Source organism: Roseovarius sp. MBR-154 (assembly GCF_053628595.1).
On the sequence record NZ_JBRJGR010000009.1, the window covers coordinates 1 to 54,027 of the forward strand.

59 protein-coding genes (1 of these 59 only partly in view) are annotated in these 54,027 nt (G+C 63.4%); 31 read left to right on the plus strand and 28 right to left on the minus strand.

The window, feature by feature from the left end:
- A partial coding sequence (locus tag ACSSV4_RS12360; RefSeq protein ID WP_454275494.1) for a DUF736 domain-containing protein occupies positions 1-428 on the plus strand: 428 nt, incomplete at its 5' end.
- A 314-nt stretch (positions 429-742) separates the two neighbouring features.
- Here ACSSV4_RS12360 and ACSSV4_RS12365 read toward each other — a convergent pair.
- From ACSSV4_RS12365 to ACSSV4_RS12395, 7 genes are all read right to left on the minus strand, one after another.
- On the minus strand, positions 743-1,069 hold the full coding sequence (locus ACSSV4_RS12365; protein ID WP_040546036.1) for a YnfA family protein: 327 nt from the start codon (positions 1,067-1,069) through the stop codon (positions 743-745).
- 55 nt (positions 1,070-1,124) lie between these two features.
- On the minus strand, positions 1,125-2,477 hold the full coding sequence (locus tag ACSSV4_RS12370) for a dihydrolipoyl dehydrogenase family protein (RefSeq protein ID WP_219436659.1): 1,353 nt from the start codon (positions 2,475-2,477) through the stop codon (positions 1,125-1,127).
- A 22-nt stretch (positions 2,478-2,499) separates the two neighbouring features.
- Positions 2,500-3,930, minus strand: a complete 1,431-nt coding sequence (gene merA / locus ACSSV4_RS12375) for a mercury(II) reductase (protein WP_257898375.1) — start codon at positions 3,928-3,930, stop codon at positions 2,500-2,502.
- 1 nt (position 3,931) lies between these two features.
- Positions 3,932-4,069, minus strand: a complete 138-nt coding sequence (locus tag ACSSV4_RS12380) for a hypothetical protein (protein WP_219436657.1) — start codon at positions 4,067-4,069, stop codon at positions 3,932-3,934.
- Positions 4,066-4,452, minus strand: a complete 387-nt coding sequence (merF, locus tag ACSSV4_RS12385; protein WP_219436656.1) for a mercury resistance system transport protein MerF — start codon at positions 4,450-4,452, stop codon at positions 4,066-4,068. Before merF ends, ACSSV4_RS12380 begins: the two co-directional genes overlap by 4 nt.
- 258 nt (positions 4,453-4,710) lie before the next feature.
- Complete coding sequence (locus ACSSV4_RS12390) at positions 4,711-5,013, minus strand: heavy-metal-associated domain-containing protein (RefSeq protein WP_219436655.1); 303 nt, start codon at positions 5,011-5,013, stop codon at positions 4,711-4,713.
- A gap of 15 nt (positions 5,014-5,028) precedes the next feature.
- Entirely contained in the window at positions 5,029-5,496 is a 468-nt protein-coding gene (locus ACSSV4_RS12395) for a mercuric transporter MerT family protein (protein WP_454275495.1), read from the minus strand.
- 15 nt (positions 5,497-5,511) lie between these two features.
- Between ACSSV4_RS12395 and ACSSV4_RS12400 the strand changes: the two genes are divergently transcribed.
- Positions 5,512-5,925: a MerR family transcriptional regulator gene (locus tag ACSSV4_RS12400; RefSeq protein ID WP_219436654.1), complete on the plus strand. Its 414-nt coding sequence runs from the start codon at positions 5,512-5,514 to the stop codon at positions 5,923-5,925.
- 136 nt (positions 5,926-6,061) lie between these two features.
- On the opposite strand, the gene ACSSV4_RS12405 is transcribed toward ACSSV4_RS12400, so the two are convergent.
- Both ACSSV4_RS12405 and ACSSV4_RS12410 read right to left on the minus strand, forming a co-directional pair.
- Positions 6,062-6,394, minus strand: coding sequence for a hypothetical protein (locus ACSSV4_RS12405; RefSeq protein ID WP_037941658.1), 333 nt, complete (start codon positions 6,392-6,394; stop codon positions 6,062-6,064).
- Complete coding sequence (locus ACSSV4_RS12410; protein ID WP_047997774.1) at positions 6,394-6,669, minus strand: hypothetical protein; 276 nt, start codon at positions 6,667-6,669, stop codon at positions 6,394-6,396. The genes ACSSV4_RS12405 and ACSSV4_RS12410 overlap by 1 nt, the downstream gene beginning before the upstream one ends.
- 625 nt (positions 6,670-7,294) lie before the next feature.
- Between ACSSV4_RS12410 and ACSSV4_RS12415 the strand changes: the two genes are divergently transcribed.
- The 7 genes from ACSSV4_RS12415 (at position 7,295) to ACSSV4_RS12445 (ending at position 16,446) form a co-directional block, all read left to right on the plus strand.
- Positions 7,295-8,224: a DUF2493 domain-containing protein gene (locus ACSSV4_RS12415; RefSeq protein ID WP_454275496.1), complete on the plus strand. Its 930-nt coding sequence runs from the start codon at positions 7,295-7,297 to the stop codon at positions 8,222-8,224.
- 133 nt (positions 8,225-8,357) lie between these two features.
- Positions 8,358-9,374, plus strand: a complete 1,017-nt coding sequence (locus ACSSV4_RS12420) for a nucleotidyltransferase family protein (protein ID WP_454275497.1) — start codon at positions 8,358-8,360, stop codon at positions 9,372-9,374.
- Between the two features lie 539 nt (positions 9,375-9,913).
- On the plus strand, positions 9,914-10,120 hold the full coding sequence (locus tag ACSSV4_RS12425) for a hypothetical protein (protein ID WP_007120662.1): 207 nt from the start codon (positions 9,914-9,916) through the stop codon (positions 10,118-10,120).
- A gap of 563 nt (positions 10,121-10,683) precedes the next feature.
- Positions 10,684-11,277, plus strand: a complete 594-nt coding sequence (locus tag ACSSV4_RS12430) for a helix-turn-helix domain-containing protein (RefSeq protein WP_454275498.1) — start codon at positions 10,684-10,686, stop codon at positions 11,275-11,277.
- Complete coding sequence (locus ACSSV4_RS12435) at positions 11,264-13,597, plus strand: relaxase/mobilization nuclease domain-containing protein (RefSeq protein WP_454275499.1); 2,334 nt, start codon at positions 11,264-11,266, stop codon at positions 13,595-13,597. The genes ACSSV4_RS12430 and ACSSV4_RS12435 overlap by 14 nt, the downstream gene beginning before the upstream one ends.
- Before the next feature lie 8 nt (positions 13,598-13,605).
- Entirely contained in the window at positions 13,606-15,606 is a 2,001-nt protein-coding gene (locus ACSSV4_RS12440; RefSeq protein ID WP_454275500.1) for a type IV secretory system conjugative DNA transfer family protein, read from the plus strand.
- A gap of 615 nt (positions 15,607-16,221) precedes the next feature.
- Entirely contained in the window at positions 16,222-16,446 is a 225-nt protein-coding gene (locus ACSSV4_RS12445; protein ID WP_454275501.1) for a hypothetical protein, read from the plus strand.
- Positions 16,447-17,028: 582 nt separating this feature from the next.
- Here ACSSV4_RS12445 and ACSSV4_RS12450 read toward each other — a convergent pair.
- The 4 genes from ACSSV4_RS12450 to ACSSV4_RS12465 all read right to left on the minus strand — a co-directional run bounded on the left by ACSSV4_RS12450 (position 17,029) and on the right by ACSSV4_RS12465 (position 19,883).
- Positions 17,029-17,241, minus strand: coding sequence for a DUF1858 domain-containing protein (locus ACSSV4_RS12450; RefSeq protein WP_454275502.1), 213 nt, complete (start codon positions 17,239-17,241; stop codon positions 17,029-17,031).
- A gap of 111 nt (positions 17,242-17,352) precedes the next feature.
- Positions 17,353-18,708: an oxygen-independent coproporphyrinogen III oxidase gene (hemN, locus tag ACSSV4_RS12455; protein WP_454275503.1), complete on the minus strand. Its 1,356-nt coding sequence runs from the start codon at positions 18,706-18,708 to the stop codon at positions 17,353-17,355.
- Between the two features lie 230 nt (positions 18,709-18,938).
- Positions 18,939-19,388 carry a YbaN family protein gene (locus ACSSV4_RS12460; protein WP_454275504.1) on the minus strand — a complete coding sequence of 150 codons (450 nt, stop codon included), beginning with the start codon at positions 19,386-19,388 and terminating at the stop codon, positions 18,939-18,941.
- Between the two features lie 81 nt (positions 19,389-19,469).
- Positions 19,470-19,883 carry an Rrf2 family transcriptional regulator gene (locus ACSSV4_RS12465; protein WP_454275505.1) on the minus strand — a complete coding sequence of 138 codons (414 nt, stop codon included), beginning with the start codon at positions 19,881-19,883 and terminating at the stop codon, positions 19,470-19,472.
- 119 nt (positions 19,884-20,002) lie between these two features.
- Here ACSSV4_RS12465 and ACSSV4_RS12470 point away from each other — a divergent pair, with 119 nt between their 5' ends.
- The 9 genes from ACSSV4_RS12470 (at position 20,003) to ACSSV4_RS12510 (ending at position 26,810) form a co-directional block, all read left to right on the plus strand.
- Positions 20,003-20,497 carry a hemerythrin domain-containing protein gene (locus ACSSV4_RS12470; RefSeq protein WP_454275506.1) on the plus strand — a complete coding sequence of 165 codons (495 nt, stop codon included), beginning with the start codon at positions 20,003-20,005 and terminating at the stop codon, positions 20,495-20,497.
- A 7-nt stretch (positions 20,498-20,504) separates the two neighbouring features.
- Positions 20,505-21,038, plus strand: a complete 534-nt coding sequence (locus ACSSV4_RS12475; protein ID WP_454275507.1) for a DUF2478 domain-containing protein — start codon at positions 20,505-20,507, stop codon at positions 21,036-21,038.
- Complete coding sequence (locus tag ACSSV4_RS12480; protein ID WP_454275508.1) at positions 21,039-21,515, plus strand: hemerythrin domain-containing protein; 477 nt, start codon at positions 21,039-21,041, stop codon at positions 21,513-21,515.
- A 556-nt stretch (positions 21,516-22,071) separates the two neighbouring features.
- The gene (gene ubiT / locus ACSSV4_RS12485; RefSeq protein WP_454275509.1) at positions 22,072-22,590 is read left to right on the plus strand and encodes a ubiquinone anaerobic biosynthesis accessory factor UbiT; all 519 of its coding nucleotides are present in this window, start codon (positions 22,072-22,074) and stop codon (positions 22,588-22,590) included.
- 6 nt (positions 22,591-22,596) lie between these two features.
- Positions 22,597-23,595, plus strand: a complete 999-nt coding sequence (ubiU, locus tag ACSSV4_RS12490; protein ID WP_454275510.1) for a ubiquinone anaerobic biosynthesis protein UbiU — start codon at positions 22,597-22,599, stop codon at positions 23,593-23,595.
- 5 nt (positions 23,596-23,600) lie between these two features.
- The gene (gene ubiV, locus ACSSV4_RS12495; RefSeq protein ID WP_454275511.1) at positions 23,601-24,512 is read left to right on the plus strand and encodes a ubiquinone anaerobic biosynthesis protein UbiV; all 912 of its coding nucleotides are present in this window, start codon (positions 23,601-23,603) and stop codon (positions 24,510-24,512) included.
- Positions 24,513-24,536: 24 nt separating this feature from the next.
- Positions 24,537-25,745, plus strand: coding sequence for an NnrS family protein (locus ACSSV4_RS12500; protein ID WP_454275512.1), 1,209 nt, complete (start codon positions 24,537-24,539; stop codon positions 25,743-25,745).
- A gap of 82 nt (positions 25,746-25,827) precedes the next feature.
- Positions 25,828-26,424, plus strand: a complete 597-nt coding sequence (locus ACSSV4_RS12505) for an NnrU family protein (RefSeq protein ID WP_454275513.1) — start codon at positions 25,828-25,830, stop codon at positions 26,422-26,424.
- Positions 26,425-26,513: 89 nt separating this feature from the next.
- The gene (locus ACSSV4_RS12510) at positions 26,514-26,810 is read left to right on the plus strand and encodes a DUF6455 family protein (protein WP_454275514.1); all 297 of its coding nucleotides are present in this window, start codon (positions 26,514-26,516) and stop codon (positions 26,808-26,810) included.
- Positions 26,811-27,148: 338 nt separating this feature from the next.
- On the opposite strand, the gene ACSSV4_RS12515 is transcribed toward ACSSV4_RS12510, so the two are convergent.
- Positions 27,149-27,847 carry a helix-turn-helix domain-containing protein gene (locus tag ACSSV4_RS12515; protein WP_454275515.1) on the minus strand — a complete coding sequence of 233 codons (699 nt, stop codon included), beginning with the start codon at positions 27,845-27,847 and terminating at the stop codon, positions 27,149-27,151.
- A gap of 241 nt (positions 27,848-28,088) precedes the next feature.
- Between ACSSV4_RS12515 and ACSSV4_RS12520 the strand changes: the two genes are divergently transcribed.
- The 9 genes from ACSSV4_RS12520 to ACSSV4_RS12560 are packed head-to-tail and all read left to right on the plus strand — an operon-like array spanning position 28,089 to position 40,781.
- Entirely contained in the window at positions 28,089-30,809 is a 2,721-nt protein-coding gene (locus tag ACSSV4_RS12520; RefSeq protein WP_454275516.1) for a nitrate/nitrite transporter, read from the plus strand.
- Between the two features lie 15 nt (positions 30,810-30,824).
- Positions 30,825-34,571, plus strand: coding sequence for a nitrate reductase subunit alpha (locus ACSSV4_RS12525; RefSeq protein ID WP_454275517.1), 3,747 nt, complete (start codon positions 30,825-30,827; stop codon positions 34,569-34,571).
- A complete protein-coding gene (gene narH, locus ACSSV4_RS12530) occupies positions 34,568-36,094 on the plus strand; it encodes a nitrate reductase subunit beta (RefSeq protein WP_297771718.1) in 1,527 nt (508 codons plus the stop codon). Before ACSSV4_RS12525 ends, narH begins: the two co-directional genes overlap by 4 nt.
- A 2-nt stretch (positions 36,095-36,096) precedes the next feature.
- Entirely contained in the window at positions 36,097-36,795 is a 699-nt protein-coding gene (gene narJ / locus ACSSV4_RS12535) for a nitrate reductase molybdenum cofactor assembly chaperone (RefSeq protein WP_454275579.1), read from the plus strand.
- Between the two features lies 1 nt (position 36,796).
- On the plus strand, positions 36,797-37,582 hold the full coding sequence (gene narI, locus ACSSV4_RS12540; protein WP_454275518.1) for a respiratory nitrate reductase subunit gamma: 786 nt from the start codon (positions 36,797-36,799) through the stop codon (positions 37,580-37,582).
- Positions 37,583-37,587: 5 nt separating this feature from the next.
- Positions 37,588-38,382 (plus strand): peptidylprolyl isomerase, encoded by a 795-nt coding sequence (locus ACSSV4_RS12545; protein ID WP_454275519.1) that lies wholly within the window; start codon positions 37,588-37,590, stop codon positions 38,380-38,382.
- 20 nt (positions 38,383-38,402) lie between these two features.
- Positions 38,403-38,984: a hemerythrin domain-containing protein gene (locus tag ACSSV4_RS12550; protein WP_454275520.1), complete on the plus strand. Its 582-nt coding sequence runs from the start codon at positions 38,403-38,405 to the stop codon at positions 38,982-38,984.
- A complete protein-coding gene (locus ACSSV4_RS12555; protein ID WP_454275521.1) occupies positions 38,971-40,248 on the plus strand; it encodes a molybdopterin molybdotransferase MoeA in 1,278 nt (425 codons plus the stop codon). Before ACSSV4_RS12550 ends, ACSSV4_RS12555 begins: the two co-directional genes overlap by 14 nt.
- Before the next feature lie 11 nt (positions 40,249-40,259).
- Entirely contained in the window at positions 40,260-40,781 is a 522-nt protein-coding gene (locus ACSSV4_RS12560) for a DUF2478 domain-containing protein (RefSeq protein WP_454275522.1), read from the plus strand.
- Between the two features lie 75 nt (positions 40,782-40,856).
- Here the strand turns inward: ACSSV4_RS12560 and ACSSV4_RS12565 are convergent, their stop codons facing one another.
- Positions 40,857-41,993: an HPP family protein gene (locus tag ACSSV4_RS12565; RefSeq protein ID WP_454275523.1), complete on the minus strand. Its 1,137-nt coding sequence runs from the start codon at positions 41,991-41,993 to the stop codon at positions 40,857-40,859.
- Between the two features lie 180 nt (positions 41,994-42,173).
- Here ACSSV4_RS12565 and ACSSV4_RS12570 point away from each other — a divergent pair, with 180 nt between their 5' ends.
- Positions 42,174-42,539 carry a hypothetical protein gene (locus tag ACSSV4_RS12570; RefSeq protein WP_454275524.1) on the plus strand — a complete coding sequence of 122 codons (366 nt, stop codon included), beginning with the start codon at positions 42,174-42,176 and terminating at the stop codon, positions 42,537-42,539.
- Positions 42,526-43,635, plus strand: a complete 1,110-nt coding sequence (locus tag ACSSV4_RS12575; protein WP_454275525.1) for a tellurite resistance/C4-dicarboxylate transporter family protein — start codon at positions 42,526-42,528, stop codon at positions 43,633-43,635. The genes ACSSV4_RS12570 and ACSSV4_RS12575 overlap by 14 nt, the downstream gene beginning before the upstream one ends.
- 95 nt (positions 43,636-43,730) lie before the next feature.
- On the opposite strand, the gene ACSSV4_RS12580 is transcribed toward ACSSV4_RS12575, so the two are convergent.
- Positions 43,731-44,021 (minus strand): DUF1330 domain-containing protein, encoded by a 291-nt coding sequence (locus ACSSV4_RS12580; RefSeq protein ID WP_454275526.1) that lies wholly within the window; start codon positions 44,019-44,021, stop codon positions 43,731-43,733.
- 132 nt (positions 44,022-44,153) lie between these two features.
- Between ACSSV4_RS12580 and ACSSV4_RS12585 the strand changes: the two genes are divergently transcribed.
- On the plus strand, positions 44,154-44,903 hold the full coding sequence (locus tag ACSSV4_RS12585) for a sulfite exporter TauE/SafE family protein (protein ID WP_454275527.1): 750 nt from the start codon (positions 44,154-44,156) through the stop codon (positions 44,901-44,903).
- A gap of 87 nt (positions 44,904-44,990) precedes the next feature.
- Here the strand turns inward: ACSSV4_RS12585 and ACSSV4_RS12590 are convergent, their stop codons facing one another.
- The 12 genes from ACSSV4_RS12590 to ACSSV4_RS12645 form a co-directional block, all read right to left on the minus strand.
- On the minus strand, positions 44,991-45,716 hold the full coding sequence (locus tag ACSSV4_RS12590) for an RNA polymerase sigma factor (RefSeq protein WP_454275528.1): 726 nt from the start codon (positions 45,714-45,716) through the stop codon (positions 44,991-44,993).
- Positions 45,713-46,240: a cupredoxin domain-containing protein gene (locus ACSSV4_RS12595; RefSeq protein WP_454275529.1), complete on the minus strand. Its 528-nt coding sequence runs from the start codon at positions 46,238-46,240 to the stop codon at positions 45,713-45,715. The genes ACSSV4_RS12590 and ACSSV4_RS12595 overlap by 4 nt, the downstream gene beginning before the upstream one ends.
- The gene (locus ACSSV4_RS12600; RefSeq protein ID WP_454275530.1) at positions 46,240-46,659 is read right to left on the minus strand and encodes a hypothetical protein; all 420 of its coding nucleotides are present in this window, start codon (positions 46,657-46,659) and stop codon (positions 46,240-46,242) included. Before ACSSV4_RS12600 ends, ACSSV4_RS12595 begins: the two co-directional genes overlap by 1 nt.
- A gap of 288 nt (positions 46,660-46,947) precedes the next feature.
- Positions 46,948-47,391, minus strand: coding sequence for a CBS domain-containing protein (locus ACSSV4_RS12605; protein ID WP_454275531.1), 444 nt, complete (start codon positions 47,389-47,391; stop codon positions 46,948-46,950).
- 12 nt (positions 47,392-47,403) lie between these two features.
- On the minus strand, positions 47,404-47,787 hold the full coding sequence (sdhD, locus tag ACSSV4_RS12610) for a succinate dehydrogenase, hydrophobic membrane anchor protein (protein WP_454275532.1): 384 nt from the start codon (positions 47,785-47,787) through the stop codon (positions 47,404-47,406).
- Positions 47,784-48,161, minus strand: coding sequence for a succinate dehydrogenase, cytochrome b556 subunit (gene sdhC, locus ACSSV4_RS12615; RefSeq protein ID WP_454275533.1), 378 nt, complete (start codon positions 48,159-48,161; stop codon positions 47,784-47,786). Before sdhC ends, sdhD begins: the two co-directional genes overlap by 4 nt.
- A gap of 11 nt (positions 48,162-48,172) precedes the next feature.
- Positions 48,173-49,012, minus strand: coding sequence for a succinate dehydrogenase iron-sulfur subunit (locus tag ACSSV4_RS12620; RefSeq protein ID WP_454275534.1), 840 nt, complete (start codon positions 49,010-49,012; stop codon positions 48,173-48,175).
- A gap of 16 nt (positions 49,013-49,028) precedes the next feature.
- On the minus strand, positions 49,029-49,496 hold the full coding sequence (locus ACSSV4_RS12625; protein WP_454275535.1) for a DUF6522 family protein: 468 nt from the start codon (positions 49,494-49,496) through the stop codon (positions 49,029-49,031).
- A 73-nt stretch (positions 49,497-49,569) separates the two neighbouring features.
- Positions 49,570-50,613 (minus strand): NifU family protein, encoded by a 1,044-nt coding sequence (locus ACSSV4_RS12630; protein WP_454275536.1) that lies wholly within the window; start codon positions 50,611-50,613, stop codon positions 49,570-49,572.
- The gene (locus ACSSV4_RS12635) at positions 50,606-51,787 is read right to left on the minus strand and encodes an MRP-like and DUF971 domain-containing protein (protein WP_454275537.1); all 1,182 of its coding nucleotides are present in this window, start codon (positions 51,785-51,787) and stop codon (positions 50,606-50,608) included. The genes ACSSV4_RS12630 and ACSSV4_RS12635 overlap by 8 nt, the downstream gene beginning before the upstream one ends.
- Positions 51,784-52,233, minus strand: coding sequence for an RrF2 family transcriptional regulator (locus tag ACSSV4_RS12640; RefSeq protein WP_454275538.1), 450 nt, complete (start codon positions 52,231-52,233; stop codon positions 51,784-51,786). Before ACSSV4_RS12640 ends, ACSSV4_RS12635 begins: the two co-directional genes overlap by 4 nt.
- Positions 52,224-53,735 carry a glutamate synthase subunit beta gene (locus ACSSV4_RS12645; RefSeq protein WP_454275539.1) on the minus strand — a complete coding sequence of 504 codons (1,512 nt, stop codon included), beginning with the start codon at positions 53,733-53,735 and terminating at the stop codon, positions 52,224-52,226. The genes ACSSV4_RS12640 and ACSSV4_RS12645 overlap by 10 nt, the downstream gene beginning before the upstream one ends.
- A 100-nt stretch (positions 53,736-53,835) precedes the next feature.
- Here ACSSV4_RS12645 and ACSSV4_RS12650 point away from each other — a divergent pair, with 100 nt between their 5' ends.
- Positions 53,836-54,027 carry the 5' portion of a DUF2249 domain-containing protein gene (locus ACSSV4_RS12650; RefSeq protein ID WP_454275540.1) on the plus strand. The gene runs 93 nt beyond the window's last position, so the window shows 192 of its 285 coding nt (coding positions 1-192); its start codon is at positions 53,836-53,838; its stop codon lies off the right edge, out of view.

The window sequence follows — 54,027 nt, forward strand, 5'->3', positions numbered from 1 at the left end:
TGCCGCAAGAAGGGAAAAAGTGGACGACTTTTACGCCGCCCGCACCGCCAATACGACGGCGCTACCGTGGTCTAATTTTGCACCGCCGTTCTCACTTCACCGGCTACATCGCCAACATGATGTTCGATCTGGAGTTCATGCTGATCGAGAACAGCTACAAATCCGAGGAGACCCACCCCGATTACCGGATCGAGGTCAGCTCGCCCCGGGGCACACCGATCCGCGTCGGCTCGGCCTGGATGGCGAAAAGCAGCCGCACGGGCAATGACTACCTGTCGCTGCTGATCAACACGCCCGATGGCGACCTGCGCGTCAACGCCGTGCAGAACGAAGAACAGCGCGGGGGGCAGACTTTCTCGATCATCCCGTTCATCGACAGCGGTGAGCAGCCGCAGGATGCAGGCAAGGGGCTGTCGCTGGTTGCCTGATCAGCGCGCGAGGTGAGACGATCTGAACCGAAAGGGGAGCCGTGGGACCACGGTTCCCCTTTTGCTGTGCTGGTGTGGTTGAATGAACCCGGCCTACATTGCAGACGTTCGTGTCGCCGGCAGCTAATGCAACCGAAGAGCCCACTTTGACCGATGCTGCGTAAAGGATGTATCGCTGCTTTTGAGGGCGGTAGAAAACCTGCTTGATCGCAGCCGCGATGCGGAAGGGAAGCAGCGCCGAGTTGTCGGAATGCGTGAACCAAAAGGCGATCCAATCGAAAGATTCAGTACTTCACCCCGTCTGCGGCTGCCTCTCAAATACTGCGCGGTGCCCAGAGAATAATACCCGCACCGACAAGGCAAATGACGGCTCCAACAACATCCCATTGATCCGGGCGATGCCCTTCCACACCCCATAGCCACAGCAGGGACGATACGATGTAAACGCCACCGTAGACTGCATAGGCGCGGCCCGCTTGATCGGCGGGGCTGAGCGCCAGTAGCCAGGCGAAAGCGGCAAGGGACAGCATGCCCGGTGCCAACCAAAACACGCTCTTGTCCAGCCGGAACCACGCCCAGAAAGCAAAGCATCCGGCAATTTCGGCCAGCGCAGCGGCGAAGTAGATAAGAACCGTCTTCATCGGGCCAGACATACGTTCCGAGGAGGATCGGGTCTATTGCGAAAAATTTTCAAATTCAAAGAAGCGACCCCAAATCCGATCCAACACTTGGATAGGCCGCCGTCATCGACTTAAGCTGCTTGGCCGCCAGGCCCAGCTTGATTGCCAGCCCGAAGAAATTGATCAGTTCGCCGTATTCCGGGCCGAACAGGTGCGCGCCGAGGATCTTGCCGTTCGACCTGTCCAAGAGGATCTTCGCGGCGGCGGAGGTCTCGCCGATCCTGTAGTTTGAATACCAACCGCTCGTGTCGGTGAACCGGACATCTACGTCATGCCCGGCATCCCTTGCCTCGTCTTCCAACATGCCGACACGCGCCACTTCCGGGACCGTGAATACGGCTGTAGGAATACCGGCATAATCCGGTGTAGTCTGAGCGTCCTTGAGCATGTTGGAGGCTGCGACCTTCCCTTCGATCACCGCGACCGGCGTCAGCGGCATGCCATCGGTGTCGGCGGAATCTCCTGCGGCATAGACCGCGCTGCTTGTCGTGCTTTGCAGATGGGGGGCTACAACGATGCCCTTGTCGCTGTAGTCAACACCGGCCGCCTCAAGATTCAGGTCGGCCAGGGCTGCAACCCGGCCCGCGCCATGCACGACCAGATCGGTTTCGATTGTCCGGGTCTGATCGCCTGACTTCACCTCGACAGTGAATGCTCCGTTGGTTTTCGCAACGGAGACGATTTCGGTCTCGCGCATCAGGTCCACGCCGATACCGGCGCCGCGCTCGATCAGCATTTCGACCAGATCGGGATCGAAGCCGCGTAAGGGCCGGGCGCCACGATCCACGATGATCGGGTTGGCTCCGGCCCGTGCGGCGATATGCGCAAACTCGAAGGACACGAAGCCGCCGCCGATAAAAAGAACCCGTTTGGGAAGGGCCTCCAGGTTGAGGAAATTCGTGCTGTCGATCACGAGATCGGCCCCTGTGAAGCTCAGCGGCCTGGGCATGGCACCGGCGGCCACGAGGAACCGTTCCGACTGATATGCCGTTCCATCGACCTCCAGCGTGTTGTCTCCCGTGAAGCGGGCAGCTCCATGCAGGGTTTCGACGCCGTTGCCCGACAGGCCCTTTTCCATCTTGTCCGGCACGGGATCGGTGAAGCCACGCTTGTGTGCCATCAGATCGGCCCAGTTGATCGACAGATCACCGGGATCGATCCCCTTGCCCTGCATGAGCCGTGCCGCGTCCATGATTTCCGCACCGCGCCGCAGGATTTTCTTTGGATCGCAGCCGCGCAATGCGCAGGTGCCGCCGTAGGGCAGCGCATCGACAATGGCCACACGCCATCCTGCTGCGCCACACTTGTTCGCCGCGGCCACGCCTGCCATGCCAGCCCCGATGACGATCAGGTCGTAGTCTTCGCTCATTCTCCGGTCCTTGTCCTGATCTTCATCCGGCGCAGCAGCTCAACTTTGCCACGTCCATATCGAAGGTTTGTGCCGCCAGCTTCAACCCTTCTACCGTTGTCAGATAGGGGAAGACCGTCTCGCCAAGTGCCTTGGTGGTCATGCCGAACTTCAGCGCCATAACGAGGGTCTGGATCGTATCGGACCCCTCGGGCGCGATGATCTGGCCGCCAAGCAGCCGGTCGGACTTTCTGTCCGCCACCAGCTTGATCAATCCGCGCGTGTCGCGTGCGGCCAACGCGCGCGGCACCTGATCGAGCGGCACGATGGACGTCTTTACGTCGAAGCCCGCGTCCCGAGCCTGGGCTTCACCGAGACCGACGCCCGCAACTTGAGGGTCGGAAAACACCACCCAGGGCATCGCGGCGTTGTCGTAGCGATGGTCTTCGCCGAGAACCGCGTTTTTGGCGGCGAGCTTTGCACCGTAGGCCGCCATATAGACAAACTGGTCACGGTCGGTCACATCGCCCGCCGCATAGATGCCTCGCACCGATGTCTGCATGTCCTCGCCGACGACGATGGACTCACGCGCGTCTGTTTCAACGCCGATTGCGTCCAGGCCCATATCTTCGGTATTGGCCCGCCTGCCAGCGGTCGAAACGAGGTGATCCGCTGTCACTTCGACAGGCTTTCCGTTCTGGATCACGCGTAGCGTCACGCCTGCGTCGTCGCGGCGCACAGTGTCGTAGCTTAACCCGGTCAGAAGGGTGATGCCTTCGGCCTCGAACGCCGCCGCCAATGCCTCCGAGACCTCTGGTTCCGCGCCGGGCAACAGATGCGAACGGGCGACAAGCGTGACCTTCACGCCCATGCGGCTCATCATCTGGGCCAGTTCCGCGCCGATGTAACCCGCGCCGATGAAGATCAGGCTTTTCGGCAGTACTTCGAGCTCCAGAAGACTGGTGCTGTCTAGCGCGCCGATTTCCTCGATGCCGTCGATGGTCGGCAGGACGGGACGCCCGCCCGTGGCGATGATGGTCCTCGGTGCTTTCAGGGTTCGCTCACCGACTGTCACGCCACCTTCGATCAGCCGCGCGGGACCGGCGTCGATGTAATCGACACCCTCATATTCCGGCAGAAGGTCCGCGTATTTCTTCTGGCGCAGGGTCTCGACCAGATCGTCCTTGGACTGAACGAGCGTCTGCCAGTCATCGACTTGCGCGTGGCCTGATAGACCGGGGAACCGTTTGGCAGCTCCCGCACCGTGCACGGCCTCTGCCGCGCGGATCATCGCCTTGGACGGCACGCATCCCACGTTGACGCAGGTTCCGCCGATGGTGCCATGTCCCACGAGAGCGACGCGCTTTCCGGCATCCGCGCCGGTAATTGCGGCGGAGAACCCCGCCGACCCCGCCCCGAGGACGATCAGGTCATAGCCGCCCTGTCCATCGTCGTTTTTGTTCAGGTCTTTCATCTCAGCGCGCCTCACCATACTCGGGGTTGTTCGATTTGGCAGCGAACAGATAAATGACCGCGCCGACTGCGATCAGCGGTGTGAGCAGGCCGAGAAGACCGAAGAACATACCGGTGGCGGTGCAACATCCCATCATCATGAGAGCGTTCCTTTCTTTTGCGCACGGTTCAGCAGAACGGCGTAGAGTGCTGTGGCGGCGAAAACGCCGATTGTGATCCGTATTGCGAACCTGAATTCGAGAAGAATGATCAGGATCGACAGGGCCACCGCGAGGCCGGTGGCCCAAAGTTTCGGGGCCGGTCCCGGTTTGCCAGCGCGCAGCCAAAAGGCCTGTGCCACCACGGCGAGGCTGAAAAACAGCAGCGGGAACAGGGCGTAATCGAGCCAACCCGATAGGGCCGACAATCCGACGCCAGCGACGATGACGACCAGAAGCGGCGTAAAGCAGCAGAGCGCGGCGAACAGCGCACCGCCAAGCCCCCATTTCAGCAGTCGGTCGGGATTTTCTGGTGTGTCAGTCAATGGGCCGTCTTTCTTCGTGATGGTTCGGTGCTGGAGGCCCGTTTCATGTGTGAACGACGCAGTGCGCGGAGGATCAGGTAGGTCAGACCAGCCAAAACCAGCATGGCAATGCCACTCATTCCAGAGAGCCAAGCCCCAACGCCGCTGAACAACGCTGCAAGCACGGCAGTTCCGCCGCCGCAGCAGACGACCACGACCGGAGCCGCTATTCCGAAGGCCAGCAGGCCACCCATCAGATTGTCACGCAGTGCAGGCGGCTCAGGAAGCTGTGTCGGGCAGCACCTGCGCCGGATAGCCATTGGCTGTCACCGCGCCAATGATGCTTTCGATGGAAGTCTCGGCGTCATCGTAGGTCACGCTGTAAACACCCTGTCCGTATTCGGGGCCTTCCTCGAATGCGGCGATCTCGACCGACGGAACACCGCGCATCGAGCTGGCGACGATGAATGAACAGGACGGGCATGTCAGTTCACTGACGGCGATCTCGACCTCGCGCTCTTCAGCGAGGACCGGAGTCGAGAGTGCGGCGATGGTCAGGGCGGATAGTAGAAGATGCTTCATGGTCTTGGTCCTCGTTCAGAATTTCAGGGTGAAGGGGGTGATGTAGGGAAAGATCATGGCGACAGCGACAATCGCGGAAGCGGCCCAGAGGGTTGCGCGCATGATGCGGCGGTCGATGGGGCGGGCGCAGGTGCCATCGGCACAGGCCTCGGCATCTACAGGCTTGTAAGCCTTGTAGAAGCCGTATCCCAAAAACGCGGCGCTCAGCGCGAAGGTGTACCATTTGTAGGCATAGAGCGCTCCGAGCTGCGCGATGAACACGCCTGTCACGCCAAAACTGACCAGCACCAATGGAAGGATGCAGCAAGAAGTCATCGCCAGCGCACCGAGGACGCCGAGGCCGGTCACGCCCCATCCCTTGGTGGTTTCGTCGCCAATTTTCTGCGACCGAGATTGCGGAAGTTCCGCCAAATTTTGTTCCATCGAATCTTCCTTGAACAGATGTTTCCACCGTTCTAAGGTCTGTAGTTGATACAGGCTCAAGGGGTTTTTTGCGAAATGAGTAACACAAGCGTGAGATCAATTCGGCGGGGTGATTTGGCACGAGCGACGGGCTGCAACCTGGAAACCATTCGCTACTACGAGAAAATCGGGATCATGCCGGACCCGCCGCGCAGTACGAAGGGTTACCGAAGCTACGACAAAGCCCACGTCAAGCGGCTGAAATTCGTCATGCGGTCCCGCGATCTAGGCTTTTCTCTCGAAGAGGTTCGCGGGCTGCTTGGGCTGATCGATGACCGATCCCGGACATGCGCCGATGTGCAGTTGATCGCTGAAGATCATCTGACAGACGTTCAGGCCAAGATTGCCGATCTGCAGCGTATCGAGCGCGTCCTGTCGGACACTGTTGCGCGATGCACCGGTGATGCTGCCCCAGAATGCGCGGTGATCGATGCGTTGCTTGATGCTTAGTCCAGCTTGAAGAAGGGGGGCAACGGACCTTCTTGAATGGCGTAGCGAAAGCCCGAAAAGCCCTACATGTTTCCTATTCAAGTCGAGCGCAGCGAAGGTCCAGTTTCGGACTTTAATGTTGAGGTTGGCTCCAATATTAGTCCGCGAATACCCGTCTTGCTGACGCCAGCTTTATCCAATCTCTGCCTCCAAAGGCGGCGAGTGCAAGATAGATGACCTCAGTATCCATGTCCGGTTTGAATACGATGGTCAGTCGGTGACTGGTGCCGCCGTGGCGCACGAGCCATCTATCCAGTTTGCCGTTCAGCCTGACACCTGAATTTGGATTTGAGGCAATCGCTTCTAAGAGCGTGTCTACTTCATCCAGGCGACGGCTCGCGGCTGCAACGTCACCGTCGGTCACCTCGACAATATGATTAACGATACCGATAAGGTCACGTTCGAAGAACGGATGCCTGATAAATCGCATCAGGTCTTTTTGGCCATCGCGGCAAGATGGGCCCGTGCGCCTTTAGTGACGTCGGCGGCATCGCCGACGGGTTCCCATTGATCGAGAGGCAGAGACAGACGGCGCTCCAATTCTGCTTCGAGCAGAGACCGTTCACGATCTCGCTCTGCCTTGGCCTTCGCCAATTCACCCGAAACCGCTGCACTCATATTGGGGTACTCGCCAGCTTCGACCAGTTCCCTTGCGAAGGTGTAGGCGGTGTCGGTGAAACTGACAGATTGCTTTTGAACGCTCATTGCGGGCTCCTTGGTGCTCCAACAGACTACCGAATTTTGCCGCTTCTGGCAAGCAGGTCAGGCCGACCGAGCGAAATGCGTCAACAGCCTTGCGGCCTCCCCTGCTCGGCTTCGCGTGTCGCAGGGGAGAACGGCCCTTCGGTCCGTCGCGCATTCGGCCATGCGGCCTCACCGCGGCGTCGCACCCGGCGTCCCGGTTTGCCCGCCTCGCGAGCACGTCCCTCCCCGGCCGCTCCGCCGGATTGCGCTCTGGTCTGTTTTGCGGGGCAAAACGATCCCGCCACTCCATCCGTCTCCCGCGTCCGGTCAGGCCGTTTGCCTGCTCGGGTCGGGCAAACCTACCGTCAAAACACACACACATGAGTGCGGAAGCATATCCTCCGGATGGCCCCCAAATCAGCCCGCGTCAAGGATCGCAAAACTTTTCGGCGAGGGCGGCGCTTGTGGTGCGGGGCGGTCCCGTGCGTGAGGGCGCGCGTGTGTCGGGTGTCGCGCTCGGAAAACTTTTGCGCCCGGCAAGCCGGCGGCTGCGCCGTCCCTGACCCGGCCAGATTCGGAAACCAGGCATTCGGCCATGCCCCCACACTCACGTGGTGGCCTTGGAACCGAACACTGGAGACCAGACATGGCTTATGACACAGCGAACACCTACGAGACCATTGAGCTTTTCGGGCTGACCGAGAAGGACGCTGAGCTTCCGATCCCCGAGGATCACGTCCTGACGGACCACATCATCCGCGAGAGCTTCGAGGCTTTGCTCGGGCAGTTGCGCGGGACCGGGCTTGAAGCCGAAATCGAACCGCTGGCCCATGGGCTCGCCACGATCCTGCAGCGCCGTAAGGTGGCGCTTGGCAAGGAGGTCGACCGCACCGCCGACAAGATCGGCGCGCTGGCAAAATCCCATGACGGATCGGAGATCGCCGAGACCGCGCTCGAAGAGGCGCAGGCGCGCTTTGTGCAGCTGCGCGAGATTGTCAGCGCCATTGAGGTGATGAGCGAGGCGGCGGCGGAATGCTACGAGATCGAGACGGGCCACGCCTTCATCCCGGCAGCCGGGTCGCGCGCAAGCGTCCGGGCGCAAGAGACCGGGGCGGTCTTCGAGGCGCGGCAGCTCCTGGAGCAGCACGACCGCGAGACTGCCGAGAGGTCGAAAGTCGAGGGGGTGCCCCTGATCGTCTCGGGCGCCACCGACTGGACCGATGTCGATGTGATCTTCAACACGCTCGACAAGGTTCGCGAGCGGATCAGACAGAACCGCAATCAGGAGATCTTCCTCTGCCACAAGGGTGGCAAGCACGGGGCGGAGATGATTGCGGCTCGGTGGGCCCGCGCACGCGGGATAGCACAGGCGCGCTTCGATCCGCGCTGGTCCGCGCATGGACGTGCGGCACCGTTCAAGTGCAACGACGAAATGCTGGACGACAAGTTCGCGGCGACGGGGGTTGTACTCTTCGGCGGCAACGGGGTCGCGCTGAACCTCGGGCAGAAAGCCGAGGCGAAAGGCTTGACGGTCATGCGGGTTGCGGACCCGGTGAAGAAGACCTCGGAGACGTGAACATAGAGGGTCGCCTTTGGGCGGCCCTTTTTCCTTTTCTCGTCGGCGTGATGGTGCCCCAAAAACCTTATGCCTAGCAATTTCATGTTTTGATAGCTATATGCGTGCCAAGCAAAACTTGGAAATGATTGGCATGACCCCACTCAGCAGCATCGCGATGAGCGCTTACACCGATCTGGTACGTCTCTTGAAGGACGACGCCTTGTCCGGTGTCGAAGGCAAGCCGACGCTCAAGGAGCGCGGCGACAAGGCCTATTGGTACGCTGCCCGGCGTGTCGGCACCGAGATGCGCTTCATCTATATCGGCGAAGACAGCGACGAGACGCGCGCGCGCATTGACCGGATCGAGGAGCTCCGCGCGACAGCCAAGGACCGACAGGCAGAGCGGTCGCGGCTCGTTCGCCTCCTGCGCGCCGAAGGCATGACCCCCACCGACCGGGCCACCGGGTCCATCCTGTCGGCGATGGCGGCGGCCGGGACTTTCCGTTTGGGTGGCACCATCGTCGGGACAAACGCGTTCCGGCTCTATGAGGGCGAGCTAGGTGTTCGTTTGCCCTTGGGCGGCATGGCTAATACCGGCGACATCGACATCGCCCAGTTCGAAAAGCTCAGTGTGGCGCTGCAGGATCAGGTTGACCCGGGTCTGGCCGAGACCTTCTCGGCGCTGAAGTTCGATCCCTTACCGGCGCTTGATCAAGGTCGGACCTGGCGATGGGCCCAGGGTGGCAGCGGCCAGTTGGTCGAGTTTCTCACACCGGCGTTCGGAGATGAGACCATCCGTGATCTGCCAGCATTGGGCGTGAACGCCCAAGGATTGAACTATCTCAATTTCCTGATCGCTGAGCCGATCCACGCGGCGGCTATCTATCGATCCGGCATTCTCGTGCAGGTCCCTCGTCCAGAGCGCTATGCGATCCACAAACTGATCATCGCGGATCGGCGCCGCGATGGGGCAGGGAGCCTGAAATCCGCGAAGGACCGCGAGCAGGCGGCTTTCCTTATCGAAGCGATGGCCGAGGACCGGCCCGATGATCTGGCTCGGGCCTATGCCACCGCAATGGAGGTTGGGCCGCGCTGGCGGGAGCACATCGGCAACTCGCTGAAGCGAATGCCTGATACCAGGGGGATGCTCGACAGCTTGGGCGCGTGATGGCCGTAACGGGGTCGTGCTTGGCGCGGCCCTTTCGTCATGTCTCATGGCGCGTGCGATCGGTCACACTTGATCGGCAGCTCACGGCATCCAGCACCGTCATCCCTCTACCCAGCCCGTCAGAGTGCGGCCCATCCGCATCGGTATGGGCTGGGGATGGTGCGCACCTCGCACATCGTCAGCAGCGCAAAACCGAGGGGTCGAGACATCGCACATGAGGCTGAAGACCTGTACAACCTTCGGGTGGTGTTTCGGAACATCGCATCCACGCGGGCGGGCTCCGTCAGCACCTCGGCCAGAATCGGCGGGACGAGGACGCGGAGGATGGCTGCGGCGTGATGGCAAGGGTCAATCGGGTCCCTCCTTTTTGCTATGCATGTGGATCGCACGGGGTCGGCCCGTTCGTGCCCTCAGCTCACGCTTCGACAAGCACAAATACGGCTTCCACGGCGGGGCCGCGGACCCTCCGCATTTGCGCTTGCGACCGGTCCTCTTGTCCCCGTGCTGGGTGATCCTCATCGCGATAAGGAGTAACCCAAATGACCAACCACTACGTCGCCACCGTTCCCGTCAAGTTCACCGATACCGATGGCCAGGAGCGCACCCGTTTTCAGCGCGTGGGCGCGATGTTCCGCAACACCCGCAACGGGGATGGATCGGAGTTCTTCAGCCTCAAGCTCGACTTCCCGGTCGCGGTCTCGGAGCTGGTGATGTTCCCGCCGAGCGCGAAGGATCCCCAGGACTGAATCCTCTCAAGAGGATGGGCCGCCCCAGGACGATCTTGGGGTGGCCCGATCCCTGTTCCAGGGATGCCGTGTCCGGCGGTCAGTTCGCCCGAGGTGACCTTACGAAGCCGCCGGTCGCTGCGTGATCAAAGCATGATAGCCGACCGGAAAGGTCAGGCAGCGACAGGGCGGCCAGTCAGCCTCAAGGGGGCCATCCACAAAAACCCATCGGCCAGGGCCTCCCGGTTTTTGCGGCAGAGATTTGGTGGCCCAAATCTGGCCCTCCTTGACCCTGCCTGTCCGCCCTGTCGGTGGGGTTTGCGCCCGCCCGCGGTTCCGTCCGAACACATGCGTGTTCGGCCAGACCCTCGGGCGGTGCTGGGGAAGGGGACCCATTGGACAGGTGGGTCGCTCGGTGGTGAGGGCGGCAGAGCCGCGTCCCTGCGGGCCGCGGCGTGAAGCGGACACCAAGGCTGCCTGAGACTGAAGGCGACGTAAGTATATAATTGACTTCTAGGTATATTATCGTAAGGTATGGGCAGCCTTGGTGGAAGGTGGCAGGAAATAGGGGGTCTTTCTTCCGCATGTCCCGAACAAAACGCCTGACAGAGATCGAGAAGATGCAGATCGTCCGCGAGGCCGCGGAGGGTGTGTCGACGTCCGAGCTGGCTGCGCGGTTCGGTGTTACATCGCGCGCCGTGCGCTACGTCTTGAAAGCCGATGCCGAGCGCCAGACGGATGCCGCAATTCCGGTCTCAGCGGTCAGTGTGAAGGTCACGGCTGCGGAGCTTGAGGCGCTCGACGCGGTGCTGGCGAAGGCGGGGATCGAAAGCCGGGCCGAGGGGCTGCGGCGGCTCATTCAGGCGGCAGGCGGGGTGTTCGTTCCGGACGCGCAGATGGCAGCAGAGATGGCGCGCTACCGCGCCTCTCTGCACGAGGTCGGCAATGGGGTCGCGCAGATCGCCAAGCAGATGACGCGGGCCAACCGGATGGGGCAGGGGGCCGTGGGCGGCACGAGTGCCGAGTTCACCGAATTGCGCCTCGCGCAGATGCGCGGGCTGGCGCGGTTCATCCTGGATTCTGCTGACGAGATCGACCTGCTCCTGCGCCGCCGTCGCGATGCCATGCAGCTGCAGGCCACGGCCGCGCTGAGGGAGTTTGCCCATGCGGCTGAATGATGCTGTCGATGCCGTCACGGGCGAGGTCTTCCGGGATGGCTGGAGCCGCGTCCGGGGCTCGATGCAAGGGCTGCACGTGGCCAAGCAGAGCCAGCTTGTGCGCGCGGCTGCGGGGCATCGGCCAGCGGTCTTCAAGGCGATCCGGGGCGGGGGTACGCATACCAAATCACAGCTCGCAAACCAGCTCGATTACCTCACAACCAAGTCCACCCATATCGTAGACTCGAGCGGGTTTCTGGATGGCAAGGCGAAGCTCGAGGCCAAAGACATCAAGGACCTGACCGAGCGCTTTGCCAAGCGGTGGGATGCGGGCTTCAAACCCAAACTGGGCCAGACCACCCATATGCTCATGTCCTTCCCCATCGGTACGCGGGGAGAGGATGTGCGCGACATCGCGACGGATGTGGCCGAGCGGTTCTTCCAGACTGACGCGGGGCATTTTGACTACATCATCTCGGTGCATGAGGACCGCGATCACCCGCATGCGCATCTGGTGTTGAACCGCCGCTCGCAAGAAGGCGAGTTCTTCTTTCTGGGGCGCAACCACCGCTTCAACTATGACGATTTCCGCCTCGCCATGGTCGAGGAGGCGGAAAAGTACGGCGTGCGCCTGGAGGCCACGCGCCGGGTGGATCGCGGGGTTGTGCATTACCCCGCCCGCACCAGCGAGGTTTATGCGGCGAAAGAAGAGGGTCGCGCGCCCCGCGAGCGGGAACGTGTGGGGCAGGACCTGGCGCGGACGCTGGCGGAGATCGCCAATACCAGAACTGTCTACCACTCGCTTGCTGCGGAGGCTTCGCGCGAGGCCCGCGAGGATATTGCCGCAGCGCTGTTCCGCGCGGGCGAGGTGCTGGCGCAGGGCGGGCAGGTGGACCGAACAGGAGATGTGTATATGGCCGAGGATCAAAGTTTCGAGGATCTGAGAAGCCTCTATGCGGAAAAGCTCGCGCGGGTGCAGGGCATGATCGCCGAGAAGTCTGACGCGGAACGTCCCGTGCTGGAAAAACGTCTCATCGAGATCCAGACGCAGGTCCAGCACATGCAGCCCTTGGGGCTGCGATCATCCACGCTGTCAGAGACCCCCTCGGAGGGCGGGGTCTATTCTGAGGCCAATATCGACACCAAACAGCTAGAACGTCTTGCCGAGCCGGACTTGCGGTCGCGCATAGACACCGCGCTGCGCGGAACCGGGATCAGCACATCGGAAGTGGTGGCCCGGATCGAAACCAGGGCCTCGAGTGCCGCGCTTGAGCATCAATGGATCGCCGACGACCTTGCCAAGGTGGCCGAGGCGCGCGATCTGAACCTCGAACGCCGCGCCGATCTGGAACAGGCGCGCGACATACTCAACGATGTGCATGTCGCGCTTGGTACGCTTTTGGAACGGGAGAACGTGCTGCGTCGGGATGGCGTCATGGAAGCGGAACCGGTCAGCGAGCAGTTCCATTATCATGAGGGCGCGGTGCGGGCGATGGAAGGGACAATCCGTCAGGAGATGCGCGCAGACGGCTTGACAGCGCAGCAGATCGAGGACCGGGACTGGCAGGTTGTCTCGCGGGCGGAGCGCCGGATCGAGACGGAGCAGCGCGCATATCTCGAGGCATATCCGGAGCTGCTCGCACGCTCCGGCGATGTGATCGACCGGTCTGAGCCCTACAGGGAGACTATCACCGATGCGGCCCGCGCCAGCGAGATCACCCGCGAGGTCGACCGGATCATGGAGGGGCGCGATGTCCGCACGCCTGTTGCCGATGCCGTCGCAGATGACTTGCGCGCGCGCTATCCGGACATGCCGGCCCACCTCGCCCGTGGGCTGGGCGCGACCTATGCGGCCGTCGTCGAGATACGCGACACGGAGGTCATCAATCAGGTCCGCCGCGAAACCGAGCTGCATGACGGGCTTGGGTCTGGCACGCGCGACGCACCCCTCGCAGCCCGCGGTGAAACGGCGCCGCAGACTGACCGTACCGACCGCCTCGCAGACGAGATTGCGCGCGTCCTGGACCGCGAGCGGGCAGGGGAGTTGTCCGCACCCTTCGAGACCGAAGTCGAGAGGGACGCTTTCCGAACCGAGATCGCGCGGGTGCTGGAAGACCGTCAGCTTGACCGGCTCACATCCGGCGATGCCGATGCGCTGGACAAGGTTCTCGAGGACCGCCTCGACCGGCTCTATGTCGCCAAGGTCTACCTGCAATCCGATGCAGCGACGGCCAATACGGAGGCCTTGCGCCAGGTGGTCGATGATCTCGCCGATGCTGAGCATGAAAAACACCGCGCGACAGACGTGGATGGCGAGACCGAGCGGGGCCAGGTCCATTGAGCGCCGCCATGGGAAAAGCGCGGATCGCCACAGGGGTCTTTCTGGTAACGCTGGTGACCGGGGCCATGGGCTATACCATCGCGTCGGCGGTGCTGACCTACCAGGACCTTGGTTTCGGGGCCGAGATCGACTTTGCCTATATCGCGCAGAACTACATGGCGATCCTCGATCGCCGCCCGGAGGACGCGCAACTTATTCACCTGATCATCGGCAGCTTCGCCGCCGCCGGCCTGATGCTGAGCCTCGCCCTCTCGGGGTCCGCCCTGACACGCTTTGGCCAGACCCATTGGCAGAGTGCGCGCGAGATGAAGGCCAATGGCTTCTTCGGGGCACCCGGGACCGGGTTCATCCTCGGCAAGCTGGGGACGCCGGGCTCCCGCGCCAATTACATTTGCTCCAAGGTTTTTCCGCATGCGCTGATCGTGGCGCCCACGGGCCGTGGCAAGACCACGGGTTTTGTCATTCCGAACCTGCTGACCTGGCAGGGCTCTGCCGTGACGCTCGATGTGAAAGGCGAGTGTTTCGAGGCCACGGCCCGACACCGCGCAGCCCAAGGCGACAAGGTCTATCGCTTTGCCCCCACCGATTGGGAGGGCAAGCGCACGCATCGTTACAACCCGCTCCTGCGCATTTTTGAGCTGAAAGATCCCGCGCGCCAGCAGATGGAATTGCAGCTCCTGGCGACGCTCTTCCTGCAAAGCGACAACGACCGGGTGCAGGGGCTTCTGAAAGGCGGGATCGATCTCTTCGTGGCGGCGGGGCTCTTGGCCTTCCAGCGCAAGCGCCCGACCTTGGGCGAGATCTATCGCATCGCGGCCTCGGGTGGGAACAAGCAGAAGGAGTATTTCGCGCGGGGCCACGAAGTCGACAACCGGGCGGCCAAGCTGATCTTCACGCGGCTGGCCTCGACCAATAACGACACGCTGACTTCCTACGTCTCGCTTCTGATGACCTCGGGACTGGACCAATGGCAGAACCCGGCGATCGACGAGGCGACGTCCGTGTCGGACTTTGATTTCCGCAGGATCCGAAAGAAGCCCTTTTCGGTCTATCTTGTCGTTCAGCCGCTGATGGTGAAGCCGCTCGCGCCGCTGATCCGGCTCTTCTTCTCTGATCTGCTGTCGGCGATGCAGGAGAAGGATCCCGGGCCGGATGAGCCCTGGCCGGTGATGATCATGCTCGACGAGTTCAATCGCTTGGGCAAGATGCCCATCGTGGTCGAGAGCATCGAGACCCTGCGGACCTATCGCGGCCATTTGGCCGTGGTCACCCAAACCATCCCTGCCCTCGATGAAATCTATGGCGAGAACACCCGCCGCGCCCTGCAGGGCAACGCGGGCGTGAAGCTCTATCTGACGCCTTCGGATGAAAAAACCGTCGAAGAGCTGAGCAAGGCGGTTGGCAAGACCACGAAGACCGTCATCACGCGATCCCAGTCCATCGGCAAGAACCCCTTCGAGGGCCGTAGCCAGTCCACCCGGACCGAAGAAAGCTCTCTCCTGCCCGAGGATGAGGCGCGCCGCCTACCGCTCGACGAGATCGTCATGGTCATCGATGCCCAGATGCCGGTCCGCGCGAAGCGGATCCAATATTTTGACGACCGGCTGTTCAAGGCGATCCATGCGGCACAGACGGGCGAGCTACCGTTTCCGAAGCCGGGGGGAGGGGGATCGCAAGGCTCGCTGCCGCTGAGTGTGCGCGCCATGCCGATGACGCCGCCTGCGAGTGGAGCAGGTGGGTCTGACGCCGTTGTGGAGACCGCACGCCAAGATGCTGGCAGCCAAACGTCAGGGCAAATCGACGTCGCCCCAAAGAAGACCGCGCCCGTCGTCCAAGCCGTCATCGCCGAGGAACAACGACAGATGGAGTTGGATTTTGGGAGTCAGGTCGTGGATGCTGAAGCTGCGAGCGTAGTTGATGAGGCGCAGATGCGCTCCGCCGTCGACGGCTTGGATGAGATTGAAACGATGCTGCGGGAGGGGGGTGGTCAAAAGCTGGTTGCTCGATAGGGTGGCGGGCATGGCTTGTCTGTCGCGCAGGGCGGAAAGTGAACTTTCTTTGCAGGCGCGAGCGAATAATGCGGTGAAATAGAAAGCCGACATCCGAATCACTCCAAATCGAGAGGGTATTCTGCACCGCCGCAGGTTGCCTTGCAGCACAAACCACGGAAAGCTACAATCTTCACCGTGTCTCCAATGTGAATAACAACCGCCGTCTAAAGTGGCAGCTGAGCCTGTTCAGTGATGGATGGTGACGATTTCGCCTTGATTTATAGACTTGGGCCATATCAGTCATAGACCGGTAGCCGGTCATGGTGCTTGGGAAACAGGGACTCCAGCCGCCATATCTGCTTCTCTGTCTGGCAGGAAGGTTGCTCGTTGTCACCTCCGTCAGCTCGAGAGTTTGCATCGCGCAAGCCGACAGCGCTCAAGCAGGACAATGGATCCTAACCCCGATGTTCATCTCGGCCAATACGAAGCTATAAATAAGGTGGAGTCCGCAAACCGTGTTGATCAGCTGTGCGAAACTTGCGGACCCCTGAAGGGTCATCTGGTTCGAGCGACGCTTAAACCAGAGCTTGGCGGGCTCAGACTTTGTCAATCGAATTTCCTCTGTCGGCCAACATGGCCCAGCGGGTCACGAATCTGGAGAGATCGGACATCTGGAACATTGCCGCCTTCGCGATCTCCTCCGGTTTTGTACTGCGCTTACGTCTCAAGATTCCGGATGAAGGCTTCGGTGTCGGGGTTTGTGGTCGCATCCATTGCCGCGACGGTCAGCATTCCGTCGACCAAAAGCCTATTCGCGAGATTGCCTATGATGTGCCCCCCGGTCGTCCCTCATTATAACGAAAGTCCTTGGGGTTATACCATTCCTCGGGCGCGTCTCGGCGACCATCAAGCCTGACACCATCTTCCCCGCGTTGTTGAATGCTCCGTCAAGGCCGCCAAATTCCGATTTGGCGAGTTTGACGTGTTCGCGGTGTCGTTAGGATCGGATACGTTACGCGATAAGTCTACAGCCTTTCCGTTGGGTTGGATGATCTGGCCGGTGATCGAGTCCAGTTCTTTTTCCCTGCGAGCACCAAGAATCACGCGTGCACCATTTTACGCGCAAAGAAGCGCCGCAGCGGTGCCATGCCGCGGGAAGCGCCGGTTATGATGATCGACTTTTTCTCAAGAAGCATGGTTGATCCTCATCCAGTGTTTTTGCTTCCTACTGATTCGGTTAAGGCGATTCTTATTTTATCCGGATCATGCTCTTTGATAGCCGTTCGAATGCAAGATTGGGCTCGACGCAGACGTCTTTCGCGACACCAAGTTTACGATGCGCGGACAATCTGTGCCAGGCGCACTCCCATAAGTAGACGCAAAATGATCAGTGGTCCGCACTCAGGGGATTTTTTGGTGCCCGATCCTGGCAGAAAGCGCTCACTTAACATCTATTGCCTGCTTCAACTCTTCTAAAAAATCCTTCTCATTCAGATGGTACTCGGCACAAGCATTGGCAACGGTGTGGAAGCGGCTTATTGGGCATCCGACGCACAGCATCCTGTGGCGAATAAATACGGGGATGGTCCGGGGCCAATGGGTCATCAGATCGGCCAGAGACAAGTCGGGGTCGTCGAGGTTTGGTTTGTTCATTGATTCCTCCCTTGAAAACCAGGCTATGCGCTGGAATTTTCCAAAGGTTGTGCTGACGCAAACTTATCCTCCGACTCCACATGTGGCGCGGCTCCTAAACATGATGACGTCTCAAGATGCCTGCGAGTAGCGAACTCCCTCTGGAACGTGTTGGTCAAGCATCGAGGCGATGATACGTGTCAGCGATCGACCTTCCGGCGCGATGCTGATGCGCTGCCCAACCAGTCTTGCGAAAGGCTTGAAACGGGTTTCGATGTCTTCCAGGCAAGGCCTGAGCGTGTAGGCGCGGGGACCATAGTCGCGGCTCAGATCGTCCAGATCGAGCGCGAAGTAACACATCAATGTCTCGATCGCGCGCGCATGCAGTTGATCGTCTGCGGTCATCTCGTAGCCGCGTGATCCGGGAAAAATCGCTTGCGCTATGCGCTGCTTGTAGGCGGCCGTTGCCGGGGCGTTCTGGACGTATCCGCCCGGAAAGCGCGAGATGGAGGACGCACCAAGTCCGATCAGGGTCTGGCAGCTGTCCGCCGTGTAGCCTTGGAAGTTGCGGCGCAAGCGCCCGGCATCGTGGGCAACCGCAAGGTCATCGCCGGGGGCCGCGAAATGATCAATGCCGATAGGAACCAGTCCTGCCTCGACGAACCGCTCTGCGGCGCGGGTGGCAAGCGTGTACCGCGCCAGATCACCCGGCAGGGCGCTTTCGTCGATCAGCTTTTGACGTTTCGACACCCAGGGCACATGCGCGTACCCGAACAGAGCGATGCGGTCCGGAGCAAATGTCAGCACCTTGTCGATCGTATCTTCGATCCGTGCCAGGGTCTGGTGCGGCAGGCCGTAAACCAGATCGGTGTTCAGCGAGGTGATGCCGGCGGCGCGCAGGTCTTCGACGCAGGCGCGCGTGATGCCGAAGGGTTGCAGGCGGCCGATCGCCTGCTGCACCTCGGGATCGAAGTCCTGAATGCCAATGGACGCACGGGTCATGCCTTCCGCCGCAAGCGCATCGATCTTGGCGCGGTCAACCATCGTCGGATCGATTTCGACGGAAAATTCAAAGTCGTCTGCCGTGGGGAAGACGCTGCGGATCGCCTTGCTCAGTCGGTGGATCAACGGTGGTGGCAGGATCGTGGGTGTGCCGCCGCCCCAATGCAACCGTCCCATGCGCAGACCAACAGGCAGGGTGCCGCGCAGCATGTCCAGCTCTGCTTCGAGGGTCTCGATGTAGCTTTCCACCGGTCCGAGGGTTTGCGTGCCTTGGGTGTGACAGGCGCAGAACCAGCACAGGCGCTCGCAAAATGGGATGTGGATATAAACCGATACCGGAACATCCGGATCCAACGCCTCAAGGGCCCGCTTCTGAAAAGCCGAGCCGACGTTCGGGGAAAAAACCGCCGCGGTCGGGTATGACGTGTACCGGGGGACACGCGCGTCGAAAAGGCCAAGCGCCTTGAGTGAATCTGTATGTTCCATGTATCGATCATGAGCGAGTCGAAGCCAGAGATCTTTGCAGTAGATCAAACTTGCAGGCATAAAATGCATTGTTCTGGCGGGTTCAGGGGTTCAGGGGTTCAGGATCGCGGTCTCTTCATGTCGATTGATCGTGGTTCACCCCGTGGAAGGAGCGGGTCATCTTTTCCTGTGCAAGTCAGGCGCGCCCGACCTCTGGTTTTTTCGGAAGGCTGTGCTGGCTGGCTCGGGACTCAACCCGGCGCGTTGGGCCGGCTGAGGATGAAAGCGGCGGCACCGGTCATGGCGAGCGCCTGCAGGGCAATGAGGGCCGTGCCAAACGCAAGTACGACACTGGTGGCCAGCGCCGCGCCCATCATGGCGATCGCGAGTGCCTTGTAGCGCGGTGCGATCGCGCCTCTTGCACGCCATTCTGCGATGATCGGGCCGAACAGGCGGTGCTTGTGCAGCGCGCGGGCGAAACGCGGCGAGCCTTTGGAGAAGGCGAAGGCAGCGAGGATCACGAATGGCGTCGTTGGCAGGAGCGGCAGGACGATTCCCAGCGCGCCTGCCCCGAGTGAGAAGGCACCGAAGACTGTCCAAACATGTCTGGCGACCGGTCCGGGGCCTGCAGGCGTCGAGATGGCGGTTCGGGTCATGGTCGTGCCTAATTGAACTTTCTGGATGTTGAATGTGGCGCGCATACAACGTGAAAACCTTATTCTGATAGAAATGCTCAGATTTTACAGGTAAGTAAACCGCAAGTTTTTCCTAGCCGTTGTGTGTTACGCCTCGGCCGAGAGATAGGCGCAATCGGCCAGCGTGCCGCGGTTCAGGTCTTCGATGAAAGCGGCTTCAGCGTGGGCCAGTCGCGCCTTCAGACGGCAGCGCGGCGTGAGCGTGCAGGCATTACGGCTGGCGGCGAAGCATTCGACCAGAGCCTGGTCGGCCTCCAGGCGGGCCACCACATCGCCTAACCGGATATCATTGGCAGGCTGTGCCAGCATCGCGCCTCCGCCACCTCCTCGTCGGGTTTCCAGATAGCCTGCATTGGCCAGCGTCGAGATCACCTTGGCGAGATGGTTGCGTGAAACGCGGAACTCATCGGCGAGTTCCGCCGTGGTGAAGGGCCGCTGAGGCGCGCCCGCCATGCGCATCAACACGCGGAGGCCGTAATCGGTGAAGGAGGTGAGGCGCAAGGTCGCGGTCCTGTTTTGGTAATTGAAGTGCGCATTCGGAAACTGGTATACGTATTTTAGGTACCAATTCGCTGCGGCCCATGCAAGGACCGGGTGATGCGCGAGGGAAAGGGCCCGCGATGGATGAACTTGCTGATGCCGAAACGTTTACCGACGTGCCGCAGGAGACTGGTGCCCTGATCGAGCACATCCTGACGCGCTATCACGAGATGCACCGGGAAGATTTCGCCTCCCTCATGCCGCTGGCTGACCGGGTCGAACGCGTCCATGCAGGCGACCCCGACGCGCCCACGGGATTGGCTGATGCCATCCGGACGCTGGCCCAGGAGATGGAGGATCACATGACCAAGGAAGAGATGGTCCTGTTCCCGGCCATGCGCGCGGGCGGTGGTCCAGGCATCGAACATCCCATCGCGGTGATGCGGGCCGACCATGACGATCACGTAGAGAACATCGCCCTGATACGGCGACTCACAAACGATCTGACGCCGCCGGATCACGCCTGCGGCTCTTGGCGGTCACTCTATGGCGGGGTTGCGACGCTGTTCGACGATCTCGCAGCGCATATCGCGCTGGAGAACGACGTGCTGTTTCCGCGCTTCGAGATGCATTGAGGGGGTCATGCGACTTGCCGGCGTGACAGGTCAGGGGCGCGGCGATACAGATCGGCTTCTGGCCGCCGTGGCCGACCGGCTGACGCGGGACGGTGTCCGGCTGGTGGGCGCGCTGCGCCCGGTCTCCCCGGAAGCCGGATCAGGCCACTGCGACAGCGACCTCTGGCTTCTGCCCGATGGGCCGATCGTACGGATCACGCAGGATCTAGGCGCTGGCTCTACCGCATGCCGGATGGACGCAGGCGCCTTCGAGGAGGGCGTCGGACTGGCAACATCCCGGCTGCAGGCGGGCGGTGCGGACCTCGTGGTGCTCAACAAGTTCGGTCTCAGCGAGGCGGAAGGACGCGGCTTCCGCGCGCTGGTAGCGGAAGCGCTGGGGCGCGGCGTGCCGGTGCTGACCGGCGTCTCCGAGACCCACCTCGCGGCGTTCAACCGGTTCGCCAATGGACTGGTGACCCATATTGCGCCCGATGAGGCCGCGATCCTGGACTGGTGCCGGTCCATCGTCGGTCGCGACGCGACTCAAATAGAGGAGGTGTGAATGTACGATTCCGCAACGGATGCGCCGACCGGAGCGCTGATCGACCACATCCAAACCCGTTACCACGATACGCACCGCCGCGAATTGCCGGAGCTGATCGCGCTCGCCCGGAAGGTCGAGACTGCACATGCGACCGATCCCGATACGCCGCACGGTTTGACCCACGCGCTTGAGGCGATGGTCGTAGAGCTTGAGGCGCACATGCGCGAGGAGGAAGCCATCGTTTTTTCCTCTCTTCGCACGGGCGGCGCGGGACATGCAGCCGACGCCATTCCCCACCTGCGGGAGGCGCATGACGGCCAGGAGGCGGCGCTGAACCGGATCGCGGCGATCACCCACGGTTTCCGCCTGCCTCGTGGCGCCTGCTCACGCTGGCAGCGCCTTTATGCAGGGCTTGGCAAGTTGGTCGAGGACCTCGACGAGCACATGTATCTTGAGAACGAAGTGTTATTTCCCCGCGTCGAAGCGGGCTCATGAGCAAGCGAGGCACATATGTTTCGCCGCCCCGCATGGCGGGGGGCGATGATTCGACATACCTAGAACCGGCGGGCACAGACCCGGAACAGGCGCAGGCGAACGCTTCCATCTGCGGTCATCTCGCAACGTTCCGCGCCGCGCGCGGGGTCGGGCGGAGACCGCGCTCATTGGCTACCCGCCGATCTGGGGCGAACCGGATCGGCGTCCGGTCCCGTCCGATCTGCGTGACCAAGGCGCCGCCATCGCGCCGCCTGTGGTGGAGACCCTCAGTGCGCCGCTTTTCTTTCAACGCTGGATGCTGGACGCCTGGCAAGCGCATAGTGCGCGATCACGGGGACATCTCGGCTCCGCCACCAAAGGCGGTGATGCCTGATATAGCGCTCGCGCCTTGCCTCGGCTGGAATTACAGCTGTTATCTGCCCAGATGGGGCGACGGATACTACGACCAGACGCTGGCCGCGGCACCGCTGACCACGCTCCACCCGCAGCCCCATGACATTCCCCTCGACAAGATCATAGTCGAAACCGGCGTTTGCGCGGAGCGAAAGGACCCAACATGTCACTAGCGAACGAAGCACCCGCTCGTCTGCGACCCGGTGAGGGCGCGGTTGCGCGCTTCACCTGCTTCGCGCTTCAACCGATCCTGTCGCGAGTCGTCCGAAGGATCGCCGCGCGGCACCCCTCGCTCTTCGCGCGGCTTGGGGTCCATCAGGGCACCGATTTCGTCATCGACCCGGTCGACCTGCCCTTTGCGCTGCACCTGCGCCCCGATCCCCAGGCGCTGGTGTTTCGCGCTGTGCCGCGCGCCGCCGTGCCGCCGGCGGGCGCGGTGATCCGGGGCCGCTTCCTGCTGCTTCTGGAACTGGTCGACAGCGAGGAAGACGGCGATGCCGCATTCTTTTCCCGCGATCTCGAGGTGAGTGGCGATACCGAGGCCGTGGTGCGCTTGCGCAATGCGCTGGACGATGTCGACGGTTCCATCGCCGAGGAAACCGCCGGTATGTTCGGCGCCCCGGGCCGTGCCATTCTCGCTCGGCTGCGCCGCAGCTATGCCACCGATATCAAAAGGACCTGACCCCAGATGAGCCTTGCCGAACTGATCTGTCCCGCCGGCACCCCCGCCGCCCTGCGCACCGCCGTCGATGCTGGCGCCGATGCCGTCTATTGCGGTTTTCAGAATGCGACCAACGCGCGCAATTTTCCCGGCCTGAATTTTACCCCTGACGAACTCGCCGAGGCGGTGGCCTATGCTCATGCCAAGGGCACCAAGGTGCTGCTCGCGCTCAACACCTATCCACCGGCGGGCAAGGTTGACCTGTGGCGGCAGGCTGCCGATCTCGGCGCACGGTTGGGCGTCGACGCTTTTATCGTGGCCGACATGGGGGTGGCCGATTACATCGCGCACACCCATCCGCAGGCACGCTTGCACCTGTCGGTGCAGGCGGCTGCCTCATCGCCCGAGGCGATCCGGTATTACTGCGAGAATTTCGGGGTGAAACGCGTGGTTTTGCCGCGCATCCTGACGATCCCCGAGATCCGGCAGATCCGCAAGGAAATCCCCTGCGAGATCGAGACATTCATCTTCGGCAACCATGGCTTGATGGTTGAGGGACGGTGCAGCCTGACCAACTACCTGACCGGGCAATCCACCAACATGGATGGCGTCTGTTCGCCCGCGTCGGATGTGGAATACATTCGCGATGCCGATGGATCGATGGCATCGAAACTGGCGGGGTTCACCATCGACCGTTTCGGCGCGGACGAGATGGCCGGCTACCCCACCATATGCAAGGGGCGCTATACCGCGCCCAACCGACCCGAGGGCTATTATGCCTTCGAGGAACCGGTCAGCCTGAACCTTTCGCGGCTCTTGCCCGAACTGATTGACGCGGGCGTGCATGCCTTCAAGATAGAGGGGCGGCAGCGGTCGAAATCCTATGTGCGCGGTGTGGTCACGGCGTTCCGTGCCGCCGTCGACGATATCCGCGCCGGTCGTGCGGCCGATATCGCCGATCTGGTAGCCCTGACCGAGGGCCAGAAACAGACGCAAGGCGCGTTCGAGACCAAGAAATGGCGGTGAAATCGATGACGAAACTGACGCTGGGCCCCATCGCTTACCACTGGTCCGCCGACAAGCGACGCGATTTCTACGCGCGTATCGCCGACGAGGCCCCGGTTGACGAGGTCTATCTGGGCGAGGTGATCTGCTCGAAACGCGCACCCTTTCACGAGGCTGACCTGCCCGCAACCATCGAAAGACTAGAACGTGCGGGCAAGACTGTGATCGTCTCGACGCTCGCCGAGGTGATGCTGAAACGCGAGCGCAAGGCGACCGAGGAGATCGCCGAGATGGAGACGCCCGAGATCGAGGTGAATAACGCCGCGGGGCTGTACGCACGCGGCGCGCGCCCGCACCGCATTGGCCCGTTCATGAACGCCTATAATGAGGCGACGATTCGATGGATGGCTGGGCAGGGTGCGACGCATGTCTGCCTGCCCGCCGAACTGCCGGGTGCGGCGATCGCCGTGGCGGCGCAGGCCGCGCGCGACCTGGGGCTGGGGGTCGAGGTGCAGGTGTTCGGCCGCGCCTCGCTGGCGGTGTCGGCGCGCTGCTACCACGCCCGCGCCCACGGCCGGACCAAGGACAATTGTCAGTTTGTCTGCGAGGACGACCCCGACGGGATGCCGCTGCGCACCCGCGACGACGCCCCGATCCTGCGGGTGAACGGCATCCAGACCCAATCCGAAAGCTATCTCGACCTGCTGCCCGAGACCGCGCGGCTGGTAGAGGACGGTGTCACCCATCTGCGGCTGATGCCGCAGGCGGTGGATATGGTCGGTGTCGCGGGTCTGTTCCGGGCGGTGCTGGACGGCCGGATGGACGCGACCGGCGCGGATGCGACCCTGCATGCGCTGTGCGGTGATACGGCATTCAGCAACGGGTTTTATCACGGCGTCGCCGGCTATCGCAGGATTGCCGCGGCTGCGCCTGCCTGATCTTGTCACGAGGATGATTTTGAAATGACGACAACGACGGCAGAACAGATGCGCGCCTGGACGGGCCCTGCGATCCTGACTTACGGGTTTCGACCGTTCTTTTTCGGGGCGGCGGCATGGGCCGCGCTGTCGATGATGCTTTGGGTGCCGATGCTCTCGGGGCACCTGATGCTGCCGACGGCCTTTGATCCGGTCAGCTGGCATGCCCATGAGTTCCTGTTCGGGTATCTGGGCGCGGTCGTGGCGGGTTTCTTGCTGACTGCAGTGCCGAATTGGACCGGGCGCTTGCCGCTGGTGGGCTGGCCGCTGGGCGGGCTAGCCGTGCTGTGGCTAATGGGACGGCTGGCGGTGGCGCTCTCACTGGCCCTGCCGCCGCTCATTGTCGCCGTGGCCGATCTGGCTTTCCCGGTCGTTCTCGGGGCGCTGATCCTGCGCGAGATCGTCGCGGGCAAGAACTGGCGCAACCTGATCGTGCTGGCCATGCTGGCGGTCTTCGCGCTTGCCAACGCGGTTTTTCATTTGGAGGCCGCGCGCGGTGACTACGCCGCCCAGGGCTATGGCCTGCGGCTTGGCCTTGGCGCGGGCATCATGATGATCGCGGTGATCGGCGGCCGCATCGTGCCCTCCTTCACCCGCAACTGGCTGGTCAAACGCGGGCCAGGTCGCCTCCCGGTGCCGCCGATGCAGAGCTTTGACAAGCTGTCGCTGCTGTGGCTGCTGGCGGCGTTGCTGGCCTGGGTCGCGGCCCCGCATCACGCTGCAATCGGCTTCGCGCTGCTGCTCGCTGGGGTTTTGCATCTGGTTCGCCTCGCCCGCTGGGCCGGTGACCGGACCTTGGCCGAACCACTGGTGACGGTGTTACATGTGGCCTATGCCTTCCTCCCGCTTGGCGCGCTTGCGCTCGGTGTCGAAATCTTGTCGCCCGGCGGTCTCGGAATGGCCGGGGCCCTGCATCTGTGGATGACCGGCGCAACTGGGCTGATGACGCTGGCGGTGATGACCCGGGCCACGCTGGGGCATACAGGACAAGCCCTTTGCGCGGGGCCTGGCACCATCGCGATTTACATTGCGCTCGTGCTGGCCGTGCTGGCCCGGGTCGCGGCGGGTCCCTGGCCAGAACAGGCGGTGTGGCTGCACGGTCTGTCGGGCTTGGCCTGGATCACGGCGTTCGGTGGCTTCGCCCTACTCTACGGTGGGGTTCTGCTGCGCCTGCCGGCCGCGAAACGGATCTGAGACCTGTTGTATGGGATGGGGTGAATACACACTAGCCTTTGCGGCTTTTTTCCTGACGCATTCCGTGCCGATCCGCCCGCCCGTGCGACCTTGGCTGATGGCGCGGCTCGGGTCGGCGGGCTTCGGGCTTGCCTACTCGGCGTTGTCGCTCGGCGTTCTGGCCTGGCTGATCAGTGCCGCGGGCCGCGCGCCCTATATTCCGCTCTGGCATTGGGCGCCTTGGCAGAACCATGTCGTCCTGACCGTCATGCTGCCGGTCTGCCTGATCATCGGACTCGCCATCGCGCGCCCGAACCCGTTCTCTTTCGGCGGCGCCCGAAACGACGATTTTGAACCCGCGCGCCCGGGTATCGTCCGGCTGACGCGGCACCCGCTGCTTCTGGCGATGGCGCTTTGGGCCGGGGCGCACTTGATCGCCAACGGCGATCTGGCGCATGCTATCTTGTTCGGCACCTTCGCGGGCTTCGCCACCCTCGGCATGTGGTTGGTCGACCGGCGCAGGCGGCGTGAGATGGCCGAGACGTGGCACCGGCTCGACGCCGCGCGCCGACAGGCCCCGCTCCTGCCGGAGCCGGTGTCATGGCAAGGCGCTGCAATCCGGCTGGCACTGGGGATCGGCCTCTATGCCGCTCTTCTGTGGCTGCACCCCTGGCTCTTCGGGGTTAGCCCGCTGATGTGACGCAAGGCGCGGGCGTCAATATTTGGACGCGACAGAGGGCAGTCTTCGTGGTAATCTCAAGCGTACGTCCCGACCAATGGAGGCAAGACATGCCCGCATTGACCAGCGAAACCCTGACCATCGAAAGCTTCGAAGACAGGATGCGGCTGCGCCGGGGCATGTTCGCGCGCTGCGGGGTCAGCGTCGCGGCGCTGCACGCGGCTCGTGACCTCGAAGCAGTCGCCAAGCGCAGCGTGGAAACCTGCCTCGGCTGTACCGCGGATGCCGACTGTGCACGCTGGCTCGACGGGGCAAGCGCGCGGGACGGCGCGCCCGCCTTCTGTGCAAACCAACCGCTTATCGCCGCCTTGCAGACTGACAAGCGCCTTCGAAGCCGTCGCACCTAGCTCGTTTCGAAGGCGCTGTCGTCGGCGATATCTTCGATCCAGGTTTTCGCGGCCACCGCGCGGGGCAGGCCGAGGGGGCCGATGGCCAGAAGTGCGACCTGCGCGATTGCGGCCTGCTCGATCCCTTCGGAACGTGCGCGGCGGGTATGGGGTGCACGGCCCCTTCGGACCCGGCGCCGATGGCCAGCGCCAGCTTCACCAGCCGCCGTTCGCGGTCGCTCAGAGGCCCAGCTTCTGCCGTTGCTCGACCGAGCGCGGAATACGCCTTCCAGATGTCGGGATGCGTGTTGGCAACCTTTCCGGCGGCACCGGGCATGGATTTCACCATTTTCGTCTCCTCAGGTTTTGGGATCGTCGATCAAGGGATTGGGTCGCGCATAGCGTTCAAGCTTCGTTCGGTCTGTTATCTGGATGCGGCTGCCTTGCGCCGTGACGCCGTGGGACTGCAAGCCTTTGAAAGCGCGGCTGAGGTGTTCAGGTGTCATCCCGAGTACCGAGGCGAGGCGGCGCTTCTCGAAATCAAGGTCGAAGTCGTCCCGGCCACTGGTCTGTGCCTGCGCCCGCAGGAGGTAGTTTGCGACCCTTTCCGTAGATGTGCGCAGCTTCAGATCCTTCTGGGCCTTGATAACAGACCGATAGCATTGTGCCAGATCGGTGACGATGGCCCGGGCGAAACCGCTGTCGAGATCGAAGATGGCGCGGACTTCCTGGCTCGGGATCAGCGCGATGCGACTCTTCTCTAGCGTACGCGCCGACATGAGGTAGGGCGCACCATTGATCGTCGCTGCAAGAATGAAGGTAGAGACAGGTCTCACGGTGGCCATGCTGGTGTTCCGTTCGTTCCAGGCGGCGAACAGATCCACGGATCCAGAGAGCACCACATGCAAAAAGTCGCTCGGCTCGCCCTCGGTGATAAGTTCCACGTGAGGTGGAAAGGTCTGCACGAAGGCACCGCGCATGAGTGCCGTAAAGTTATCCTCTGCCATGGTTTCGAACAAATGCAACTGCCGAATGGCTTGATACTCGCGCTCGGGCATTCGCTCTCCTGCTAAGCTACAGCTTCTTTCGCTTGCTCACCTATTTGAACCACTACTTGATAAAAATCAATTAGACAGCCGACATTAGTGTATAAGCGCCTTGATTAATACCCATATGTTGTTAATTTTCAAAGCTTTTTTGCAAAAGCTTGATCCAGATCAAATCTATTTCTACGGTACAAATGCAGTGTCACGCCAATTCCCGAGGGGATTTCCACGCTCATTTGCAGGAGCCACCGCCATGCAGACCGTAGCCACAGCCTCGCGCGCCGATCAGACACGCGCCCTGAGCCTGAGCACGATCGCCTTCACCGCCTGTTTCGCGGTCTGGACGATCTTTTCCATCATCGGTGTCGCCATCAAGGCCGAGCTGGGCCTGACCGAGTTTCAATTCGGCCTTCTGGTTGCGACGCCTATCCTGACCGGGTCGGTCACGCGCCTGTTCCTTGGCGTCTGGACCGAGAAATACGGTGGGCGGCTGGTGTTCTCCAGCCAGATGATCCTGACGGCGCTGGCGACATGGGCGCTGACCCTTGCAGACAGCTACATCATGTATCTCATCGCGGCGCTTGGCATCGGTCTCGCGGGCGGGTCGTTCATCATCGGCGTGGCCTATGTCAGCCGCTGGTATGACGCGGGCCACCAGGGCACGGCGCTTGGCATATTCGGCGCGGGTAATGTGGGCGCGGCCGTCACCAAGTTCGTGGCCCCTTTCGTGATGGTCGCCTACGGCTGGCACGGGGTGGCCTATGCCTGGGCGGGCGGGCTTGCCATTATCGGCGTGCTGTTCTTCCTGCTGGCCAAGGATGACCCCGAACTGGTCGAACGACGCAAGACCGGCACCAAGGCCCCCAGCCTCGCGCAGCAATTCGCACCGCTGAAGAACCTGCAGGTCTGGCGTTTCTCGCTTTACTACTTTTTCGTGTTCGGCGCCTTTGTCGCGCTTGCCTTGTGGCTGCCGCACTACCTGATCGATGTCTACGCCATCGACGTGCGCTTTGCCGGTATGGCGGCGGCCTCCTTCAGCCTTTCGGCCTCGCTGTTCCGGGCCTATGGCGGCATTTTGTCGGACAAGTTCGGCGCGCGCTCGGTCATGTACTGGACATTCGGCTTCTCACTGCTTTTCCTGTTCATGCTGTCCTACCCGCCGACCGATTACATCATCCAGGGCAAGGACGGCCCGATCGCCTTTTCCACGCAGATGGGCTTGTGGCCCTTCATTGTCACGCTCTTCGCGCTTGGTTTTTTCATGAGCCTTGGCAAGGCGGCCGTGTTCAAGCACATCCCGGTCTACTACCCCAATAATGTGGGCGCGGTGGGCGGCCTGGTCGGCATGATCGGCGGGCTTGGCGGCTTCACCCTGCCGATCGCCTTTGGTGCGCTGCTGGACCTTACGGGCATCTATACGTCGTGCTTTGCCCTGCTGTTCGTGCTGGTTGGCATCGCGCTGACCTGGATGCACCTGTCCATCCGCTCGATGGAACGGTCCGCGCATGGCGAGGCGCTCGACCGGCTACCGCAACTGCCCGAGATGCGGGACATTCACCACCCCGAAAGCACCGCCATGCCGCGCGTGCTGGACGACTGGCACCCCGAAGACCCCAAATTCTGGGAGGAAAAGGGCAGGGCCATTGCCCGCCGCAACCTGTGGATCTCGATCCCGGCACTGCTTCTGGCCTTTTCGGTCTGGATGGTGTGGTCGATGGTCGTGGCCCGCCTGCCTGCCATCGGGTTCGACTTTGAACCGGGGCAATTGTTCTGGCTGGCCGCCCTGCCGGGCTTGTCGGGTGCCACGCTGCGCATCTTCTACAGCTTCATGGTTCCGATCTTTGGCGGGCGGCTTTGGACAACCATTTCAACCGCCTCGCTGCTGCTGCCCGCGCTCGGCATCGGCTACGCGGTGCAGAACCCCGATACGCCCTACCTTATCTTTCTGACCCTGGCGCTGCTGTGCGGTTTCGGCGGCGGCAACTTTGCCTCGTCGATGGCCAATATCGGTTACTTCTTCCCGAAGGCCGAAAAGGGCAACGCGCTGGCGCTGAACGCGGGCCTTGGCAACCTGGGCGTGTCGGTGATGCAGTTCCTTGTGCCCATCGTCATCACGGCGGGTGTTTTCGGCGCCCTGGGCGGTCAGCCGCAGACCATGTCTGAAGGCGGGCAGCTCTGGATGCAGAACGCGGGCTTTGTCTGGGTGCCCTTCATCCTGATCGCAACCATCGCGGCCTGGCTGGGCATGAACGACATCGCCGATGCGCGCGCCAGCTTTGCCGATCAGGCGGTGATCTTCGGGCGCAAGCACAACTGGCTGATGTGTGTTCTATATACCGGCACGTTCGGCAGCTTCATCGGCTACTCGGCGGGCTTCCCGCTGCTGACGCGGCTTGCCTTCCCCGATATCAACGCGCTGAACTACGTGTTCCTCGGGCCGCTTGTGGGCGCGCTGAGCCGCGCCGGAACCGGCTGGATCAGCGACCGTTTCGGCGGTGGCCGGGTCACTTTCTGGACCTTCGCAGCGATGATCGTGGCCACGTTTGGCGTGATCTTCTTCCTCGGGGTCGGCTCTTTCATCGGCTTCTTTGCCTGCTTCATGGCGCTGTTCTTTCTCACCGGCGTCGGCAATGCCTCCACCTTCCAGATGATCCCGGTGATCATGGGCCGCGAAGTGCCGCGCCTGATGCCCGAACTCGGGCTGGAGGAGCGCAAGCGGCAGATCGCCATGGAATCGGGTGCCATCACCGCCTTCACCAGTGCCATCGCGGCCTATGGCGCCTTCTTCATCCCAAAGGCCTACGGCACATCCATCGCGATGACCGGAACGGCCGTGGGCGCGCTCTGGGGCTTCCTGATCTTCTACGCGATCTGCGTGGCGATCACATGGGCCGTCTATACCCGCCCCGGTGGCCTTCTTCATGACATCGAACACGGCAACGCACCCGATGCGGCCGCCCAACCCGCCCAATAACGAAAGGAAAGCCAGATGAGCCATCTGCTTGACAGACTGAACTTCTTCCAGAGCAACAAGCTGGAGAAATTCTCCGACGGTTGGGGCCAGACCACGTCCGAGAACCGCAATTGGGAGGACACCTACAGAAACCGCTGGCGGCACGACAAGATCGTGCGCTCGACCCACGGGGTGAACTGCACCGGGTCGTGCTCGTGGAAGATCTACGTCAAGTCCGGCATCGTGACCTGGGAGACGCAGCAGACCGACTATCCGCGCACCCGCGCGGGCATGCCCAACCACGAGCCGCGCGGCTGCGCGCGGGGGGCTTCTTACAGCTGGTATCTCTATTCCGCCAACCGGGTGAAGAACCCGCTGATCCGGGGCGCCCTGATGCGCGCCTGGCGGCAGATGCGCGCGAAGATGGCCCCGGTGGCCGCCTGGGCCGCGATCCAGAACGATCCGGCCTTGCGCGCCTCGATCACAAAAACGCGCGGCAAGGGCGGGTTCGTGCGCGCCACCTGGGACGAGGCGACCGAGATCGTCGCCGCCGCCAACGCCTATACCGCCAAGACCTACGGCCCCGACCGGGTGTTCGGCTTCTCGCCGATCCCCGCGATGTCGATGGTCAGCTACGCCGCCGGCACCCGCTACCTGAGCCTTCTGGGTGGCACCTGCATGTCGTTCTACGACTGGTATTGCGACCTGCCGCCCGCCAGCCCGCAAACATGGGGCGAACAGACGGACGTGCCCGAAAGCGCCGACTGGTACAACGCGGGCTTCCTGATGCTCTGGGGCTCGAACGTGCCGCAGACCCGCACGCCCGACGCGCATTTCTACACCGAGGTCCGCTATCGCGGCACGAAGTCAGCAGTGGTAAGCCCCGACTATTCCGAGGCCGCCAAGTTCGGCGATATCTGGCTGAACCCGCAGGCGGGCACCGACGCGGCGCTGGCAATGGCGATGGGCCACGTGATCCTGCGCGAATACCACCTTGACCGGCAGGCCGAGTATTTCGAGGACTACGCCCGCAAATACACCGACATGCCGATGCTGGTGCGGCTGGACGAAAAGGACGGCCACCTTGTCCCGGGCCGGATGCTGCGGGCCGAGGATTTCGACGGCAAGTTGGGCGAGACCAATAATCCTGACTGGAAGACCGTGGCCTATGATGAGGCCTCGGGCCAGATCGTTGCCCCCAACGGGTCCATCGGGTTCCGCTGGGGCGAGGAAGGCAAGTGGAACCTTGAGCAACGCGCCAAGGAAACCGATGCCCAACTGCGCCTGAGCCAGATTCTAGATGGCGACCATGACGAGGTTGTGGGAGTCGATTTCCCCTATTTCGGCGGTGCCGCGACGGGCGATTTCGTCAAATGCGACCACCCCGAGGTGTTGACCCGCAACATTCCCGCCCGCCGCGTCACGCTCGCCGACGGCCAGTCAGCGCTGGTCGCCACGGTCTTCGACCTGTTCTGTGCCAATTACGGGCTGGACCGTGGACTTGGTGGCGATTGGGTGTCGAAGGATTTCGACGACGACAGCCCCTACACCCCCGCCTGGGCCGAGAAGATCACCGGTGTAGAGCGTGAGAAAATCATCGCCGTGGCGCGCGAGTTCGCAGGCAATGCAGAGAAAACCCATGGAAAATCCATGGTCATTCTCGGGGCTGGTCTGAACCACTGGTACCACATGGACATGAACTATCGCGGCATCATCAACATGCTGGTGATGTGCGGCTGCATTGGTCAAGAGGGCGGCGGCTGGTCGCATTACGTGGGGCAAGAGAAGCTGCGCCCGCAGACCGGCTGGCAACCGCTGGCCTTCGCGCTGGACTGGAACCGCCCGCCGCGGCACATGAACTCCACCTCCGCCTGGTATGCCCATACCGATCAGTGGCGCTACGAGACGCTGAGCGCGGGCGAGATCCTGTCGCCCACCGCGCCGGAGGGCGATTGGGATATCAGCCTGATCGATTACAACATCCGCGCCGAACGCATGGGCTGGCTGCCGTCCGCCCCACAGCTGAAAACCAACCCGCTGGAGGTATCAAAGGCGGCCAAGAAAGCTGGCAAGGACATTCCCGCCTATGTCGCCGAACAACTGAAATCCGGCGCGTTGCAAATGTCCTGCGAGGACCCGGACGCGCCCGAGAACTGGCCGCGCAATTTGTTTGTGTGGCGCTCGAACCTGCTCGGGTCTTCAGGCAAGGGGCACGAATATTTCCTCAAGCACCTTCTGGGCACCGATCACGGCGTGATGGGCAAGGATCTGGGCGAGGAAGGGCAGGCCATGCCGAAAGAGGCCGTCTGGCATGACGAGGCACCCAAGGGCAAGCTTGACCTGCTGGTCTGCATCGACTTCCGCATGTCCACCACCGCCGTCTATTCCGACATCGTCCTGCCGACGGCGAGTTGGTATGAAAAGGACGACATGAACACGTCCGACATGCACCCGTTCATCCACCCGCTGCAGGCGGCGGTGGACCCGGCCTATGAGAGCAAGTCCGACTGGGAGATCTTCAAGGCGATTGCGAAGAAATTCTCCGAGGTCGCGCCCGAGGTACTGGGGGTCGAGACCGATATCGTGCAGCTTCCGCTTTTGCACGACACACCGGGCGAGTTGGCGCAGGCCCATGTCAAGGACTGGAAAAAGGGTGAATGCGACCTGATCCCGGGCAAGACCGCGCCCAACTATATCGCGGTGGAACGGGATTATCCTAACCTTTACAGGAAGTTCACCTCCATAGGCCCGCTCCTGGAAAAGCTTGGCAATGGCGGTAAGGGGATCAACTGGAACACCGGTGATGAGGTGCAGGCCCTCCGCGACCTCAACGGCGAGGTTCTGGACGAGGGTGTCTCCAAGGGACAGCCGAAGCTTGAGACAGCCATTGACGCCTGTGAAATGATCCTGATGCTTGCGCCGGAAACCAACGGCAATGTCGCGGTCAAGGCGTGGGAAGAACTGGAGAAACCCACCGGGCGGCACCACGCGCATCTGGCCGAGGGCGAGCATCACAACAAGATCCGCTTTCGCGATATCGCGGCACAGCCGCGCAAGATCATCTCGTCGCCCACATGGTCGGGCATCGAGAGCGACAAGGTCAGCTATAACGCGGGCTATACCAATGTGCACGAGTTGATCCCGTGGCGCACCCTCACTGGGCGACAACAGCTCTATCAAGATCACCTGTGGATGCGCGCCTTTGGCGAAGGCTTCGTGGGCTACCGCCCGCCGGTCGACCTCAAGACCATCACCGCCGCCGTCAACAACGACGCGGCCGAGGGCAGCCCGCATGTGGTGCTCAACTTCATCACGCCCCATCAGAAATGGGGCATCCACAGCACGTATACCGACAACCTCTTGATGTTGACGCTGAACCGGGGCGGACCGGTCGTGTGGATGTCCGAGGTAGACGCGCAAAAGGTCGGGTTGGTCGATAACGATTGGGTCGAGGCCTACAACATCAACGGCGCGCTGACCGCGCGAGTGGTGGTGTCCCAGCGGATCAAGCAGGGCACACTGTTCATGTATCACGCGCAGGAAAAGATCGTGAACACGCCCGGCTCCGAGAAGACCGGCCATCGCGGTGGTATTCACAACTCGGTCACCCGTGCCACGCTCAAGCCCACGCACATGATCGGCGGCTACGCGCAGCTTTCCTACGGGTTCAACTATTACGGCACCGTTGGCAGCAACCGCGACGAATTCGTGATCGTGCGCAAGATGAAGAAGATCGACTGGCTGGATCAGCCCGCAACCGGAAAAGTGGAGGCAGCGGAATGAGAGTTCGTGCGCAAATCGGCAAGGTCCTGAACCTTGATAAATGCATCGGGTGTCACACCTGCTCGGTGACCTGCAAGAACGTGTGGACGACCCGCGAAGGCGTTGAATACGCTTGGTTCAACAATGTCGAGACCAAGCCCGGCACCGGCTATCCCACTGACTGGGAAAACCAGAAACGCTGGAACGGGGGCTGGGTGCGTTCGGCGAGCGGAAAGCTGCAGCCTAAGCAGGGGGCCAAGTGGCGAATTCTGGCGAATATCTTTGCCAACCCCTCGATGCCCGAGATCGACGACTATTACGAGCCGTTCGATTTCGACTATGATCACTTGAAATCCGCGCCTGACATGGATCATTTCCCGACCGCGCGCCCGCGCTCTGCGATCACCGGCGAGCGTATGGAAAAGATCGAAAAGGGCCCCAACTGGGAGGAAATCCTCGGCGGCGAGTTCTCCAAGCGGTCGCAGGACTACAACTTCGAGAATGTGCAGAAGGAGATCTATGGAGAGTATGAAAATACCTTCATGATGTACCTGCCGCGCCTGTGCGAACATTGTCTGAACCCGACCTGTTCGGCGTCGTGCCCCTCGGGCGCGATCTACAAGCGCGAGGAGGACGGCATCGTCCTGATCGACCAGGAGAAGTGCCGCGGCTGGCGGATGTGCATCTCGGGCTGCCCCTACAAGAAGATCTACTACAACTGGGAAAGCGGCAAATCCGAGAAATGTACCTTCTGCTATCCGCGCATCGAGTCCGGCCAGCCGACCGTGTGTTCGGAGACCTGCGTCGGTCGCATCCGTTATCTGGGCGTGATCCTCTATGATGCCGACAAGATCGAGGAAGCGGCCAGCGCCGAACGCGAGACCGATCTCTATGGCGCACAGATGGATGTGTTCCTTGACCCCAACGATCCGGAGGTGATCGAAGCGGCGCGCCGTGACGGCATTCCCGAGGACTGGATCGAGGCGGCGAAGGTCAGCCCGGTCTGGAAGATGGCGATGGATTGGAAGGTAGCCTTCCCGCTGCACCCGGAATACCGCACCCTGCCGATGGTCTGGTATATCCCGCCGCTCTCACCCATCCAGAACGCCGCGCAGGCGGGGCAGATCGCGATGAGCGACCAGATGCCCGACGTGCGCTCATTGCGAATCCCGGTGAAGTACCTCGCCAACATGCTAACGGCGGGCGATGAGGAGCCCATCGTGCACGCGCTGGAGCGGATGTCGGCCATGCGGCTTTACATGCGGGCCCTCAGCGTCGATGGCGTGCGCGACGAGGCGATTGCCGCCCGCGTCGGCATGTCGGGCCGGGTGATCGAGGACATGTACAAGATCATGGCCATCGCCGATTACGAGGACCGTTTCGCGATCCCCACGGCGCACCGCGAACAGAACGAAGACGGGGCTAACATTCGCGGCGGCTGCGGCTTTACCGATGGCAATGGCTGTTCTTCCGGCGAAACCGGCAAGACGACGCTCTTTGGCGGAAAGAAGAAGAATTTTGCCCTTCCGACGGAGACATTCTGATGATGGACCGTACATTGAAAGCCCTGTCGCTGCTGCTGAGCTACCCCTCAACGGAGTTGCAGGCGGCGATGCCAGAAATCGCGGACGTCCTGGCAACGGATACGCGCATCGACGCAAGCCACCGCGCGGCGTTGCAAACGCTTACCGAAAACCTGGGGCAGGGCGATATCTATGCCCTGCAAGAGGGTTACGTGATGCTCTTCGACCGCTCGCGGAGCCTGTCGCTCAACCTCTTCGAGCACGTCCATGGCGAAAGCCGGGACCGGGGCGGCGCGATGGTCAGCCTGATCGAGACCTACCGGGAGGGCGGGGTCGAGCCCGCCACCACGGAACTGCCCGATCACCTGCCGGTACTTCTGGAGTTCCTCTCCATGCGGCCCTTTGCCGAGGCACAGGACATCCTCGCCGACGCGGCGCATATCCTCGACGCGCTCGGCACGCGGCTGGAGCGGCGCGAAAGTGGTTATGCCAACGTTTTCAAAGCGCTGTCGCAGCTTTCTGGAACGCAGCCCGACGCCGAGGCATTGACCGAGATGCTGGCGCAGCCCGACGACGACCCGACCGATCTCGAGGCGCTCGACGCGGTCTGGGAGGAAACCGAAGTTACCTTTGGCCCAGACCCGAACGCAGGCTGCCCGCAGGTCCGCGACATGCTGGCGGGCATGGACGCCCCCACCACACCCCTGAACAGGAGCGCATGACATGTTCGGCAATTTCGATATCAATTTCATCATCTTCGGGGTCATGCCTTATGTCGCGCTGACGGTGTTCCTCGTGGGCTCCGTCGCGCGCTATGAACGCGACCCCTTCACCTGGAAAAGCTCGTCCAGCCAACTCTTGCGCCGCAAGCAGCTGGTCTGGGGATCCATTCTGTTTCACGTCGGTATTCTGACGGTATTCTTCGGCCATCTGATCGGTCTCTTCACGCCGATCTGGGTACTGGATGCGCTCGGTGTTCCCTATGGTCTGAAACAGTGGATGGCGGTTCTGATTGGCGGCCCGGCGGGCATCGCCGCGCTGATCGGCTCGACCATGCTGTTGCACCGGCGGCTGGCCGATCCACGCATTCGCGTGACCTCGACCATGCCGGATATCGTCATCATGGGGCTGATCTGGCTTCAGCTTGCCATTGGCCTTCTGACTATCACGCAGACGCTCCAGCACATGGACGGGGCCGAGATGGTCCGCTTCATGACCTGGTCGCAAAGCGTGGTGACGTGGAACGTCAACGCCTGGGTCACGGTGGTGAATGTGCACTGGCTTTACAAGCTGCACATCTTCCTCGGGCTGATCATCACCATCCTGTTCCCGTTCACGCGGCTGGTGCATATCTGGTCGGGCTTCGCCGCTCCGTTCCGCTACCTTCTGGCGCGCTCGGGCTACCAGATCGTGCGTTCGCGCCGCCGCCGCCCGCTGGACGAACGTCGCCGCGCCTTTGACAAACGGCAGGGCGAGAGCAGCCCCGCAACCACGACCCCGGCGGAGTAAGTGCGATGAACGTGGCTCTTTTCCCCGATGTCGTCGTGAACGATGACACCATACCCTCGGCGGCGATTGCCGCCGAGGCCCAGAACCACACCGGTCCGCGTGAAAAGCCCGGCATCGCATGGCGCAAGGCCGCGCAGGCGCTGGCGATCCGTGCGCTTCTATTGCAGGAGGCAAGGGCACGCGGGCTGGTCCCTGACCCGATGGAACTGGCCCCCGGGCGTTTCGAGACCGAAGAGGAGGCGCTCATTCGCGCGCTTCTCGATGAGGCGCTGAGCATTCAGCCCATCACCGAGGAAGCGGTGCGTGCCGAATGGTCGAAAGACCCCGACCGCTACCGCTCGGCCCCGTTGTGGGACGTGTCGCATATCCTCTGTGCCTGCGACCCGCGCGATGACGAAGAGCGTGCGTCAGCCGAGAGACGGGCAACGGCGCTACTTGCCAAGCTGGATGGTGAGGCCAAGGGCTTTGCCTCAGCCGCCCGCGAGAGCGATTGCGGATCGAAGAATGCGGGTGGTCACCTGGGTCAGCTTGGCCCCGGCGACACCGTGCCGGAGTTCGAGGCGGCCCTGCGCGGCTTGCCCGAAGGCGGCATGAGCCCGGCGCCGGTGCTGTCACGCCACGGGTGGCACATCATCCGCCTCAACGCCATCGCGCCGGGGCAGGTGCTGCCCTACGACACCGTGCGCCCCAAGATCGCGCAGGCGCTGGAAAAGGCGGCCTGGGCGAGGGCATCACGGGATTTCGTCGAAACTCTGGCCCAAAGCGCAAAGATCACAGGCGCAAGCCTCGCTCCGATCTGAACCCTGCGAAAGGACGCGGCATGTACCCTCCAGTTCAGACGCGCAGCCGACCCGGCCTCACGTCAATCGACCCAGGTCTGCTCGCCGCTCCGATCGACTATTTGCATGCCGTGCACCTTCGAGAGCGCGAGGTTTGCGCCATGTTGGACCGGATCGCCGATTTGGGCCGTGCATCGGGCACCGAGACAAAGCCCATCATGTCTTTCCTTTCGGATGAGCTTCCACTCCACCTTGAAGACGAAGAGACTGACTTGTTTCCGCTCCTGCAAGCGCGCTGCTCGGAGGAGGATGAAATCGACCGCCTGCTCAAGCGGCTCAGCACAGATCACAGACATGCCGATTTCGATACGCCGAGGATCACGGCCATACTGCAGGGCGCAACGCCCGAAATCGAACCGACGGCCTGTGCCGCGCTTCACCGATATGCCGATCATGCAAGACGTCACCTGATCCTGGAGAATGCGATCCTTCTCCCCTTTGCCCGTCTGCGTTTGAACGCCGGGGACCTCTCGCGGCTTCACGCCGGCATGGCACGTCGCCGTGGGATCGCAAATGATGTGAAATCCGAACCGAAAAGGGGGCTTCGTAATGACGATACATAGCGCAATTTTGAAGGCCGAATGCGGATGTGACGGCTACGACAAGCTGGCACCTCTCATCGGTTTCGACGAGGCCTTGGGGCGCATCGCTGCCCAGGCCAAGACGGTCGGGCGGACCGAGGCCGTTTCGCTGGCCGATGCGCTCGGTCGTGTCCTCGCCCATCCCGTCCGCTCCCGTGCCTTGGCGCCGGCCTTCGACAACGCAGCGATGGATGGCTATGCGCTCGACACCTCGACACTGATCGGAGCTGGTCCATGGGATCTGCGGGTGGTGGCCCGGCTTGCTGCCGGACAAACCCCTGCCGCTCCCCTCTCCGGTCCGACCGCCGCCCGCATCTTCACCGGCGCGCCGGTTCCCGCGGGCGCCGATGCCGTGGTGATGCAGGAAGCTGTCCTTCGGACGGGCGAGGCGGTCCGCCTGTTCGAACGCCCCGCGCCCGGTCTCAACATCCGCCGCGCGGGCAGCGACATCGCGGCGGGCGCGACCGTTCTCGACGCGGGCCGCAAACTGGGGCCGCGAGACATTGCCGCCTGTGCCGCCGCCGGCGCCGGCGTTCTGCGCGTCCGGCGCAGGGTGCGCGCCGCCCTGCTGGTCACGGGCGACGAGGTGCGTCGCGCCGGGGGGGCGCGAGATGCCGGACAGATTTGGGACATTAACACGCCGATGCTCTCGGCCTTCCTTGGACTTGCGGGTGTTGAGATCGTTCGCGCGTCGCACGGCGACGACGATCGCGATGGGCTTGCCCGGCAGATTGAGGAATTGGCCACATCCGTCGATCTGATAGTGACGACGGGCGGGCTTTCGGTGGGTGAGGAGGACCATGTGAAGCCCGCACTCGCCACGCTCGGGGGTGACATCGTGTTCAGCGGAGTCGCCGTCAAGCCGGGCAAACCCGTTTCCTTCGGGCGCATCGGATCGGCCTTCTGGCTAGGGCTGCCCGGAAATCCGCTGTCGGCCTATGTGACGTGGGCGCTTTTCGGAACCGCGCTTGTGCGGGGGCTGACCGGGGAAACGGGGTTAGCGCAACGCCGCCACGTCGTGATCGCCACCGCCATCCGGCGAAAGCCGGGGCGCTGCGAACTCAGGCCCGCCACCTTGGCCGGTTTCGACGGGCAAGGGCGTGAGGTCGTCCACTGTGACGACACAATCGATTCAGGTCGTGTCGGGCACCTTCCCTCCGCAGATGGCCTGATCTTCCTGCCCGCCGACACGGATGTCCTGCCCGCAGGGGCGCTGGTCGAATTCCAACCCTTCTGCCCGAATTGAGGACCCATGTCATGACTCTTGCCTTCACGATGGCGCCCGGACGTGGCGACACGGACCTCCTGCTCGAACGACTCGCCGCGCGCCTGGCCGTTCAAGGGGTGCGATGTGCCGGCACCGTCCAGATCAACACTGAACGCGCCGACACGCGCCCCTGCGACATGGATGTGCGGGTGCTGCCTGACGGGCCTGTTCTGCGCATCAGCCAGGGCCGGGGACCGGAGGCGCGCGGCTGTCGCCTTGACGCGGACGCGCTGGAAACAGCCGTAGGACACGTCGCGGCGCGCCTGATGGCCGGGGCAGACCTACTGATCATCAACAAATTCGGAAAGCACGAGGCCGAAGGACGCGGCTTCCGCGAAGTGATTGCTTCGGCGGTTGAGCTGGATGTGCCGGTGTTGGTGGGTCTGAATGCACTGAACCGCGATGCGTTCGAGGCATTTTCCGACGGGGCGGCAATAGAGGTTGCACCCGATCGGACAAGCCTGGAGTCTTGGGCGATGTCGGTCGTTGCCTCCGAGCTGACCGATATCTGAGCATCAGAGCCACCAGCTTCGGAAAACGGCAGGTGTCGGCGCTACCGGGGGGGCGATTCCGTGATGCGCTCGCGATCAGTCGCGGGTCGGCGTGAGACCGGCAAGGACCGTCCGCCGCGCAAGCACGGCCAACAGATCTGACCGGGTCACGATCCCGTCCAGGCGGCCCGCTGTCACCACCGGCGCGGCCTGGACGCCGCCATCCGCGAGAAGGTGAACGAGCACTCCGATGCCATCCGCCGGTGCAACGGTGCGCAGGTCGGTTGTCATCACGTCACGCGCAACAAGCCCTCCGCGCACACTGTCCAGCATCCCGAGGAGCGCCGAGGCAAAGCCGTCGTGGCGAAGGGTGGCATCGCCGCGGGCACGTTGGATCAGGTCATTCTGTGTAATGATCCCGCAGAGCGTGCCGTCCGGTTCCACCACGGGAAGCGTCTTGAAGCGGTGTTCCCGGAACAGGTCGGCCACGCGCCCGAGCCGCGTTGCGGGCGTCACCGTAACCACGTCCCGCGACATCACCTCGGCGCAGGTCAGGCCGTCGAAGTGCTGGCGCGCGGCCTCGGCCTCGGCAGCGGCCAGGATGCGGCCGAAATCCTCCGCACCGATATTGGCGCTCAGGTTGTATCGGTCCAGAACCGCGGCCAGATCATCACCCGATAGCCCGAGGCGGCGTTCCGGATCGACGTTGTCGGTTGCGTGGCGGCTGGAGATGGCGGGCTGGCGGAAGGGATATTTGCGTCCGGTGGCCCGGTTGTAGAGAACCGCCAAGCCGACCAGCAGCGCCGTGTCGAGCAAGACGGGCGAGGCAGCGAAACCCAGGCCGAGCGTTCCGCCTTCGGGCGTGGAAAGGACCGTCGTCAGTGCGACCGCCGCCCCGGGCGGGTGCATGGCGCGCAGCGCCGCCATCGCGGCCATGGCGAGACATACCGCGAGGCCGGCGCCAAGTTCCGGTGCAAGGCCGAGGCCCGTCACCGCAATGGCGGCAATCGCCGAGACCGTATTGCCGACGACCGCAGACCAGGGCTGCGCGAGTGGCGAGTTCGGCACGGCGAAGACGAGGAATGCCGTCGCGCCAAGAGGGGCGATCAGCAAGTATCCGGATGCCATGCCTCGCCAGGCTTCCAGCATGACAAGAAGGATGCCGCACAGCGCGAGCGCCAGCCCGGCCCCCAGAGCCGCCCGCAATGCCTCGCGCCACTTCGGGCGCGACATGGCAGGTCCAAGCGCGCGTAGAATCCGGCGAAGATAAACGCGAGCCCGAGGGGCAAGACGCGGCTGAGGAACTGTTTTCCTGATTCTTGAGCCAAGGCCGTCCTCAAATTCGGACACCGATGGCCTTTCGGCTTTCAAATTAACGGGCATTGGTTCAATCTCACTCGGAAAGGGGCGGCCATGACGCCTGACGAGTCCAGAAACTCATTCTTCTCATTGTTCTTCGCTCCTGAACTGCTCGCATGGCAGGGGCGGATGTCCTTGCCGGTCGTCTTCTGGGGATATGGCGTTGCGGTGAGCATGGCTCTCGCCATCCTGCACGCAACTGCGCTCGATGCAGGACAATTGGCGTTTCAGCAAGCGCTGATCCTGACTTCGGCGGCCTATACGGTCTGGATACTGGTCGCAATCTGGCGCTGCGCGCCGAACGCCAGTCCGTTCTGGGGCACTCTGGCGCGATGGCTGACCGTCGCCTGGGGGTTGAACACAGCCCTTGTTCTTTTCTTTCTCCAGCTTGAACTGATGCTCAGATATGCGCGGGGATGAGGGGCCCGAACCCGAGAACGGAGCCGCTCGGTCTTCGGGCCTGAGCCGGCTTCTGCTCGATGGCGCAGCGTCGCTCTTTCCAGGTTATTTCGCGCTGGTGATGGCGACCGGCGTGGTGTCGATCGCCTGCCATTTCATGGGGCCGCGCCCGGTCGCGCTGGCGCTGATCGGGGTCAACTGGATCGCCTGGCCGGTGCTCTGGGGCCTGACGATCCTGCGCGCCTTGCGGTTCCGCGCAGTGCTGCTCCGCGACATCTCGGACCATCAGCGCGCGCCGGGGTTCTTCACCATCGTTGCGGGCACCTGTGTGCTGGGCACGCAGAACGTGGTGGTGATCGGGGCCACGGGCGTGGGCGACGCGCTGTGGTGGCTTGGCCTGATCCTGTGGTTCGGGATCATGTATACCTTCTTCACCGCCGTCACCGTGCGGGCGCGCAAGCCGACGCTGGCGCGCGGCATCAACGGCGCCTGGCTGATCGCCGCGTTCTCGACCCAGTCGGTGGTGGTGCTGCGGGGGGTGATCGACACGGGCGCGGCCCCGCCCGAGGCGATCCAGTTCCAGGTGATCGCGATGTTCCTGATCGGCTGCATGCTGTATCTGGCGATCATCCCGCTGATCTTCTACCGCCTGACCTTCGTGCCGATGAACCGCGAGGATTTCAGCCCGCCCTACTGGATCAACATGGGCGCGGTGGCGATCACGGCGCTGGCGGGCTCGATCCTGATCCTGCGCGCCGAGACCTGGCCTCTGCTGGGCCCGCTCTTGCCGTTCATCAAGGGCTTCACCTTTTTCTTCTGGGCGGTGGCGAGCTGGTGGATCCCGTTCCTGTTCGGGCTGATGCTGTGGCGCTACGTCTGGATGCGCGACCGTTTCACCTATGAACCGGCGATCTGGGGCATGGTCTTTCCGCTGGCGATGTACACCACCAGCACCTATCAATTCGACCGCGCGATGGGCTACGGCTTCCTCGACCCGATCCCGGAGGTGCTGGTCTATGTCGCCCTCACAGCCTGGGTGCTGGGGATGGCGGGGCTTGGACGGCGCATCGTGCAAGCCGGGCGTGCTGCAATGCGAGAAGCGCCCCGGGTTCCATGACCGTCGTTTTTGGAGGATGCGGGATCATCCCTTCGGTCGATTAGCATTGCGAGCGCCGAGCAGCTATTGCCGGACTCTTCGTTACAGACCAGACGTCAGTCTAAGCCCTCGACGATCACCAGATCGGTCTCTGCGGCCTTTTCGCGGATCCGTCGTGCGGCGGTGTAGGCCTCGGACTCATAGAATTGCTGCGCCGCTGCGAGCTCGTCGAACTCCACCACCACGACCGAGCCGCGCAGGCCACCCTCGCGGTAATCCCCATCCGGGTTGCGGACCAGAACGAGGCCGCCATGTTCGGCGATGGCCGGGCCCGCCATGCGCTTGAACTGTTCGTAGACGTCGTTCTCCTGCACGCGGATGTGGGCCACGACATATCCCTTCGGCATTTCATTCTCCCTCTGAACGATACCCGATGATCCGTCGCCTTTCGAACACCTGCAAGATTGAACAGGAAGAAACCACGATGCGCGTCCGTCTTGCGGCTTGTTTCAGCACAACAGGCCGGTATCAGGAAAGACATGGCCGACTTTTCCACTCCCATGCTTTTCGTGATCGCAGCGACGTTCTTTGCTGCGGGGTTCGTCAAGGGCGTAACGGGGATGGGCCTGCCGACCGTGGCGATGGCGGTGCTGGGCGCGCTCGTCTCGCCGCTCGCGGCGGCCAGCCTCCTCGTCATTCCCTCCCTTGTCACCAATGTCTGGCAGTTTCTCGCTGGATCGGATCGCAGCGCGGTGCTGCGACGTCTCTGGCCGATGATGGTGGCGATCTTTGCGGGGACGGCGCTGAGCGCCGGTCTCCTCGTAGGCGGTGAAACCGAAGCCACCACCACGGCGCTCGGTCTCGCCCTCGTCGTATACGCCGTCTACACCCTTTTCGCGCGGCAGTTGCGCGTTCCCCAGCGGGTCGAGCCTTGGCTCTCCCCGATCGTCGGAGCCGCCACCGGCCTCGTAGCGGGCGGCACCGGCATCCTCGTGATCCCCGCGGTTCCCTACCTTCAGGCGCTGGGGTTGTCGCGCGACCATCTGATCCAGGCGCTCGGGCTCTCCTTTACCGTCTCTACACTTGCCCTGGCCGCTGGACTTGGCGCGCGCGGCGCTGTCACCGTTGAGAGCGCGGGGTTGTCGGCGCTGGCGGTGCTTCCCGCGCTCCTCGGCATGTGGGCGGGCCGGAAGGTGCGAGCCCGGATCGACCCGATCTTGTTCCGGCGTCTTTTCCTTCTCGCCTTGTTGATGCTCGGCGTAGAGATGGTGCTGCGGCCGATTTGGTGAGACCACGCTTCCTCGGCTTGGCACCTCACGCGCCAAGGACAGCGAACGCCAGGCCGTCAGACCGAGGCCCGTCGCCTGACGCAACGGCTATAGCTCGCCTGTCTCCCTCAGCGCGTTGACCACACGGTCGGCCATACCAGCGCAGCGCGCGCCGTCGAAGGGAAATACCGTATCGAAACCGCCGCGCAACTCTGCCTCCATCGCGGCGCGCAACCGGCGGCGGGCGCGGAACAGGCGCGTCTTCACCGTGATCGGGTTGAGCGAGAGATCGGCAGCGATCTCGCGGATCCTCACGCCCTCGACCTCGTGCAGCAGGAAGGGCAGGCGCATCTCGGAGGGCAACGCGGCCACCGTGCGTTCCATCAGCGCGCGCATCTGCGCCCGACCAAGGGCCGTCTCTGGCCTTTCGGAGCCAACGCCGGGGAACGACAGGACGTTGGCGGGATCGGCGGGCTCTTCAGTCACCGTATCGTAGCTTTCGTGAGGGCGCGCGCGGCGCTGTTGCATGCGCGCGGCATTGATGGCGATCCGGGTGATCCAAGTGGCGAAAGCCGCCTCGCCGCGGAATTGGTCGATCTTGCCGAAGGCGGCGAGGTAGGTTTCCTGCACGATGTCCTCAGCCTCCGCGTCGCTGTCGACGATGCCGCGCGCCACGCGGAAGAGGCGTGGGTTGAGACGCCGGACCAACTCGCGCACCGCCGCCTCGCGCCGGGCATCGTCCGTTCCGGGGCGGGCGGCGGCGACCAGATCGGCCTCTGATGTCGCGGGGCCGATCTCTGGCGTAGACGTCTTGCTGTGGGCGCGCAGGGTCATCGCGTCTCCTCGGGGTCGATGCGGCTTTGGTCAAGGATCGCCTCGACCGTTGGAAACGCCCGCAGCGCAGCTTCGGGCAGGTCATCTGTGTCCTGCGCCACACCGTGCCAGCCCAAGTCCGAGGGGCGGCTGACCACGATCCGGCCCACCATCCCGGCCATCTCGTGCGGCAGGCAGTAGTAGTCGTAGACCCCAGGCACCTCGAGCGTCACCTCGAAGCTCTCATCCGGCAACAGAAAATCGCTGTTCCAGGGAGCGGCTCCGTCGGGAATGCGTGCAGGCCGGTCGAAAAGCTCGGGATGATAGGCGGTGGCGGTGTGGCTGTTCACGGGGTCGCGGTTGACGAAGTGCAAGATCGTTCCGGGCGTGATGGCGAGGCCGATGGGATTATACCAGATGCGCTCGCCGCGCGGCGTGCCACGCATCTCGATCACTTCGACCTGTTGCGCTCGAAGCAGGGACGGCATCGCGAGGGTGGCGAGACCGCCACCCCCGGCCGCCAGGATGTGGCGACGTGTCCGCATCACTCGGCCAGACGCCCGCGCGCTTCATCGTCGTGGAACAGCACGACATGGGCGTGCGGCGCCTCGACGCCCGGATGGCCAGCGTTGTAGTAAATGTCGACGCTGGAGACATTGTGCGCGCCGACATGCAGATCGTCGTAGGAGATGCCGTTTGCGAGCTCCTCGAGCGGGGTCATGTAGACGGTCGCGGACAGGTTGCCGTCGCGGTCATAGGCCAGGAACGGACCGGCGGGCAAAGTTGCCGGATCGACGAAAAGTGTGCCGAGGCCGGGGATGAACTCGGGCAGCGGCAGGGCGTCGCTAACTTGGATGAACGGTGCGGGCGGCGGCGACTGTCGCAGCGCCTCCTCGTCATGGGCGAGAGTGGGCAGGGCGGTTGCGGCCAGAAGGCCGGCGGCGAGAGCGAATGCCTTGGTCATGGGTGGTCCTTTCGTGTTTCCGGTCGGACAGCGGCTTTTCCGCCGTCTCGCACCGTTGGATGCAGGCAGGCACGAAAGGTTCCCGGTGACGGTCGATTTAGTCAAAGAACCGTGTATCGAAGGTGCTCGACCAGCTCTACCGGCTGGCCAATTCAAGAAAGCGTCCCCTTTTCGCATGCAGGATGCAATCCGCCATGCTTCGCTGGTTTTCGGCCAGAAATCGGAATGCGTCGGCTTGAGCACACTCGGCAGGGCCGTGAAGTGCAGGTCAATTTTTGCAGCTTCGAATCAGCGATAGCCAACATTCATCACGTAATTGAACAACAGCTCCTCTTCCTTCTGAACGTCATGCCAGAGGATCTGAAGAACGTCGCGCGCGTTCAACACGCCAAGAGGCTTGCCGTTGGGATCGACGACCGGAATGTTCTTGAAGCCGCGCGCTTTCATCATCCCCCAGGCATCCTCCAGGCGACCCTCTGGCGTCGTCGTCGTGACCTCGCGGGTCATTGCCTCGATCACCGGTGCGGTACAACTGGCGCCAGTGCAGATTCCGATCTGGCGTACAGCGTCGGTCTTTGTAAGAACGCCGAGCATCCGGCCACCCGTGTCGCAAACCAGGAGCATATCCTGGCCGCTCTCCAGTAGCCGCGCCGCCTGCAACAGTGCTGCGTCGGACCCGATGCAGGACATCCGTTTCCGGGCTGTCGGAAGAAACTTCTCGATCGTCGGCATGGCTTTTCCAGTCTAGTCGTTCAACCCGAACATCAGGGTCGCGGCGATCCCCGCCACGCCAGCTGCAGCGCAGGCGATGTGAACGAAGGCGATCACTGCGAACCGCAAGCGGGAGTGTATGTAATCCTCGGCAACGACCTGAAGTCCGAGTGCGGCGTGGTGGAACGCTGCAATCAGCAGAAGGATCATCAGGATGGCGTTGACCGGCGCACCGAGCCAGACTGTCAATGCCATGTGGTCAGCCGCGGAACCGCCAGTCAGCGCCCAGACCAGCCACAATATCAGCGGCACCAATGCGATGGCCGAGACGCGCTGCGCCCACCAATGACCTGCCGCGTGTCCTGCGGCGCCGAGCCGATGCGCGGCGGCATAGGGGGTGACGCGGCGCGAGGTCATGTCACAACCCAGGTCCACAGGGCGGCGGTCAGGATCAGACTTGCCGCAATGACAGCCCAGCCACCGACATAGATGCTACGCAACTCGATGGCGTGAACGCTGTCCCAGATCAGGTAGCGGATACCATTGCAGAGATGATAGAAGCCGGCCCAAGACGCCAGGATGAGTATCACGCGCCCCGCGTTGGAGTGCAGGGCCGCCTGTGCGAACTCGAATGCCTCCGGTCCCGCGGCACCGGCCACCAGCCAGGCGGCAAGGCCGAATGCACAAAAACCCAAGGCCAAACCGGACAGCCGATGCCCAAAAGACATGACCGAGGTCAATTGTGGCCGGTAATTCTGCATGTTCGGGGATTGCGGGCGGGGATCACTCATTGGGGTCCTCTTCAGCCGCCGCGGTCCAGCATCATCCGCTTGATCTCCGCGATCGCCTTGCCGGGGTTGAGGCCGCGCGGGCAGGTGCGGGTGCAGTTCAGGATCGTGTGGCAGCGATAAAGGCGGAAGGGGTCGTCCAGCGCGTCCAGCCGCTCGCCGCGCCCCTCGTCGCGGCTGTCGGCCAGCCACCGCCAGGCAGTCAGGAGGGCGGCCGGGCCGAGAAAACGGTCGCCGTTCCACCAGTGGCTGGGACATCCCGAGGTGCAGCAGAAACACATGATGCACTCGTAATACTCGTCGAGCGCCGCGCGGTCCTCGGGAGATTGCAGTCGTTCACGCGCCGGCGCCGGCGTTTCGGTCTTGAGCCAGGGCTCGGTGAGCGCGTGTTGTGCAAAGAGGTGGGTCTGATCCGACACCAGATCCTTGATGACCGGCAGGTTTGCCAGCGGATAGATCGTGGCGGGCGCGGAAAGCTCGTCCATTGCGCGGGTGCAGGCGGTCCAGTTGGTGCCATCGATCATCATCGCACAGGACCCGCACACACCCTCGCGGCAGGACCGGCGGAAGGTGAGCGTCGGGTCGACCTTGGACTTGATCCAGATCAGCGCGTCCAGCAGCATCGGCCCGCAATCGTCGAGATCGACAGCGAAGGTGTCGATCCGTGGCGGGCCGTCACTGTCCGGCTCAAAGCGGTAGACGCGCAGGGTGGCGATCCGGGTGGCTCCATCCGGCTTGGGCCAGGATTTGCCCTCGACGATGCGCGAGGCCTTCGGCACGCCGAAATCGCGCGGCACCGGAAAGCGGCGCGGCCATTTCAGGCGGGGAACCTGATCGGAGCGTTCGACAATCATGTTGCCTCCGTCGATGTCATGGCCCCGGACGCGGCGCGTCGAAGCTGATGGCGACCGGGTCGCTGGCGGGAAAGGTGTCCTGCAGCGCCTGGTCGAGAAGGCCGTCAAGACGCCGCGCGGCTGCCTGTTGCCGGGACTGGCCGCTGGCACAGGTTGCGTCGACCGGCGTGGCGGCGTCTACCGCGCGCTCCTTTGCTCCGACTGGTCGGCAGGTTTCGCTGCACGGCGCAGGCTGATCCACCAAATGGCTTTCCTCCGCGGACATGATCCGGCCGGTCCGATCGAGCGTGACACGTTGTCCGGTCTCGGTCGAGCGGAACACCGTTCGGGGTGTGGCCGTGTCGCCAGGTCCCAGTTCATACCAGTAGCTGATCGCGGACACGCTCAGTGCGTCTTCAAACGCTTCGCGGGACAACCCGAAAGCTTTTGCAAGCACATGCATGTCGACCTCGGTCCGGTCGTTGGAGAGATGTAGCTGCATCATCGGTTCTTTCTCCTGGTGCCAAGTGTGATTCCGGGGAAGGCGCTCGGCGCTGATTGGCCTGGTATCCGTCGGGTCATCGATCCGGGCGTTCCAGGCGTTCGATTTCCCGGGCGTGGAAAGCACGCTCGGGTTCGTTTTCGCGCGGCCCGCGCGACAGGTCGCGGGCGAGATCGAAGAACCCTCTGGCGGGAAGGCCATCGGTGGCGCGGCTGACGGCGCGGGCCGCGATGAAGGGGCGGCCTGCGCGCGCATCCTCGCGCATGGTGTCCTCCAGTGCCCGGGTGATCCTGCGGACCGATCCGGGCCGCCAAAGCCCGAGCGCGCGTGTCAGCGCACCGTAGCTGACTGCCGGCGCGGAGGAGGGGAGCGCTTCGAGGTATCGCCGGACGCGGCTTGCCAGGGGAGGGTCTCCATCCCATGGCGCCTCGACCGAGGCACCGGACGGCGGCGCTCCCGGCGCCGGTCCTGCGATCGGGTAAGTCACGGGCCCGGCGCGATCGGCCACGCGCCCGTAGAACGGTTCGGTTCCAGCCTCGTGATCGGTCACGTCGACGATGGTCTGCACGTCGGGCAGGGCGGCACGCAGCGTCCGCTCGACCCCGCCGCGCAGGGTCAGTTGCGAGGCGGCGCATCCCTGGCAGCCGCCCGACATCCGCAGATGGACGACCCCGTCGGTCACGCGTTCGACACCGATGTGACCGCCGTGTCCCGCGATGGACGGATTGATGCGGCTGTCGAGCAGATCGCGGATCGCCGCCAGCATCTGCGCGTCGCGGTTGCCGTCGGCTCCGTCCGGCCGCGCGCCCAGGGGCTCCCCGGTGCTGGCGAGCACGGCGCGGATGGCGGCGGCAATGGGCGCCTTCAAGTCCTCCCAGCGTGCATCGGTGGACTTGCGCACATGGATGCAAGCGCCATCCACTTCCACCCGACGCACGCCATTCAAGGCGAACAGGGCGCGCGCCAGCGGCGCCTCCCCGGTGGTGCCGTCGGTGGTGCCGTCGAACGTCGCCGAGCCCGCGCCGTTCCGGACCGGCGCATCGAGCAGGAAGCGCAGCGTATCGGGGTCCCGCGGCGACGACTGGGCCCGGATGCGCAGAGGGGTCACCGTGTCAGACATCCTCGGTTTCAGCCCCCTGCATCCTGCGCACCGCCTGATAGGTGTAGATCCCGCTGCCGTGACCGTCGCTGAACGCGATGCCGATGGCGTAGTTTCCCACGCTCCAGATCCGCGTCGGGGCGACGGTCAGCGGAACCGCCTCCGGATCCAGAAGCCGCGCGCCGGTGACCTCGTCGCGGCAGGCCTCACAGGGGCAGGCAATGCGCAGATCACGCGCGGGAATGCCCCGGGTTTCACCGTCCGCCCAGAGAATCTCCAGGCCCGCCGCGCCAAGGTCGAACGCGCAGGGAAGGTCCTGCGGCCCGCCGGTGGCCGGGACCGGTGCGGGCTTGCCGGCGCCCGTCGCGACGTTCCAGTCGAAGGGCAATGCGACGCCGCCGGCCGCTGCCTGCCCGGCCGAAAGCGCCGCCGCGATGCGGCAATAGGCCTGCGCGGCGGGGCTGTCAGGGTGCGCCACCACCAGGGGCACACCGTCATCGCCGGAATCGACGATGGCCGGGTCGAGCGGCACCTTGCCCAGGAACGGAACCCCGAGCTCGGTGGCGATGGCGGCACCGCCACCCTGGTGGAAGATGTGGCTGACCTCTCCGCAAGTCGGGCAGGTGAAGCCGCTCATGTTCTCGATCACGCCGAGGATCGGCACATGGACCTGTTCCATCATCCGCAGGCCGCGCCGCGCGATCTTCAGGCTGACATCCTGCGGCGTGCTCACGACCACGGCGCCGGTCAGCGGGAACGACTGCGCCAGCGTGAGCTGGATGTCGCCGGTTCCCGGCGGCAGGTCGAGCAGCAGCATGTCGAGCTCTCCCCACGCGACCTGTCCGACGAACATGCGCAGGTATTTCGTGACCATCGGACCGCGCAGGATCGACGGCTGATCGTCGTCGGTCAGCATCGCCATCGAGATGATCCTGACCCCGTGGGCCTCGGACGGCATGACGCGCCGGTCCGGCCCCATCGCCGGCGGCGCGTTGCCGGAGATGCCCAGCATGCCGGGGATGGACGGTCCGTAGACATCGGCATCGACGATGCCGACACGCAGTCCGGCGCGGGCCATGGCAACCGCGAGGTTGACGGTGACGGTGGACTTGCCGACGCCGCCCTTGCCGCTGCTCACCGCGATCATACGGCGGGGACCGGCTGGCGCGGTCGCGGGCTGTGGCTGTGTGGTCATGGCGATGGCCTTTCCTGTCTTGCGGCGGCAATCATGCCGAAATCCTGCGGCCGGATGATCAGCTCAGCCAGCGTATGGCGGTCCATGACGGCCATGAAGGCGCCCAGGGCCTCGGTCACGATGCCCGGCAGGCGGCAGAACGGAGTGATCGCGCAGGCGCCGGTGGGCGAGAAGCACTCGACCATCTCGAAATCGGGCTCGGTCAGGCGCAGGACGTCGCCGAGACGGATCTCGTCGGGGGATTTGCCAAGCGTGAACCCCCCGGCGCGGCCGCGCTGCGAGCGCAGGATGCCCGCACTCGCCAGCACGCCCACGATCTTCATCAGGTGGCCACGCGACATTCCGTAGCTCTCCTGTGTCTCGTCGATCGTCACCAGCCGCTCGGGATGCGCCGCCGCAAAGAGCAGCACACGAAAAGCGTAGTCCGACATCATGGTCAGCCGCATGTCGGTTCTCCGATCCGGGCCTCGCGCCGCGTCGCGGCATGGTCCGGGTCCGGCAGGGATCCGAGATAGCGATCCACCGCCGCCGCCACCTCGCGCCCCTCGCGGATCGCCCAAACGGCGAGCGACGGGCCGAGGCGTGCGTCGCCCGCCACGAACACCCCCGGTGCAGCCGTCATGCGGCTCTCGCGATCGGCGGCGACTCTTCCTTGCGGCGACATGTCCACGGCCCCGCCGGTCAGCCCGCCTGCCGCCTCCACCGTGAAGCCGAGCGCGTTGATGACGAGGTCGGCCGCGACCTCGAACTCGGACCCCGGCACCGGCTCCGGCTGCTTGCGCCCTGCACGGTCCGGCGCGCCCAGCCGCGTGCGCCGGGCCCGTACTGTGCGGACGGACCCGCGCTGGCCGAAGGCATCGGGCTTCGAGGCGACCACCTCGACCGCCACGTCGGACAACGCCTCAGGTTGGCTCTGCCAGCCGAACTCGGCGCCTTCCTCCTCGGCATGGCCGACTTCCCGCGTCGATCCGGGCATGTTGGCGCGGTCGCGGCGATAGAGGCAGGTGACACCCTCGGCACCCTGCCGGACGGCCGTGCGGACGCAATCCATCGCGGTGTCGCCGCCACCGATCACCACGACCCACTTGCCCGCGGCGTCGATCGCGGGCGCCGCCGTCTCGCCGATCAGCGCGCGGCTGGACGACACGAGGTAATCCATCGCCGGGATAACCCCGGCCAGATCCTCGCCCGGCAGGTCGAGCCTGCGCGGTCGGTAGGCGCCGTAAGCCAGCACGATGGCGTCATGGCGCGCGGCTAGGTCCGCGAAGGCAAGATCGCCGCCCAGTACCCGGCCACCGTGAAAGACCACGCCGGCCTCGGTCAGAAGCGCCGCGCGCCGCGCGATCACCTGCTGCTCCATCTTGAACTCGGGGATGCCGTAGGACATCAGCCCGCCCATGCGGGCATGGCGGTCGTAAAGGTGAACCGCGTGCCCCGCGGCGCGCAGTTCCTCCGCCGCGGCCATGCCTGCCGGCCCGGCCCCGACGATGCCCACGCTGCGGCCCGTCAGCCGGGCTGGCAGGCGCGGTGTGACCCAGCCGCTGGCCCAGGCGGTGTCGCCGATGTGGCGCTCGACGGCGCCGATGGTGACCGTGCCGTGGCCTGCCTGTTCCAGCGTACAGGCCCATTTCGCCTCGCAAAGCCGGTCCTGCGGGCAGATCCGGCCGCAGATCTCGGGGAAATTGTTGGTCACTTGGGCGAGGTGATAGGCCTCTTCCATCCGCCCCTCGGCGGTCATCTTCAGCCAGTCGGGGATGTTGTTGTGCAGCGGGCAATAGACCTGGCAATAGGGCGTGCCGCACTGCTCGCAGCGCGATGCCTGCGTGGCGGCTTCGTCCGGTGCGAAATCGGGCAGGATTTCGAGGTGATCGCGCACCCGGTCCCCGGGGTGGCGCTTGTCGGCCATGCGCCGCGCGAGCGTGACGTATTTCTGCATGCGGTCGGGCATCGGCACCTCCTTTGTCCATCCCTCCATAGTCGATTAAAAAATATTGACAATATTTCTTTATTGGCAGACCATCGCGCCGTGCTCAGAAGAGGAACATGCGATGACCGCCACCGCCGACACCACCACCGCCGCAGCCGACACATCCGGGCCCATCATCGTCGACCTGCGCCCGATGATCCCGCCCCAGCGGCACGCGACGGTGTTCGCCGCGCTCGACGCTCTCGCGCCGGGCAGCACATTCGTGCTAATCAACGACCATGCGCCGATGCCACTGCTGAACCGGATCGAACAG

Bases quoted from the DNA above. Each gene is read 5' to 3' on its own strand.
- ACSSV4_RS12430 (WP_454275498.1), top strand. From the start codon at position 10,684: ATGTCCCGAACAAAACGCCTGACAGAGATCGAGAAGATGCAGATCGTC.
- ACSSV4_RS12550 (WP_454275520.1), top strand. From the start codon at position 38,403: ATGTACCCTCCAGTTCAGACGCGCAGCCGACCCGGCCTCACGTCAATC.
- ACSSV4_RS12645 (WP_454275539.1), bottom strand. From the start codon at position 53,735: ATGCCCGACCGCATGCAGAAATACGTCACGCTCGCGCGGCGCATGGCC.
- ACSSV4_RS12420 (WP_454275497.1), top strand. From the start codon at position 8,358: ATGACCCCACTCAGCAGCATCGCGATGAGCGCTTACACCGATCTGGTA.
- ACSSV4_RS12570 (WP_454275524.1), top strand. From the start codon at position 42,174: ATGACGCCTGACGAGTCCAGAAACTCATTCTTCTCATTGTTCTTCGCT.
- ACSSV4_RS12605 (WP_454275531.1), bottom strand. From the start codon at position 47,391: ATGCCGACGATCGAGAAGTTTCTTCCGACAGCCCGGAAACGGATGTCC.
- ACSSV4_RS12390 (WP_219436655.1), bottom strand. From the start codon at position 5,013: ATGAAGCATCTTCTACTATCCGCCCTGACCATCGCCGCACTCTCGACT.
- ACSSV4_RS12560 (WP_454275522.1), top strand. From the start codon at position 40,260: ATGACTCTTGCCTTCACGATGGCGCCCGGACGTGGCGACACGGACCTC.
- ubiT (WP_454275509.1), top strand. From the start codon at position 22,072: ATGTCACTAGCGAACGAAGCACCCGCTCGTCTGCGACCCGGTGAGGGC.
- ACSSV4_RS12445 (WP_454275501.1), top strand. From the start codon at position 16,222: ATGGCCCAGCGGGTCACGAATCTGGAGAGATCGGACATCTGGAACATT.
- hemN (WP_454275503.1), bottom strand. From the start codon at position 18,708: ATGGAACATACAGATTCACTCAAGGCGCTTGGCCTTTTCGACGCGCGT.
- ACSSV4_RS12440 (WP_454275500.1), top strand. From the start codon at position 13,606: ATGGGAAAAGCGCGGATCGCCACAGGGGTCTTTCTGGTAACGCTGGTG.
- ACSSV4_RS12555 (WP_454275521.1), top strand. From the start codon at position 38,971: ATGACGATACATAGCGCAATTTTGAAGGCCGAATGCGGATGTGACGGC.
- ACSSV4_RS12475 (WP_454275507.1), top strand. From the start codon at position 20,505: ATGCGACTTGCCGGCGTGACAGGTCAGGGGCGCGGCGATACAGATCGG.
- ACSSV4_RS12515 (WP_454275515.1), bottom strand. From the start codon at position 27,847: ATGCCCGAGCGCGAGTATCAAGCCATTCGGCAGTTGCATTTGTTCGAA.
- ACSSV4_RS12525 (WP_454275517.1), top strand. From the start codon at position 30,825: ATGAGCCATCTGCTTGACAGACTGAACTTCTTCCAGAGCAACAAGCTG.
- merA (WP_257898375.1), bottom strand. From the start codon at position 3,930: ATGAAAGACCTGAACAAAAACGACGATGGACAGGGCGGCTATGACCTG.
- ACSSV4_RS12415 (WP_454275496.1), top strand. From the start codon at position 7,295: ATGGCTTATGACACAGCGAACACCTACGAGACCATTGAGCTTTTCGGG.
- ACSSV4_RS12470 (WP_454275506.1), top strand. From the start codon at position 20,003: ATGGATGAACTTGCTGATGCCGAAACGTTTACCGACGTGCCGCAGGAG.
- ACSSV4_RS12400 (WP_219436654.1), top strand. From the start codon at position 5,512: ATGAGTAACACAAGCGTGAGATCAATTCGGCGGGGTGATTTGGCACGA.
- ACSSV4_RS12620 (WP_454275534.1), bottom strand. From the start codon at position 49,012: ATGATTGTCGAACGCTCCGATCAGGTTCCCCGCCTGAAATGGCCGCGC.
- ACSSV4_RS12450 (WP_454275502.1), bottom strand. From the start codon at position 17,241: ATGAACAAACCAAACCTCGACGACCCCGACTTGTCTCTGGCCGATCTG.
- sdhD (WP_454275532.1), bottom strand. From the start codon at position 47,787: ATGACCTCGCGCCGCGTCACCCCCTATGCCGCCGCGCATCGGCTCGGC.
- ACSSV4_RS12635 (WP_454275537.1), bottom strand. From the start codon at position 51,787: ATGACCACACAGCCACAGCCCGCGACCGCGCCAGCCGGTCCCCGCCGT.
- ACSSV4_RS12425 (WP_007120662.1), top strand. From the start codon at position 9,914: ATGACCAACCACTACGTCGCCACCGTTCCCGTCAAGTTCACCGATACC.
- ACSSV4_RS12625 (WP_454275535.1), bottom strand. From the start codon at position 49,496: ATGATGCAGCTACATCTCTCCAACGACCGGACCGAGGTCGACATGCAT.
- ACSSV4_RS12435 (WP_454275499.1), top strand. From the start codon at position 11,264: ATGCGGCTGAATGATGCTGTCGATGCCGTCACGGGCGAGGTCTTCCGG.
- narH (WP_297771718.1), top strand. From the start codon at position 34,568: ATGAGAGTTCGTGCGCAAATCGGCAAGGTCCTGAACCTTGATAAATGC.
- ACSSV4_RS12640 (WP_454275538.1), bottom strand. From the start codon at position 52,233: ATGCGGCTGACCATGATGTCGGACTACGCTTTTCGTGTGCTGCTCTTT.
- ACSSV4_RS12585 (WP_454275527.1), top strand. From the start codon at position 44,154: ATGGCCGACTTTTCCACTCCCATGCTTTTCGTGATCGCAGCGACGTTC.
- ACSSV4_RS12365 (WP_040546036.1), bottom strand. From the start codon at position 1,069: ATGAAGACGGTTCTTATCTACTTCGCCGCTGCGCTGGCCGAAATTGCC.
- ACSSV4_RS12510 (WP_454275514.1), top strand. From the start codon at position 26,514: ATGCCCGCATTGACCAGCGAAACCCTGACCATCGAAAGCTTCGAAGAC.
- ACSSV4_RS12590 (WP_454275528.1), bottom strand. From the start codon at position 45,716: ATGACCCTGCGCGCCCACAGCAAGACGTCTACGCCAGAGATCGGCCCC.
- ACSSV4_RS12370 (WP_219436659.1), bottom strand. From the start codon at position 2,477: ATGAGCGAAGACTACGACCTGATCGTCATCGGGGCTGGCATGGCAGGC.
- ACSSV4_RS12520 (WP_454275516.1), top strand. From the start codon at position 28,089: ATGCAGACCGTAGCCACAGCCTCGCGCGCCGATCAGACACGCGCCCTG.
- ubiV (WP_454275511.1), top strand. From the start codon at position 23,601: ATGACGAAACTGACGCTGGGCCCCATCGCTTACCACTGGTCCGCCGAC.
- sdhC (WP_454275533.1), bottom strand. From the start codon at position 48,161: ATGAGTGATCCCCGCCCGCAATCCCCGAACATGCAGAATTACCGGCCA.
- ACSSV4_RS12630 (WP_454275536.1), bottom strand. From the start codon at position 50,613: ATGTCTGACACGGTGACCCCTCTGCGCATCCGGGCCCAGTCGTCGCCG.
- ACSSV4_RS12595 (WP_454275529.1), bottom strand. From the start codon at position 46,240: ATGCGGACACGTCGCCACATCCTGGCGGCCGGGGGTGGCGGTCTCGCC.
- ACSSV4_RS12480 (WP_454275508.1), top strand. From the start codon at position 21,039: ATGTACGATTCCGCAACGGATGCGCCGACCGGAGCGCTGATCGACCAC.
- ACSSV4_RS12410 (WP_047997774.1), bottom strand. From the start codon at position 6,669: ATGAGCGTTCAAAAGCAATCTGTCAGTTTCACCGACACCGCCTACACC.
- ACSSV4_RS12600 (WP_454275530.1), bottom strand. From the start codon at position 46,659: ATGACCAAGGCATTCGCTCTCGCCGCCGGCCTTCTGGCCGCAACCGCC.
- ubiU (WP_454275510.1), top strand. From the start codon at position 22,597: ATGAGCCTTGCCGAACTGATCTGTCCCGCCGGCACCCCCGCCGCCCTG.
- narI (WP_454275518.1), top strand. From the start codon at position 36,797: ATGTTCGGCAATTTCGATATCAATTTCATCATCTTCGGGGTCATGCCT.
- ACSSV4_RS12460 (WP_454275504.1), bottom strand. From the start codon at position 19,388: ATGCGCGCCACATTCAACATCCAGAAAGTTCAATTAGGCACGACCATG.
- ACSSV4_RS12575 (WP_454275525.1), top strand. From the start codon at position 42,526: ATGCGCGGGGATGAGGGGCCCGAACCCGAGAACGGAGCCGCTCGGTCT.
- ACSSV4_RS12500 (WP_454275512.1), top strand. From the start codon at position 24,537: ATGACGACAACGACGGCAGAACAGATGCGCGCCTGGACGGGCCCTGCG.
- narJ (WP_454275579.1), top strand. From the start codon at position 36,097: ATGGACCGTACATTGAAAGCCCTGTCGCTGCTGCTGAGCTACCCCTCA.
- ACSSV4_RS12380 (WP_219436657.1), bottom strand. From the start codon at position 4,069: ATGATGATGGGATGTTGCACCGCCACCGGTATGTTCTTCGGTCTTCTC.
- ACSSV4_RS12565 (WP_454275523.1), bottom strand. From the start codon at position 41,993: ATGTCGCGCCCGAAGTGGCGCGAGGCATTGCGGGCGGCTCTGGGGGCC.
- ACSSV4_RS12580 (WP_454275526.1), bottom strand. From the start codon at position 44,021: ATGCCGAAGGGATATGTCGTGGCCCACATCCGCGTGCAGGAGAACGAC.
- ACSSV4_RS12545 (WP_454275519.1), top strand. From the start codon at position 37,588: ATGAACGTGGCTCTTTTCCCCGATGTCGTCGTGAACGATGACACCATA.
- ACSSV4_RS12405 (WP_037941658.1), bottom strand. From the start codon at position 6,394: ATGCGATTTATCAGGCATCCGTTCTTCGAACGTGACCTTATCGGTATC.